A 57,230-nucleotide genomic window follows, 5' to 3' on the forward strand; every position below is an offset into this window, starting at 1 on the left:
CACCAGGGTGTCGCGGTAGCCACCGTCCTTCAGCGGCTGGATGGGCGTGGACTCGTGGATCATGCGCGCATCGTCCAGCAACAGCAGGGACCAGGGCTCGGTCAGCGTAAAGCGTTGTCCGGCAGGGCCATTGGCCTCGAACACCCGCGTCTCACCGCCCTTGACGCCCTCGCGCCCCACCAGAAACACGGCAACCAGATCCACGCCATCGCGGTGAGCACCTTCGGGTGTGGGGCGGCCGATGCCGTCGGTGGTGTCGATGCGGAACTGGTGCGCCTCGACAAACCAGGGCACCGGCGCCTGCGGCCCGGCAAACACAGCGTCCGACACGCCCGCCAGAGCGGCGAGCAACTGCTGCCACACGGGCTGCGCCACAGTCGCGGGCTCCATGGGAGCAAACCAGCGCTCCATGCCGCCGTGCAGGGCGTTGTACTCCACGGGCTGCCAGTGGGCACGGTGCGGCACCTGCTGCATCTGGCCCTGTTGCAGCACAAAACAGGCATGGCGTCGGCGACGGTAGCGGCCACCATCCTTCAGGAATTCATCGGGAGGAAGAGCGCCCCAATCGATATTGAGCGCCATAAGCGCCGACAGATCACAGCCGACCCACTCGGCCACTGCGGCCGGGCTGAGCACCGCAAAACCGCTGTGGCGCAACTGGCTGGCAACATCAGCCGGTTGGGTGAAAGGGGGAGAAAAGGAGACTTGGGCCATAGGGGCCCGAGCTTAACCGCTGGTGCGGCCCCCTCCTCTGCGCGGGCGCAAACCTGGCGAAATACAGGTGGCTCAGTCCCGATGGCCGTGGCCCTTGCCACGGCCTTCTCCGCGCCCGGGACCGCGATCGTGGTCATGGCGGTCATCGTGGCGATGGTCATGTTCCCAGCGGCGGTCGTCCCGGCCATGGGGCCCGCGGTGCGGGTTGCCGCGGCGGGGAGGTGGCTCCTGCACAAAATACACCGGCTGGCTGCAGGCGTTGTAGCGTGCGCAATGCTTGCTCCAGTTCTTGGCATGGCCGGGCGGCACGTACATGTAGATGGGCGCACGGGGCACCACCACCGCAGGGCGCTGGATGATGACGGGCTCTGCGTAAAGCAGAGGAGGTGGTGGCGCGTTGCCAATGTTGATGCGGCCATACACACCGGGAGCCAGTTCGCCCCCCACGGTGGCGTTGACATAGGCCTGCGCATGGGCGCCGCCGCCCAGGCCCAGCAGCACGGCGGCAGCCGCGCCAGAAACAAGAAGGCGGATCGTGGGAAATAGATTGTTTTTCATGGAAAGCTCCTGAGGGCTACTCCACCCTGCATACGAACACAGATGCGGGGTGACGGAGGCCGTGCGTCAGTCATACGGTCGGCCGTACGCTGGGTCACGTGGCGTGCCTTACCTTACACCGTTCACAGGCTACCCAATGTCAGCCATTGGCGACAAATGTGGGCAACCCATGGGCAGCCCATGGGTAACGCCCAGCGGAGGGTACCCTGCCGACAAAAAAGGCGTCACCAACTCGTCGCGCTGGCCACCGACTGCACCAGCGCATCGGCAGGCCCGGGGCGCCCGAACAGGTAGCCCTGCCAGGTGTGGCAACCCAGACTGGCCAGCATGTCGCGTTGTTCCTGGGTTTCGACCCCCTCGGCAATCACCCCCAGGTCCAGACTGTGGGCCAGGGTGACGATGGTACGGGCGATGCTGGCGTCATTGGCATCGGTGAGCAGGTCGCGCACAAAGCTCTGGTCGATCTTGAGCTGGTCCAGCGGCAAGCGTTTGAGATAGCTCAGGCTCGAATAGCCCGTGCCAAAGTCATCCAGCGAGAAGCCCAGGCCCGACGCGCGCAGGGTGTCCATGCGCAGGATGGTGTCCTCCACATCATCCAGCAGCAGGGTCTCGGTCAACTCCAGCTTCAGCCGGCGCGGGTTCGCGCCGGTTTCTTCTAGCACGCCCAGCACTTCATCCACAAAGTGGCTGTGGCGGAACTGCCGGGCGCTCACGTTCACGGCCAAGGTCCAGTGGGCTGTCTGCGGGTCGCGGGCCCACTCCACCAGTTGCAGGCAGGCCGTGCGCAGAATCCACACGCCCAGCGGCACGATGAGGCCGGAAGCCTCGGCCACCGGAATGAATTCGGCCGGCGACACCAGCCCGCGCTGCGGGTGCTGCCAGCGCACCAGGGCCTCGGCGCCCACAATGCCGCGCTGCTGGTGGATTTGCGCCTGGTAGTGCAACAAGAATTGCCCTTCGCGCAGGCCGTCGCGCAAACCCGCCTCCAGCAGCGTGCGCGCGGTCACGTTGGCCTGGGTGCGCGGATCAAAGAACCGCAGGGTGTTGCGGCCAGCGCCCTTGGCCTGGTACATAGCCATGTCGCCGTGCTTGAGCAATTCGTCCACCGAACCACGCGCATCCGCATACAGCGCGATGCCAATGCTGCAGGAGCTGTGGTGCGCGTGGCCGTCAAGCTGATAGCTCTGGCTGAGCGCCTGCAACACCGTGCGTCCCACCGTTTCGGCCTGGGCAGCGGCCTCGTGAACCTGGGGGCTGAGCCCCTCCAGCAACACCACAAACTCGTCCCCTCCCAGGCGTGCCACGGTGTCCCCCATGCGCACACAGCCCCCCAGTCGCGCAGCCACCTGGCGCAGCAGCTGGTCGCCCAGCTCGTGCCCTTGGGTGTCGTTCAGGTCCTTGAAGTTGTCCAGATCCACAAACAGCAGCGCGCCGCCCGCCCCCGAGCGCGCGCAGGCAGCCAGGCTGTGCTGCAGGCGGTCATTCATCAGCCGGCGGTTGGGCAGGCCGGTGAGCGGGTCGTAGAAGGCCAACAGGCGGATTTCCTCCTCGGCCGCCTTGCGGCTGGAGATGTCTGTCTGCGTGCCCACGTAATGGGTGATCTCGCCGCGCGGCGAACGCACGGTGGTGATGGTGATCCAGGCCGGGTATTCGGTGCCGTCCTTGCGCCGGTTCCACACTTCGCCCTGCCACATGCCGCTGGAGTGCAACGTGTTCTGCATGGCCGCGTAAAAAGACGCGTCCTGCCGGCCCGAGTGCAACAGGCGCGGCGTCTGTCCCACCAGTTCATCCACCGAGTAGCCAGTCAGCCGCGCGTAGGCCTGGTTGGCCTTGAGGATGCGCTGGTCTGGCCCCGTCACGATCATGCCCTCGAACGACTCGAACACCGTCGCCGCAATCTGCAGTGACTCTTCGGCCTTGCGGCGCTCGGTGATATCGGTGGAAATTCCGCACAGCGCATAAATGCTGCCGTCCGCATGGCGCAGCGGTATCTTGATGGACAGGAATGCGCGTGTCTCGCCCGTGGCGGCGGGCGTGTTGACTTCTTCAGCCTCCAGCGTCTCGCCGTCCTCCAGCACCTGCCGGTCATTGGCCCTCAGCCGTTGCGCCGTGGCTGCGTCGAAAAACGCCGCATCGTCATGGCCCAGCACCTCGTGTGCGGGCCTGCCAAAGTAATGCCGCGTGTGGTGGTTGGCGTATTGGTAACGATAGTCCTTGCCCTTGATGTAGATGAACGCGCCCACGCTGTCCAGAATGGTGGCGAGCTTTTGCTCGCTCTCCCGCAGGTGGCGCGTACGCTCTTGCACCTGCCGACGCAAGATTGCAACCATCAACGCAGCCAGTAAGCTGAACGCCACCAAGCCCGCAAGCCCACGCCACACCCAGGGCGAAATCTGCCCCCCGGGGTCTTGCCCGCCCCAATGGCGCATCACCTGGGCATAGGCGGGATCGGCGCCGCTGCGCCAGGCCTCGACCGACCGGTCGATGGCCGCCAGCACCTCGGCGTTGCGCCCGGGGCCGGTTGCGAAGAAGAGCGCAGCGGGCTGGAACACAATGCCCGTATCCACCACCCCGTAGCGGGCCGAATGAAAGTTGCCGAACAGATGGTTGGAGATGACCGCATCGGCCTCGCCCCACTGCACCATGGCAAACGCTTCGATGAGGCTAGGGGCATCCACCAGAGAGACCTGGATGCCAAAGCTGTCCACCATGTTCAGGAAGGTGGACCGCTGCACGGAGCCCTTGAGCACCGCTACCCGCTTGCCCTGCAGGTCGAACAGCGAATAGATGGGCGCTCCCGACGTCCGGTAGATCTGCGACCAGCTGTGCAGCACCGGCAGGCGGTGAAAGTCGTACAGGGTCTCGCGCTCGGGCGACCGGGCCACGTCGGGCATAAGGTCCAGTTGCCCCTCTCGCAGCGCATCCAGGCAGTCCTGCCAGCTGCAATGCACATATTTCAGGGTCCACTGCTCGCGGGCCGCCACCAGTTGCAGCAGGTCCACAAAAATGCCTGCAGCCTTGCCATCGGCATCCACAAACACCTTGGGCTCGTTGGAGTACACCCCCACACGCAGCTCGCGCGGGGCGGAGGCAATGCTGGCGCTGGCCGTCAATACGGCCACCCACACAATGCCTTTGAGCCACACGGCGCAGCGCCGCACCAGCCAGTTCACGCCAGGTTTCACACCGGCCCCCTTGGTGATGGAGAACCCATAGTAACGAATGCTTGCAAAAACCTCCAAAAATTAACTGCCATGCGCCGGTTGGGTTAGCATGTGTTCCACCCCCCGCCCCGCCCAGGAGACAGCGATGCCCCATGAACGCCGCCACTTCGTCCGCGTTGGTTTTGATGCGCCGGCCCTGCTGACCACGGCCACCGCTGCGTTCAGCGTGCACGTGCTGGACCTGTCTCTCAAGGGCGCGCTGATCATGGTGCCTGCACAGGCGGCATTGGGGCAAGGCACGTTGTGCCAACTGACCATTCCCCTGGCCGACACGGGCAACCACATCGCCATGTCCACCGAGGTGGCCCATGTGCAGGGCCTGCACACCGGGCTGCTGTGCAAGGGCATCGATCTGGACAGCGTCACCCACCTACGCCGCCTGATCGAGCTGCAACTGGGCGACCCCGCCCTGCTGGAGCGGGACCTGGGCGAACTGACGATGGCGAGCGCGGCGCACTGACGGCTGCAGCAAGCGCGGGCGCCACTGCTGCAGCGGCGCCTCTTTTTCTCTTTGCGCGCCGGTCAGACCAGCCGGTGCCGCCCGATCACTGCGCTTCCTGCTCCTGCAGCGCCCGCCACATCACCTTGCCGCTGCCGCTCTTGGGTAACGCTGGCACAAACTGCACGATGCGCGGCACCTTGTACACCGCCATGTTCTCGCGGCACCAGTCGATGATCTGCTGCTCCGTCGTGTCCTTGTGCGTGGCACGCAGTACCACCACGGCCTTCACCGTCTCGCCCCGGTAGCTGTCCTTGGCAGCGATGATGCAAGCCTCCTGGATCGCAGGGTGGCGGAACATCAACGCCTCTACCTCGGCAGGCCACACCTTGAAACCGCTGGCATTGATCATGCGCTTGAGCCGGTCGGTCAGGAAGAAGTAGCCGTCCTCGTCCATGCGCCCCAGGTCGCCTGAGCGGAAGAACCGCTTGCCCTCGAACTCGATGAAGGCCGATGCCGTGGCATCGGGCCGCTTCCAGTAGCCCTCGAACACCTCGGGGCCATGGATGATGATCTCGCCCTGCTCGCCCACGGGCAGTTCCTGCAACGTGTCGGGGTCGATCACCCGCGCATCGGTGCTCATGAACGGAATGCCCAGGCACTGCTGCTTGGGGTGGTCTGGCGGGTTGGCGTGCGACGGAGCGGCCGTTTCGGTCAGGCCATAGCCTTCGGCGTATCGCAGGCCATATTGCTCCAGCAGGCGCTGCGCCACGGCCTGCGGCATCGCCGCGCCGCCCCCGCCGATATAGGCCAGGCTGGACAGGTCATAGCTAGCAAAGTTCGGGCTGCCCAGCAGGTCGATGACCATGGTGGGGATGTTGGTCCAGGTGGTGACCTGGTAACGCGATATCAGTCGCCCGGCCAGGTCGCGGTCCCAGCGGGGCATGATGACCAGCGTGGCGCCGCAGTAAATGGACGTGTGCATCACGCTCACCATGCCGGTGATGTGGAACATGGGCACCACCGCCAGCGTCACATTGTCGGCAGACCCATTGCCCCACAGGCTGGCGGCCACGGCGTTGTGCATGATGCTTTTGTGCAGGTGCATGCAGCCCTTGGGGAGCCCCGTGGTGCCGCTGGTGTAGGGCAACAGCGCCAGGTCAGTCGGGCCCACCAACAAGGCCGGGGGTGCGTCGGTGCAAGCCAGGGCGTCCACCCACGCGTGGGCCTGCCCGCCCTCCAGCGCAGGCAAAGGGTGGCGTGTGCCCAGCCATTCCATCCACGCCTCGGGCGGCGCATCCATGCCGGTCACGCCCACGTCAAACGCATCCGAGAACTGCGTGACCACCAGATGCGCCAGCCGCTCACCAGCGGCCAACGCGTTGCTCGCCTTGGCCATCTCCGGGGCCAGATCGCCGGTGGTGATTGCCACCTTGGTGTCGGGGTCGGTGATGTAGTGCTTGAGCTCCTCGGCCCGGTTCATGGGATTGACCGGCACCACCACTGCGTTGGCCCGAAGGATGGCAAAGTGCGCCATCACCAGCTGCGGACAGTTCTGCATGCACAGCACCACCCGGTCGCCACGCTGCACCCCCAACTGGGCCAGCCGCGCAGCCAGGCGCTCCGCGCCTTCCATCAGTTGCCGGTAGCTGAACGTGGTGCCGAAAAACACCAACGCCGCCTTGTCGGGGTAGCGACGTGCATTGGTCGCCAGGTTGTCCCACAGCGAGGTGGCAGGCAGCGTGATGGCATGGGGAAGACGGCGGGGCCAGAACTTGTAGTGAGGTCGCATGGGGCTGGATTTCCTTAGAAGCCACCAGCCTAGGTCGCATGGCGCCCGAGGACATTGGGGATGCCACTGATGCATGGTCGCGCAGGTGACCGTTGCACCATGGCGCGCAGACGTAACACGCTGTCGGCGCAAACAAGTGGTTACCAAATGCCTTGCCGCTAAGATCGCCGGAAGGCAGCAGTGCTGGGTCCACGCGTTCATTCAGCCAGTTGCCGCACGAAGGCCGACGTCGCCCCGCCCTCAACCTACCGAATCACACTCTGCAAAGCATGCTCACAGCCCTGTACTACGCATTGATGCTGCTCGTCGGATACGTCTGGTACCGCTACGGGCAAAATCTACTGCGCCAGGGCCCACGGGACGACAGCGGCGAGTACACAAAATCACCACTGGGGCCTTTCAGCTTTCTGGTCGTGGCAGGGATCGGGTGCTATCTGCTCTATGAAGCGTTGCGTGCGATGGTTCTGCGCCAGATTCCGTGCGTTGGCAAGGGCTGCGCTGGGCAGATCTACACGCTGGCCGAGCATGCTGACAAATATTGGGCGAACCTGTTTTTCGTGGTGTGGATGGTGGTTGCGCTGGCGTATGCCATGTACGTGACCTTCAAGCTCTGGACACGGCCCTGACGTCTGCAGGCCACTGTCGGAGTCGTGCTGCCTGAGGTGCCACATCACATCGCATATCGCAGCCGGGCGCGGTACCCGCGGACCGGCAGCGCGTTCAACTTTGAATCTGCGCCCACAGCTTGTCCAGCCGCTTCACGCTCACCGGCTGCGGCGTGCGCAGCTCTTGCGCAAAGAAGCTCACGCGCAGTTCCTCCAGCAGCCAGCGCAGCTCTTGCATGCGCGCATCCACCGCACCCTTGCGCTCGGCCACCAGGCGCCAGTAGCGCTGCTCTTGCGGGCGCAGTTCGGCCAGCTTGGCGGCGTCGCGGGCGGGGTCGGCTCGGTACTTGTCCAGCCGTAGGGTGATGGCCTTGAGGTAGCGAGCGTAGTGCGCCAGTTGCGCCCAGGGAGCCACGGCGATGAAGTTCTTGGGCACCAGGCGTTGCAGCTGTTGTTGCGCGTCGGCCGTGGCCTCGGGCGCGTTTTTGGTGTCCTTGATCTTGCGGGCAGCGGCGGCGTATTCGGTGAGGATGGTGGCGGCCAGGCGGGCCACCTCGTTAGCGATCAGCGTGAGGCGGCCCCGGCCTTCCTCCACGCGGCGCTTGAAGGCGAACTCGTCGGTGGGCAGCGGGTCGAGCAAGAAGGCGCGGTCCAGCGCCACATCGATGATCTGGGTGCGCAGCTCTTCCTGCGTGCCCAGGGGCATGTAGGCCACGGCCATCTTCTGCAGGTCGGGGATGTTCTTTTCCAGGTACTTGAGCGCGTCCTTGATCTGCAGCGCAAACAGGCGGCGCAGGCCGGCGCGGTGTTTGGCGGCGGCCACCTCGGGCTCGTCGAAGACCTCGATGGTCACAGCGTCGCCGCCATCGATGAGGGCCGGAAAGCCGATGAGCGTCTGGCCGCCCTTTCTGATTTCCATCAGTTCGGGCAACTCGCCAAACGTCCAGGTGGTGTAGCGTTGGCCAGCGGGTGCCGATGGGGGCGCGCTGGCAGGCTTGACGGCGGCAGGGGGTGCACCATTTACTCCTGATTTGATAGCACCTTGGGCATGATTCTCTAGCGCTTGCGGCGCTTTTTGCTTCAAAGCCGCTGTATCGGCGGCTGTACTGCCCAATTTGAGCCCCGCCAGCGCCTGGAAGGCCCCCCGCGCCTTTGCGCCCCACTCCGCCTTCAGCGCGCCCAGGTTGCGACCATGGCCCAACTGACGGCCATGTTCGTCCACCACGCGGAAGTTCATGAACAGGTGCGGGCTGAGCATGTCGAGCTTGAAGTCGGCGCGTTTCACGTCCAGGGATGTCTCGTCGCGCACCTGCTTGAGCAGCACATCGGTCAGGCTGCCGGTGCCAAAGCGCTCGGGCGCACCCAGCAGCTCGGCCAGGCGCGTGGCGGATTCGGGCAGTGGCACAAAGCGGCTGCGCGGGCGCTGAGGCAGGCTTTTGAGCAGGGCCTGGATCTTGTCCTTGAGCATGCCCGGCACCAGCCATTCGCAGCGCTCTTCGCTCACCTGGTTGAGCACAAAGAGCGGGATGGTCACCGTGATGCCGTCGCGCGCATCGCCGGGCTCGTGCAGATAGCTCGCAGCGCAGTCCACACCGCCCAGCCGCACCGTCTTGGGAAACGCGTTGGTGGTGATGCCTGCAGCCTCGTGGCGCATCAGCTCTTCGCGGGTGAGCTTGAGCAGGTCGGGTTGCTTTTTGCTTTCTTCACGGTACCAAGCCTCAAAGCTATGGCCGCTGCACACCTCAGGCGGCAGCTGCTGGTCGTAGAAGGCGTAGATGAGTTCGTCGTCCACCAGCACATCCTGGCGGCGAGACTTGTGCTCCAGCTCCTCCACCTTGGCGATCATCTTCTGGTTGGCAGCCAAAAACGGCAGGCGCGTCTCCCAGTTACCGCCCACCAGGGCTTCGCGGATGAACACCTCGCGCGCAGCGTGCGGGTCCACCTTGCCAAAGTTCACGCGGCGGTTGTTGTAGACCACGATGCCGTAGAGCGTGGCGCGCTCCAGCGCCACGACCTCGGCGGATTTCTTCTCCCAATGCGGGTCCAGCAGTTGCTTCTTCAGCAAGTGGCCGCCGATCTGCTCCAGCCACTGCGGCTCAATCGAAGCGATGCCCCGGCCGAACAGGCGCGTGGTCTCGACCAGCTCCGACGCAATGATCCAGCGGCCGGGCTTCTTGTTGAGGTGCGCGCCCGGGTGCTTGTAGAACTTGATGCCACGCGCGCCCAGGTACCAGTCCTCCTCGTCACTCTTGCAGCCGACGTTACCCAGTAGGCCGGCCAGCATGGACAGGTGCAGTTGCTCGTAGCTGGCGGGTTGGGTGTTGATCTGCCACTTGTGCTCGGTCACCACCGTGAGCAGCTGGGTGTGGATGTCGCGCCACTCGCGCAAGCGGCGGATGCTGATGAAGTTCTGGCGCAGCAGCTGCTCGTACTGGCGATTGCTGAGTTTGTGGGTGGCGGCTGGGGCGGCAGGTATTGCTGCTGCAGCAGCGGCTGCAGGCGCGCCGCCGCGCCGCTCCACGGGCAGGTACGCCTGCGAAGGCGCCTTCTGCGCGGCCATGGCCTTCTGTGCGCGGGCCGACGGCAGGCTGGGCGCCCCGCCCCGGGCCTCGTTGATCCACTTCCACAGCTTCAGGTAGCCGCTGAACTCGCTCTTGTCGTCGTCGAATTTGGCGTGCGCCTGGTCGGCCTGCTGTTGTGCCTCCATGGGGCGGTCGCGCACGTCCTGCACGCTCAGGGCGCTGGCAATGATGAGCACCTCGTCCAGCGCCTTGCGGTCGCGCGCCTCGATGATCATGCGGCCTACGCGCGGGTCCAGCGGCAATCGCGACAGCTCCACGCCCATGGGCGTCAGCTCGTTGGCGTCGTCCACCGCGCCCAGCTCGGCCAGCAGCTGGTAGCCGTCGGCAATCGCGCGGCCCGAAGGCGCCTCGATGAACGGAAACTGCGTGACGTCGCCCAGGTGCAACGACTTCATGCGCAGGATGACGCCGGCCAGCGAGCTGCGCAAAATCTCGGGGTCCGTAAAGCGCGGGCGGCTGTTGAAGTCCGCCTCGTCATACAGGCGGATGCTGATGCCGTTGGCTACGCGCCCGCAGCGGCCGGACCGTTGGTTGGCGGCGGCCTGGCTGATGGGCTCCACCAGCAATTGCTCCACCTTGCTACGGAAAGAATAGCGCTTGACGCGCGCTGTGCCTGCATCAACCACGTAGCGGATGCCCGGCACGGTGAGCGAGGTCTCCGCCACGTTGGTGGCCAGCACGATGCGCCGGCCCGTGTGGCCGTCAAAGATGCGGTCCTGCTCGGCCTGACTGAGGCGCGCGAACAGCGGCAGTACCTCGGCATTGCGCATCACGGGATGGTGCGACAGGTGCTTACGCAAGTGGTCGGCAGCCTCGCGGATCTCGCGCTCGCCGGGCAAAAAGACCAGGATGTCGCCCGCCGCATTGCCCTGCCACAGCTCGTCCACGCCATCGGCAATGGCCTCGTTCAAACCATAGTCGCGGCTCTCTTCAAACGGGCGGTAGCGCTGCTCCACCGGAAAGGTGCGGCCCGACACCATGATGACGGGGGCCGGGCCCTTGGCGCTTTCAAAGTGCTTGGCAAACCGGTCCGCATCAATCGTGGCCGACGTGACGATGACCTTCAGGTCCGGCCGGCGCGGCAGGATCTGGCGGATGTAGCCCAGCAGAAAGTCGATGTTGAGGCTGCGCTCGTGCGCCTCGTCGATGATGATGGTGTCGTAGGCCCTGAGCAGGGGGTCGGTCTGCGTCTCGGCCAGCAAGATGCCGTCGGTCATCAGCTTGACGGACGCATCGCGGCTCAAGCGGTCCTGGAACCGCACCTTGAAGCCCACCACGTCGCCAAGCGGCGTGTTCAGCTCTTCGGCAATGCGCTTGGCCACGCTGCTGGCCGCAATGCGGCGTGGCTGGGTGTGGCCAATCAGCTGCCCTTTCTGTCCCGGCTTGGCATTGCACTTACCACGGCCCAGCGCCAGCGCGATCTTGGGCAGCTGGGTGGTCTTGCCCGACCCCGTTTCACCGCACACGATGATCACCTGGTGCTTGTTGATGGCCTCCATGATCTCGTCGCGCTTGCCCGACACCGGCAACGACTCGGGGAACGTGATGCGCAGCGGCGCTGGCGGCGCGGCAGGTGCAGGTGCAGGTGCAGGTGCAGGTGCAGGTTCGGGTGTAGGAGCAGGAACGCGGGACGAAGCAGGCAGACGCGGATCAGAAGAAGACATAGGCCCGCATTATCGATAGCAGCACCCTGCCCCCTGCGCTGCATCTGTGCTTTTGGTACGACATTTCGCCGCGTTTTCAGCGCTTTTCGTTGCCAAAGCCCGCCAGCGCCGCCAAAATCGCGCCCATTCTTCGCAAGCCCCTGTTCAGCGCCACCCTCGGCGCGCGGCTCGAACGAACCCCTGGAGGTCCCCGACATGTCTGCCCTTTACGCCGCACCCGTCTGACCACAGTCCACCGCCCCGGCTGGACTGTGCACACACAGTTCAGCCATGGCAATTGCACCTGCGCACTCTTTCACGCGCTCCGCAAGCCCTGGCTCCATCGCCGGGGTTTTTTGTTTGTGGAGTACGTGCACACCATGAGTGCCAAAAAACTGTCTCGGGCCTTCGCCCAGGGTGAAATTAAGAAGCTGCGTCGCATGAAGCAGCCCCTGGTGCTGAAGCTCGAAGCCTCGGGCCCGCCCCGAAACCCTGTGGCCGCCGCAATGGCCCAACGCAGCCTGTCCAGCGCGGCAGGCAAGCACATCCGAACCCGTGGGGCCCAGCGCCGTGCGGACAACGTCGCCCTGCGCAAGGCGATCCAGAACCCCTTTTTGAACGATTGACATGAATCCCTTCAACAACCCGATGCCGCCACACCAGCGGCATCCCACCCCGCATCCGGCGCTGGCCGGTGCGCCAACGCAAGCGGTGCACCCCACACCCGTGCGTGCCCACGCAGTCAGGCCTTCCACGGTGCTTGCCAGCAGCGCAGAGCTGGCCCAGCGCCAGCAGGCTTTGGCCCACGCGGCGTTGCAACTGAAAGCCGAGCTGTTCGGCATCGACGACGTGATCGACCGTGTGATCAATGCCATCCGCGCCTGGTATGTGCTGCCACAGCTCATCACCCGGCCGGTCATCGTCTGCCTGTGGGGCCTGACCGGCACGGGCAAGACGCAGCTCACGCGGCGGCTGGCCCAGCTGCTGGGCTTTTACGATCGGTTTGTGGAAGTGCAGATGGACGGCTTCAGCCACGGCGCGAGCTACCGCAGCTCGTCCATCTCCGGCATGCTGGGCGACTCGGGAATCCACGAAGGCATGCCGGGCATCCTGGTGCTGGACGAGTTCCAGCGCTTTCGCACCGTGGACACCAAGGGCGCCGACGTGAAGGTGGAGCGCTACCAGGACGTTTGGACGCTGCTGTCCGACGGGCGCCTGCCGCCAGCCTTGAGCGCGCTGTCCAACATCGAGCGCAAGCTTGCCGATGCGCACTACGAGGCCGAACGCGCCGAAGATGACGACGACCGCGCAGGCAAAAAGCCCTACCGTTTTCAGCTGGACGCCTGGGATGCGCAAGAACTCAAGCGCATGCTGAAGCTGCAGGAGCCGCTGTCCGTCATCATGCAGTGGCCGCCCGCCAAGGTGCAGGCGCTGTTTGCCAGCTTTCAGCAGTCCAGCCATGCCTGGGAGACCGACTACAGCAAGCTGCTGGTGTTTGTGTGCGGCAACCTCGACGAGATGTACCACGAGACCGCACAACGCGTGGAAGACTGCGACACCGATGCCGACATCTTTCACCGCCTGACGCGCAAACTCTCGCTCATCGATGTGAAGAAGGCGCTGGGAGAACGCTTCAAGCCCGAGCAGATCGCCCGGCTGGGCAATGAACATGTGGTCTACCCGTCGTTCAGCAAGGCGACGTATGAGCGCCTCATCCATAACCTGTGCACCCGCTATGTGGACGATATCGCCGCTCAGTGTGGTGTGCGGTTTGCCATCGGGCAGGATGTGCTGAGCGAGTTGTATGCCAACGCCGTGTTCCCTGCGCAGGGCACGCGGCCACTGTTCTCGTCAGTGCACGCGATCCTAAGCGCCAATCTGGTCAACGCCGCGTTGTGGGTGGTGCAAGAGCAGCTTTCACTGGAGCAAGAGTTCGCCATTCACCTGGCGCCCGACAAGCGCCACCTGCTGGTGTCGGGCCAGGGGCCTTCGGGCCCCGTACAGGCCGCGTTTGCAGTGACGCTGGAGCTGAACCGGATCAAGCAGCGGGCCAATGCAGACTTTCGGGCCCTGCTGGCGGTGCATGAGGCGGGCCATGGGTTGGCCTACTGCGTGTTGTTCGGGCACGCTCCGCAAGAGGTGAAGATCAATATCGCCTCGTTCGAGGGCGGGTACAACAGCTTTTCCAGCCTCAAGGCCACCACGCGCCAGAACGCGCTCGACATGATGTGCGTGGGCCTGGCAGGCCGCGTGGCAGAGGAGCTGGTGTTTGGCGAAATGGCCTGCACCACCGGGCGGGGCCGAGCAGGACTTCAAGCAGGTGACGGCCGAAGCGGCGCGCTACATCCGCCACCATGGCTTTGGCGCGCGGCTGGCCCGCATCGATGTCACCGTGGAGATGGACAACCACGTCAACACCGACATCGGCCCCAGCAACGAAGCCATCGAGGCGCTGATGCGGCAGCAATACCAGCGCGCCCAGGCGCTGCTGACCACGCACCATGAGGCACTGGGGCGCACCGTGGACGCGTTGCTGGCACATGGCACCATCGCCCCCGCGGAGATGGTGGCGCTGCTGCAAGGCTGCGGCATTGCGCTGGCCCCACCCTCGGACGCTGCAGGCACCCTGCCCGAAGAAGGCCTGGTGCTGGAGCCGTTTGGTGCCAAACTCAGCGCGTTTCGCGCACGCGGGCCGGCGTCCGCTGCACCTCAGCTGGTGTGACACCCAGCACGAGAGACGAAAGATCGACATGGCCAGCGGGTTTTCCGAGTCCAGCGACGGGCTGCACTACGCCGAGCACATCTCGGTGCCGATGCGCCTCGGAAGACGCGCCCCACTATGTGCTGCGCCTGACAGCGCGTGGCGAGCGCCCCATGCAGCTGGGTGGGTTTGACCGGCGGGAAGATGCCGAACGCTGGCGCCGCCGCGTCGCGGCGCTGTTCCAGGCTCACCCTGGCTGAGCGTGCAAATCCCGGCACCCGGTCCCTAAGGACACTTATCATTCGCACCTCGCGCATTACCACCACCGTCCCAACCGCCCTCCTCCATGTCCGCCGTTTTCAACTTCACCTTCGTCCCCTGGTTCCGCTCGGTGGCGCCGTACATCCACAAGTTCCGCAACCAGACGTTTGTGATCGGGCTGACGGGTGAGGCGATTGCGGCCGGCAAGCTGCACAGCATTGCGCAAGACCTGGCACTGATCCAGGCCATGGGCGTGAAGATCGTGCTGGTGCACGGCTTTCGCCCACAGGTGAATGAGCAGCTGGCGGCCAAGGGCCATGCGGCCAAATATTCGCATGGCATCCGCATCACGGACTCTGTGGCGCTGGACTGTGCGCAGGAGGCCGCCGGGCAGCTGCGCTACGAGATCGAAGCCGCCTTCAGCCAGGGCCTGCCCAACACGCCCATGGCGGGCGCCACGGTGCGGGTGATTTCGGGCAACTTCCTCACGGCGCGGCCCGTGGGCATTGTGGATGGGGTGGACTTTCAGCACTCGGGCCTGGTGCGCAAGGTGGACGTGGCGGGCATCCAGCGCACGCTGGACATGGGCGCGCTGGTGCTGCTGTCGCCGTTTGGCTTCTCGCCCACGGGTGAGGCCTTCAACCTGAGCATGGAAGAAGTGGCCACCAGCGTCGCCATTGAGTTGCGGGCCGACAAGCTGATCTTTTTGACCGAGGTGCAGGGCATCCGCATGTCGCCCACCGAGCCCGAGAGCGACGACAACCCCATTGACACCGAGCTGCCGCTGGCCGACGCGCAGGCCCTGCTGGCCCAGTTGCCGCCCGCCCAGCAGCCCACCGACACGGGCTTTTACCTGCAGCACTGCGTGAAGGCCTGCAAAGCCGGCGTGGAGCGCAGCCACATCCTGCCGTTTGCGGTGGATGGCTCGCTGCTGCTGGAGGTGTATGTGCACGACGGCATCGGCACTATGGTCATTGACGAAAAGCTGGAAGAGCTGCGCGAGGCCACTATTGACGACGTAGGCGGCATCCTGCAGCTGATCGAACCCTTCGAGAAGGACGGCACCCTGGTCAAACGTGACCGCACCGAGATCGAGCGGGACATCGCCACCTACACCATCATCGAACACGACGGCGTGATCTTTGGCTGCGCCGCGCTCTACCCCTACCCCGAGGCCAAGACGGCGGAGATGGCCGCCGTGACGGTATCGCCGCAAAGCCAGGGCACAGGCGACGGCGAAAAGCTGCTCAAGCGCATCGAGCAGCGTGCACGCTTGCTAGGGCTGGACAGCATTTTTGTGCTGACCACCCGCACCATGCACTGGTTCATCAAGCGCGGCTTCTCGCCCGTGGACCCTGACTGGCTGCCCGACGCCCGCAAGCGCAAGTACAACTGGGACCGCAAGAGCCAGGTGCTGGTCAAGAAGCTCTAAGCACGGGTGAAAGTCTCGCGTGCGGCCGCCACGGCGCGCGCCACTCGGGCAATCGCCGCATCCCGCTGCTCGGGCGACGCCATGGAACGCGTGAGGTAGCAGGTCACCAGCACCGGCGCGCCGCCGCCCTGCGGCCACAGCACGCCGATGTCGTTGGCCGTGCCGCTGTCGCCCGCCGTGCCCGTCTTGTCGCCCACCTTCCAGCCCGGCACACCGGCGCGCAGGCGTTTGTCGCCCGTGCTGGTCTCCACCAGCCAGCGCTGCAGCCAGGCCCGGGACGTGGGGCTGAGCGCGTTGCCCAGCACCAGCTTTTGCATGGTCTGCAGCATGGCCAGCGGCGTGGTGGTGTCACGCGGGTCGCCCACGGCAGCCTCATTCAGCGTGGGCTCGGTGCGGTCCAGCCGCGTGACCTCGTCACCCAGCGAACGCACGAACGCGGTGAACCCGGCCGGCCCGCCATGGCGGGCCAGCAGCACATTGGCAGCGGTGTTGTCGCTCAGGCTGACTGTGGCAGAGCACAGCTCACCCACCGTCAGGCCGCCACCATCGCCCGCGCGCGGGCCGCTGACGGGCGAGTACGCCACCACGTCGGTGGCCGGGTAGTGCACGCGCGCTTCCAACCGCTCTTTGCCCTGGTCCACCAAAGCCAGCATCCAGCCGGCGAGCACCAGCTTGAACGTGCTGGCCATGGCAAACCGCTCGTCTTGCCGCCAGCCCAGCGCCAGGCCCGACCCGGTATCGAGCATGGCCACGCCCAGGCGGCCCTGGGCGGCGCGTTCGATGCTGGCGAGGGCATCGTTCCATGCGCTGGCGGTCTGCTCGCGGCGGTCTGAGTTGCTGGCAGCTGCACAACCCCATAAAGGCATGGCCGTGGCGGCCATCAAACCCAAGGAAAACTGTCTTCTTTTCATATCGATTGAAAGCGTAGTGGGGAACAAGGCCCGAACGATACGGAGGTTCAGCCCCCAGCACCATCGACAATAATTGCCAAAAGCCCCAAGAAAAACTTTGACCTTTTGGCAATATGCACCTGCCGCTCAACGCCCTGCGGGCCTTCGAGGCCTCGGCCCGCCACCTGAACCTCACGCGCGCCGCCCAGGAGCTGCACGTGACCCAGACCGCCGTGAGCCAGCACATCCGCAAGCTGGAGGACCGTCTGGGCAAGCCGCTGTTCCGCCGCCTGCCACGCGGCCTGGCGCTGACGGACGAAGGCCAGGCCCTGCTGCCTGTGGTGGTGGAATCGTTTGGTAACCTGCAGCGCGCCCTGGAGAAGCTGGGCGACACCCGGCCGCGCGAGGTGCTGACCGTGGGCGCCGTGGGCACCTTCGCGGTGGGCTGGCTGCTACCCCGGTTGCGCGACTTTCAGCAGACCTGCCCCTTTGTGGACCTGCGCCTGCTCACGCACAACAACCGGGTGGACATGGCAGGCGAAGGGCTGGACTACGCCATCCGCTTTGGCGACGGTGCCTGGCACGGCACGCAGGCAGACCGCATCATGGATGCGCCCATGTCCGTGATGTGCTCGCCCGCCTTGGCCCACGGCCTGCGCACGATGGCCGACCTGGCGCGCCAGCCCTTGCTGCGCAGCTACCGCACCGACGAATGGACGGCCTGGTTCGAGGCTGCGGGTGCGCCATGCCCCGTGGTGCGTGGCGCGGTGTTCGACTCGTCCCTGACGCTGGCCGAGGCGGCGGCGCAGGGCGCGGGCATGGCACTGTTGCCAGTGAAGATGTTCGCGCGCGAACTGCAGCAGGGCCGCCTGGCGCAGCCCTTTGCGCAAGAGCTGCACCGGGGTGCCTACTGGCTGACCCGCTTGCAATCGCGCACCACCACGGGGGCCATGGCAGCGTTCCGGGACTGGCTGATGTCACAGGCCAGCGTCACAGTGAGTGCCGGGGCTGAAGAATTGGGATGATTTTGGCCGGTAGCGCTAGTGGATCATGCGCCAGAAGCTATCAATTACATAGCAAACGTACGCCGTGATGCACGGGGTGCAGCGGTGTCAAAACCCCATCGCCGCCACATCCACCCCGTCCACCTGCCCCGCATCCAGAAACTGCTGGCCGTAGCGCAGGTACACCCCTTCGCGCACAAACACCTCGAACAGGTCGGGGTCAATGTGCCCGTTGTCTCGCATCCTGCACATGATGGCCAGCGCCTGCGACAGGGTCATGCCACTCTTGTAGGGCCTGTCTGCGGCCGTCAGCGCCTCAAAGATGTCGGCAATGCCCATCATGCGGGCCTGCAGCGACATCTGCTGGCGCGTGAGGCCACGCGGATAGCCCTTGCCGTCCATGCGTTCGTGGTGGCCCCCAGCGTATTCGGGCACGTTCTGGAGGTGGCGCGGCCAGGGCAGCGTCTCCAGCATCTTGATGGTGGCGACGATGTGGTAGTTGATGGTGTCGCGCTCGGCCTGGTTCAGCGTGCCGGAGCGGATGGTGAGGTTCTCCACCTCCTCCCCCGTCAAAAAGCTCGTCTGCACACCCTGCGGGTTGCGCCAGTGGCGCATGGCGGCGATGTCGCGCACGCGCTGCTGGTCTTCGGGGCGCATGGCCTCGGTGCCGGTGTTGCTGCGGCGCAGAAACTCGCGGTCTTCCTCCAGCGCATGGATCTCGTGCTGCAGGGCCTGCAGCTCCTGGCCTTCAGCCCGCGCATCCACCACCGGACGCAGCGCCAGCTGGCGGCGCAGCGCAGCCAGTTCGGCATCGCGCTTGAGCACTTCAAACCGCGTGTCCACCAGGCCGATACGGTCGTAGATGGTCTGCAGCTTGGTGGCCTTGTCCACCACGTGCACAGGCGTGGTGATCTTGCCGCAGTCGTGCAGCAGGCCCGCCATCTTGAGCTCGTAGCGGTCGCGGTCGCTCATCTTGAACGCGGCCAACGGCCCTTCGCGGGTGGCATCCACAGCCTCGGCCAGCATCATCGTGAGGGCGGGCACGCGCTGGCAGTGGCCGCCGGTGTAGGGCGATTTTTCGTCGATGGCCAGGTTGATCAGGTTCACGAACGACTCGAACAGGCGCTCCAGCTGCGTGATGAGCAGCCGGTTGGTCAGCGCAATGGCCGCCTGCGAAGCCAGCGACTCGGCCAGGCTCTGGTCGGCCTGCGAGAAGGTGATGACCTCGCCCGTGTCCGGGTCGCGCGCATTGATGAGCTGCAGCACGCCGATGAGTTCAAGGTCGTGGTTCTTCATCGGCACCGTGAGGAACGACTGTGACCGGTAGCCCGTGCGCTGGTCAAACGCGCGTGTGCCCGAAAAATCAAACCCTGCGGCGCTGTAGGCATCGGCAATGTTCACCGTGCGGTCGTGGATGGCCGCGTGCGCCGCCACCAGCGAATCATTGGGCCCGCCGTCGGCCGTGCGCAGGGGTAACAGCGGCAGGTCGATGGGCTTGCCAGTGGTGCCACCCAGGCGGATGCCGAGGGAGTCGGTGCGCAATATCTCAAACTTGAGCGCCGACTGGTCATCCGTCACGCTGTAGAGCGTGCCGCCGTCGGCGCCGGTAATGGTCTTGGCGGCCTCCAGGATGTTCTCCAGCAGCCGGTCAATGTCCCGCTCGCGCGAAAGCGCGGCGCCGATGCCGTTGAGCTGCTCCAGCCGACGGAACAGATTGAGAGTGGATTCCTTGCTCATGCGACCACCTTGCAAGCAGCGTTGGTAACCCCGCATCGTAACGAAAGGTGACAGCTATCATCACCCTTCCTGTTTCAAAAACGCCCAATTCGTGGACTCGGTCACACCCCGCTTTCTCACCGCCGCGCTTTACCAGTTTGTGGACCTGCCCGACTTTGCGGCGCTGCGCGAGCCCCTGCAGACCCTGTGTGACGCGAACGGCGTGCGCGGGATGCTGTTGCTGGCGCCCGAGGGGATCAACGGCACCATTGCGGGCGAACTGCAGGGTGTGCACGCCGTGCTGGCGTGGCTGCGCAGCGACGCGCGCTTTGCCGCCCTGCAGCACAAGGAGGCGCTGGCCGAGCGCATGCCCTTCTACCGAATGCGCGTGCGCCTCAAGCGCGAGATCGTCACCCTGGGCGTGCCGGGCCTGAACCCTGCGCGCAACGCTGGCACCTATGTGAAGCCCGAGGACTGGAACGCCCTCATCGACGACCCGGGCGTGGTGGTGGTAGACACACGCAACGAATACGAAGTGGGCATCGGCACGTTTGAGCGCGCCATCAACCCACGCACGCAGACCTTTGCAGAGTTTCCGGCCTGGGTCGACAAAGAAAAACAACCCGGTGGCGTGCTGGCGGACAAGCCCAAAGTCGCCATGTTCTGCACCGGCGGCATCCGCTGCGAAAAGTCCACTGCACTCCTCAAGTCACAAGGCTTTGACGAGGTTTACCACCTCGAAGGCGGCATCCTCAAATACCTGGAAACCGTGCCCGAAGAAGACAGTCGCTGGCACGGCGACTGTTTTGTCTTCGACGAACGTGTGTCGGTAGGCCATGGCCTCGCTCCGGGCCACCACCAGCTGTGCCGCTCCTGCCGCATGCCGCTGGGCGAGGCCGAACTGCAGTCGCCGCACTATGTGCCCGGCGTGAGCTGCCCCTATTGCCACGGCACCCGCACACCCGAGCAGGAGCGCGCCCTGGCCGAGCGTGAGCGGCAGATGCAGTTGGCCCGGCAGCGCGGGCAAGAACACATCGGCGCGCAGCAACCCGGCCGCCCCCCGCGCACTGCGGCCAAAGACGCCGCTGACGACGGCATGGATGGGACAACGTGACCGCCCTACCCGTCCTGTACTCGTTCCGTCGTTGCCCCTACGCCATGCGTGCGCGCCTGGCGCTGGCCGTGAGTGGGCAGGTGTGCGAGCTGCGGGAGGTGGTGCTGAGGAACAAGCCCCAGGGCCTGCTGCAAGCATCCCCCAAGGGCACGGTACCCGTGCTGGTGCTCCCTGGCGGCCAGGTGCTGGAGCAGAGCCTGGACATCATGCTGTGGGCCCTGGCGCAGCACGACCCGGAAGGCTGGCTCAGCCCCAGCGATGGCACTATGGCGGACATGCTGGCGCTGATTGCCGAATGCGACGGCCCGTTCAAGCAGGCGCTGGACCGGTGCAAATACCCCAGCCGCTATCCCGACGCCGACCCCGCCCTGGCCCGCACCCAGGCGGTGGATTGGCTGCAAACGCTGGAAACAAGACTGACCCACCATACCTGTCTGTACGGCAACCGGGTAGCCCTTGCCGACATGGCCATTGCGCCCTTTGTACGGCAGTTTGCCGGCATTGATGACGGCTGGTGGAGTGCCCAACCGTGGCCGCGCTTGCAGGCCTGGCTGGCCCACTGGCAGGCAAGCCCGCTGTTTGAGCAGGTGATGCCCAAACTGCCCGCCTGGGTGGACGGAACGCAAGGCGTACCATTCCCGCACAGCACCGGGATGCCCGGCTGACGCCGCCGTCCCGAATCTGCTTGAGATCGGTGCCTTGGGCACCATCTGTTCCAAAGTACATCACGCTCCGTGGCACCAAAGGTCACCACGGAGCAGCCTTCTCCACCTCATGCACCGCGCAGCCTCCCCAGGGCTTCACTGCGCAGAGCCCTACCCCAAGCCCCCTCGACCCATTACCGCTGCATGAAAATCATCGACGAAATGTTGAACCTGGACCTGCTCACCCACGAGCAGCACCTGCAAATCAGCGCCTGGATCGCGCGCTGCACCTCGCCGGAAGAGATACTGCAAATGCCAGCGCCACTGTGGCAAGCCGTGGAACGCGCCAGCCAGACCATGGGCATCAACGAGGACCTGTTGCGCCCGCCGTCGCTGGATGCAGAGGGTGTGGTGCTAGGCTAGTTGCAAGCGAATGCCGGCGGAGGCGTCTCCCACCGCAGAGAGCCCGGTGTTTGAAAACCTTCCACCATGAAAAAAGCGCTCCGTAGAGCGCTTTTTGGGGAAGAGCCTGGGCTACCGTCAAGCCACCGAGTAGCCAGAGCCCCGCTGGGTGCCACCCTTCAAGGCACGCACCAGCAGTGCCAGCAGCACCAGGCCAAAGCCCACAAAGCAAATGAACGACCAGTTGGCAATCGAGCCGCCCAGGAAGGTCCAGTCGATCGCAGTGCAATCACCCGAGCCGCGGAAGATCATGGGAATGGCGCGACTGATGGGGTAATTTTCGATCATGCCGTAGAAGTCGCGGCCACAGGTAGCGATCTCCGGTGGGTACCACTGCAGCCAGCTCTGGCGGGCTGCCACAAAGGCACCAAACCCGGCGGTGACCAGGGCCAGCACCCCAAAAGTCATCCACCAGCCCCGATTGCCTCGCGCGCTCGCCAGGGCCGTGAATACCGCCACACCAATGAGCGCATACCGCTGCACGATGCACATGGGGCAAGGCTCCAGGCCCACCACATGCTGCAAATACATGCCAAAGGCCAGCATCGCCACACAGGCCACGCTGATCAGCGCCATCACACGGCGCGGGGCCTGATCGATCCAGTTCAACAACATCTTTGTTATCCCTCTAAGCCGCGCAGTGCCTGGCGCGGCATCCCCAGGGAAGCTGCTCAGATACCAGCGGCGTGATCCAAGAACACTCGGGCGCGGCGTGGTGTGACCACCAGCGTTTCACCCTCTTTGAAACCCATTTCCTTGAACTGCTGCGCAGGAATCTGCGCTTCGATCAGGGACTCTGGGGACGCATTGTCCGCTGGTTTGTGGTCGTCGGTCGGAATAAGTTCCAGGCGCGCAATCGGCCCCACCACAATGGCACGGCTCAGCTGGGCCACGATGCCGCGGGGACGGCCTTCTGCGTCCAGGCCTGCGCCGGGGGAGTAGCGCTCCACGTCCAGGTCGTGCGGACGCACATAGGCAAAGGCCTTGGCGTTCTGCGCCGCCTGGTGCTCGGGGGAGTCGATCTGCATGCCCTCTAGGTGCACCAGGCCTTCATGGGCCCGGCCGTGGAACAGGTTCACATCGCCCAGAAAGCCGTACACGAAGGGGCTGGCGGGCTGGTCCCACACCTGTTGGGGCGAGCCGCTTTGCTCGATCTTGCCCTGGTTGATCACCACCACGCGGTCGGCCACTTCCAGGGCTTCTTCCTGGTCGTGGGTCACGAAGATGGAGGTGACATGCAGCTCGTCGTGCAGGCGGCGCAGCCAGCGGCGCAGTTCCTTGCGCACTTTGGCATCGAGCGCGCCGAAGGGTTCGTCCAGCAGCAGCACCTTGGGCTCCACTGCCAGGGCGCGGGCCAGCGCAATGCGCTGGCGCTGGCCGCCCGACAGTTGCGAAGGGTAGCGCTCGGCCAGCCAATCGAGCTGCACCAGCTTGAGCAGGTCCATGACCTTCTCCTTGATCTGCGCCTCGCTCGGGCGCTCGCTGCGGGGCTTGACGCGCAGGCCAAAGGCCACGTTCTCGAACACCGTCATGTGGCGGAACAGTGCGTAGTGCTGGAACACGAAGCCCACGTTGCGCTCGCGCACGTGCACGTCGGTGGTGTCTTCGCCGCTGAAGTGGATGGTGCCCACATCGGCCGTCTCCAGGCCCGCGATGATGCGCAAGAGCGTGGTCTTGCCGCAGCCCGAGGGGCCGAGCAACGCGATGAGTTCGCCCGAGGCAATGTCCAGGCTCACATCGCGAAGGGCCTGGAAGTCGCCGAACTGCTTGCTGACGTTACGGATTTCAATGCTCATGTTCTGTTTTCCTTCACACGCCAGCGGGCGCGGGGCGCTCGGGCGGCAATTCGGCGGCGGCCTTCAGGGCCTGCTCGTTGCGGTGTTCGGCAATCGTCTTGATGACCAGCGTGACCAGGGCCAACAGGGCAAGCAGCGAGGCAGCAGCAAACGCGGCCACCGACTGGTATTCGTTGTAGAGAATCTCGACGTGCAGCGGAATGGTGTTGGTCTGGCCCCGGATGTGGCCCGACACCACCGACACCGCGCCAAACTCGCCCATGGCTCGGGCGTTGCACAAGATCACGCCGTACAGCAAACCCCACTTGATGTTGGGCAAGGTCACATACCAGAAGGTCTGCCAGCCGGTAGCGCCCAGCACGATGGCAGCCTGTTCCTCGTCGTTGCCCTGGGCCTGCATCAGCGGAATCAGCTCTCGGGCGATGAAGGGGAATGTGACGAACACGGTGGCCAGCACAATGCCCGGCACGGCAAAGATGATCTTGATGTCATGCGCCGCCAGCCACGGGCCAAACCAGCCCTGCGCGCCAAACATCAGCACATAGATCAAACCGGCCACCACAGGCGACACCGAAAACGGCAGGTCCACCAGCGTGGTCAAGAAGGCCTTGCCCTTGAACTCGTACTTGGCAATGCACCAAGCTGCCGCCACGCCAAACACCAGGTTCAGTGGCACGGCGATCAGCGCGGTGATCAGCGTGAGCTTGATGGCCGACCAGGCGTCGGGCTCGCGCAAGCCTTCCAGGTAGGCGCCAAAGCCCTTGCGCAGCGCCTCGGCAAACACAGCGGCCAACGGCAGCACGAGGAACAGCAGCATGAAAGCCAGTGCCAGCGTGATCAGCGTGTAGCGCACCCAAGATGCCTCGGTGGTGCCGGCCTGGGCGCGGCGAACAGTTCGAGAGTTGGCGCCGCTCATGCTGGAGCCCCCGCGTGGCGGCGCTGCCAGGCTTGCAGCGCGTTGATGATGAGCAGCAGGATGAAGGAGATGACCAGCATCACCACAGCCACGGCGGTGGCGCCCGCGTAGTCGTACTGCTCCAGCTTGCCGATGATGATGAGCGGCGTGATCTCCGACACCATGGGCATGTTGCCCGCGATGAAGATGACCGAGCCGTATTCACCCACGGCCCGCGCAAACGCCATGGCAAAGCCGGTAAGCAGTGCGGGCGTGATGGAAGGCAGGATGACCTTGGTGAAGGTCTGCAGCCGCGTGGCGCCTAGGCAGGTGGCGGCTTCTTCCAGTTCTTTTTCAGCGTCTTCGAGCACCGGTTGCACCGTACGCACCACGAACGGCAGGCCGATGAAGATGAGCGCAATCACGATGCCTGCGGGCTTGAAGGCCAACTGGATGCCCAGGGGCTCCAGAATGCTGCCGACCCAGCCATTGCCCGCCAGCAAGGCCGTGAGCGAGATACCGGCCACGGCAGTAGGCAACGCAAACGGCAGGTCCACCAGCGCATCCACGATCTTCTTGCCGGGGAACTTGTAGCGCACCAGCACCCAGGCGATCAGCAGACCAAACACCAAGTTGACCAGCGCCGCGATGAACGATGCGCCAAAGGTCAGCCGGTACGACGCCAGCACACGCGGCGCACTGATGGCCGCCCAGAACTGGTCCCAGGTGAGGGTGAAGGTCTTGAAGATCAGTGCCGACAGCGGGATCAGCACGATGATGCTCAAGTAGAAAAGGGTGTAGCCCAGTGACAGCCCAAAGCCAGGCAACACGCGCTTGGGCGCGCGCCGTCCGGCCGGGGCTGTGGCCACGGCAGTCGCAGTGGTCATAGATGCAGTAGATAGTCGGGAAAAGCGCCGGCCTACTTACTTGGCACCGGGCGTGTACAGCTTGTCGAACTGGCCGCCGTCATTGAAGTGCACCTTTTGCGCCTCGGTCAGCGAGCCGAAATACTTGGCCACGGTGAACTGCTTGAGCGGCTTGAACGTGGCTTCGTACTTCTTGAGCACCTTTTCCGAGCGTGGGCGGATGGCGTGCTTGGCGGCGATCTCCTGCGCTTCGTCCGAATACAGATAGTCCAGGTAGGCCTTGGCCAACTGGGCCGTACCCTTTTTGGCCACAGTGCGCTCGACCACAGCCACGGGGTTCTCGGCCACCACGCTCACCGAGGGGTAGATCGCATCGACCTTGCCCGCGCCAAATTCGCGGTCGATGGAGACCACTTCGGATTCAAAGGTGATCAGCACATCACCCTGGTTGCGCTGCAGGAAGGTGGCGGTGGCATCGCGCCCACCCTTGGCCAGCACGGGCACGTTCTTGTAGAGCTTGCTCACGAACTCGGCGGCCTGTGCGTCGGTGCCGCCCTTTTCACGCACGGCGCCCCAGGCGGCCAGGTAGGCATACCGACCGTTGCCGCCGGTCTTGGGATTGACCACGATCACCTGCACGCCGGGCTTGATGAGGTCGTCCCAATCCTTGATGTTCTTGGGATTGCCATTGCGCACCAGGAACAGCATGGTGGACGTGGTGGGCGATGCGTCGTTGGGAAATTTCTTGGCCCAGTCCTTGGCAACCACGCCGTTGTCAGCCAGGAACTGCACGTCGGTGGTCGTATTCATGGTCACCACGTCGGCAGCCAAGCCGTCGTTCACGGCGCGCGCCTGGGCGCTAGAGCCAGCATGCGACTGGTCGATCTTCACGTCCTGGCCGGTGGTCTTCTTGTAGTGCGCGGCAAAGGCGGTGTTGTAGTCCTTGTAGAACTCGCGAGCCACGTCGTACGACACGTTGAGCAGCGAATTTTGAGCGGCAGCCATGCCGCTCGCGGCCAGGGCCAGGGAGGCCAGGAGGGTCTTGAGTTTCAGAGAAGTCATGAAGGAGTCGCCCAAAAATTGCTGGAGATTCCGCATTGTGCGGACCCCCTCTTAAAACTCAAAAGAATATATTTTTGTTAATTAATCGAGAATCGGCATATAAGCGCTATCAGGGGTGCGCTGACGTCAAGCCACCCGGGCCCGCTGCAGCTGCTCTGGCGAGAGTTTTTTGGTCCCATAGACCCCAAGCGCTAGTGCAATGTGCCCAGCAAGCTATCAATAAGGTAGCAATTAGGCAGCAGCAGAGGAGACCTGCGCGTAGCCACCCATGGGTCGGTTACCGGTGTGATCCCCCTCCAGCGACTGCAACAACGCCCAGCCCAGGGGCCATTCGCCATGGCCCGAATCGATGTTGATGTGCCCTGCGTTCTGCATGCGCACAAACTCGCTGCCCCAGGCTCGCGCATAGGCGCCCGCCAGGCGGATGGGACAAAACGGGTCATTGCTGCTGGCCACCACGATGCTGCGGTACGGCAATGCGGCATAGGGTACGGGGGCAAAGTCGCTCAGGATGGCGCGGCGCTCCGGGTCGGCCGGGGCCACCAGCAGCGCGCCGCAGACCTTGGCCGCAGCCTCAGGGCCCATGTGGGTGGTGGCAATGCAGCCCAGGCTGTGCGCCACGATCACCACGGGCTGGGGCGCAGCCAGCACCGTCTTTTCCAACTGGCTCACCCAGGCCGAACGCGTGGGCGTGATCCAGTCGTCCTGCACCACACGGCGCGCATGGGGCAGGCGCTCGGCCCACAGGCTCTGCCAGTGGCCGGGGCCCGAGTCGCGCCAGCCGGGGACGATGATGATGGAGGTGGTAGCGGTCACAGGCTGGCATTCTGCGAGCCAGTCTTTAAAACCCAAACGACTTAATTCTTGTTATTTAATCGCCAAATCATCTAAAAACACCCGCATTTCGGTAGTTTCTGACCCCAAGATCTTTTTTCGCGGGGTTTAACCCCTTTCGACCGCCCCGTTCGTTTCATCCAGCACCACCACTTTTTTGATGGAGCTGCCATGAAACCCCGTTCACTCACCCTGCCCGCCCTCGCCGCCCTGACGGTACTGCTGGGCCTGGCCCACCTGCCTGCCCAGGCCATTGGCCGCCTGGCCGATGTCACCATCGTGGACCGCGACACCGGCGCCACGCTGCCGGTGCACTACGCCCGAGGCGAATACTGGGTGGCCGGGCGGCCGGGGGCGCGGTATGCCATCACGGTGCGCAACCGGCTGGGCGAGCGGGTGCTGGCCGTGCCGTCCGTGGACGGCGTGAATGTGCTCAGCGGCGAAACCGCTGCGTGGGACCAGCGCGGGTATGTGTTCTCGCCCTACGAGCGTTACCAGATCACCGGCTGGCGCAAGAGCGACAGCCAGGTGGCGGCCTTTGAGTTTTCGCACATTGCCAACTCGTATGCCGCCCGCACGGGCCGCCCGGCGCATGTGGGCGTGATTGGCGTGGCCCTGTTCCGCGAACAGCCACCGATGCCCCAGCCTGCCCCCACCATCACCCCCGAGCCCTACAGCCAGCGCCGCGACAACAGCCTGGGCCTCGGGCGCTTGCGGGAGGAACCCGCGTCGCCCGCAGCCGCTGGGGCTGCCGGTGCGCCTGCTGCCCCGGTCCCATCGGCCGAGGCCGAATCCTCTGCGCGCTCGCAATCTGCTGACAGTGTGGCCAAGGCCGCTCCCATGCCATCGGCCAAGCTGGGCACAGCACACGGCCAGCGCGAGACATCGGTCGTCACCCACACCACCTTCACGCGCCTGCAGGAGCAACCCAATGAAATCATCAGCATCCGCTACGACAGCCGCGAGAACCTGATCGCCAGCGGCGTGATCCGCGAGCCCATCGCCCGGCCCTCCGTGCCCCCGGTGCCCCGCGCATTTCCGCAGTCGGACAACCTGTCGTACGTACCCGACCCCAGGTAGGCCTGGGCCAGCCCGTGCGTGCATGAGGGTTTCGCATAATGCCCGGGTGCCTGCCGCCCCACCCTTTGACGATGCCCACGACGCCGACGAAGCGCTGATGCTGCGCTACGCCAAGGGCGACATGGCCGCGTTCGACCGGCTGTACGCCCGGCACGAACTGTCCGTGTGGCGGTTTGTGTTTCGCAGCGTGAAGGTGCAGGCGGTGGCCGACGACCTGCTGCAGGACGTGTGGTTTGCGGTGGCGCGCAATGCCGCCCGTTATGAGGTGAAGGCCAAGTTTCGCACCTGGTTGTTCACCCTGGCGCATAACCGGCTGGTGGACCACCTGCGCACCGCCAAACACCACACCAGCCTGGACGCCTGCGAGGACGATGCGCGCACGCTGGCCGACACGCTGGTGGCTGATTCGGGCTTTGGGCCCGTGCGGCAACTGCAGTCGCGCGAGCAGGCGGCTGCGCTGATTGAGGCGGTGGAGCAGTTGCCACTGGAGCAGCGCGAGGCCTTTTTGCTGCAAGCCGAAGGCGACCTGAGCGTGCAGGAGATTGCCGAGGCCACCGGCGTGAATTTTGAAACCGCCAAGAGCCGCCTGCGCTACGCACGGGCCAGCCTGCGCCAGCACCTCAAGGAGTTTGTATGACCCGGCAGGACGACGAACTGGTCCGGCGCTACCACGAAGCCAGCGAGCAGGAAGAAGCCCGCCCCGGCGCGCATGTGCGCGAGGCCGTGCGTGCACATGCCCAGATGATCGCCAAGGCTGCGGCATCGGCATCAGCAGGCTCAGTGGCAACCCCTGCCGCCAACCAAGCCCGCTGGAAGATTTCGGCCCTGGCCACTGTGGCCGTGGTGGGGCTGACTGGGTTGCTGATGCTGCAGTTTGAGCGCGGCACGCCCGAAGAGCGGGACACTGCTTTCAGCCACCGCCGGACCGAGGCGCCGGCAGCCCCAGCGCCAGCGGCCCCTCCGACGCCGCAGCCACCGGCTGAGCCCTCACCAGCCACTCCGCGCGCGCCCGATAGCGCGCAGAACAATGCGCGGAACAGCACCGGCCCATCGGCCGACGCCTTGCCCTCCAAGCCCTCCACGGTAGCCGCCCCCGCACCTGCGCAGACACAGACACCTGCCCAGCCCGTATTCAAGTCGGCTCCTGTGTCCCCCACCACCGAGCAAGAAGCCTTGGCAGCACCTCGCACAGCAGGCGCCCTCTCCGGTTTCCCTGCATCGCCCCCCGCACCCGCGACGGCCGCAGCCCCCCGTGCCGAATATGGTGGTGAAAGGCGCGAGCGCCCAGCAGCACCGGCCCTCCAGGAGGTCGCTCCGGCAGCCCCCGCTCCGGCTGCAGCACCAGCCGCCCGCAGCGCTATGGCTGACTCTGCAGCGCGCGACCACCACGCGGCTGCTGCAGCCCCTGCCATGCAAAAGAATTTGGGCGCAGCCTTGCCCAGAACCCTCTGGGAGGCCGCCCGTACGGGCCAGACCCAGCAGGTCGAAGCCCTTGTGCAACAGGGCACACCGGTGGATGCCCGCGACCCCGAAGGAAAAACCGCTCTGATGCTGGCCGCCATGAACGGCCACACCCCCACCGTGCAGCGACTGCTGACGCTGCGCGCCAACCTGACGCTGGTGGACCGCGATGGTCTGACTGCGGCGCAGCTGGCGGCACAGCGGGGGCACACGCGCCTGGTGGAGTTGCTGGAAGCGGCGCGCTGAAAATCGCACCGGCAGGCCACACGGGACTGCATCACGTACGCACGGGGTAGACATACCGGCCCCGTGAGTGGCAACGGCGAATCAGCCGCTCGTCAGAATCATGAGAACGTGTTTGCGATCTTTTCAGGGCCGCGCAAGTACCTTGCAGGGCTGGGATGCAAGGCGCAGCGCGCGGCCAATAGCCCGTGCTATTGGCAAGCGGTGCAACGCTGCAGACCGCCCGGCAAGGCACTTGCCCGAAGGGTTGGAATGAAATCGGGCGATTGGACGCCCCGGCTGCTTGCATGGGCACGAGCCCATGCGGCGCATCCGAAGCATCCACTCATCCCGATTGCACTCCAACGCGACCCCGAAAAGATCGTAAACACGTTCTTAGAACCGCACCGCCTCAAACGCCGGGTGCAGCGCGTCGATCCAGTGGTCCAGTTCGTCCTGCGTCACGTGCAGGTGGTCCATGCAGGCCTGGCCGTGCTGGGTCCATTCGCGCGTGGGGGCCAGGCCGTCGTGCTGGTTGACCAGAAACTCGGCCAGCAGGCCCAGCGCCACCAGGTGGCGCACGGTGGGATCAAACTGCTCGTCGTTCAGGCACGCAAAGTCGTGGTGCAGCCAGATGGCCTGGGCCACGTCGCCCGGCAGGTGCCAGGTGCGCGCCACGATGGCGCCCATCACCGCGTGGTCGGTGCGGTGGCTGGCGTTCTCGGTCTGGGTGAAGGTACGGTCCTTGCGCGCCAGGGCCTCGGTCACGGTGCCTGCATAGCCCCGCACGGCCTTCACCAGCACCGGCATGCCCACATGGCAGAACAGCCCGAAGCTGTAGCCCAGGCCCGGGTCCAGACTGTAGAGCTGGTGGCCGATGTGCTCGCACGCGATGGCGCGGCGCTGCGAGCTTTCCCAGAAATGCTCCAGCAGCGGCGAGCGCACCTGCAGCGCGTTGCGCGTGATGAAGGCAGACAGCAGCTCCACCGCTGGCTGCAACCCCAGCACCGTCAGCGCCATGCCCACGGTCTGCACCGGCTGGGCCAGGCCGTAGAGCGGGCTGTTGGCCAGCCGCATCACGGCGGCGGCCAGGGCTACGTCGGAAGATGCCAGTTGCTCCAGCGCGGTCGAGTCCAGCTCGGGCGCCGCCACTATCTGCTGCAGGCGCAGCAACGATTCGGGGCACGGCGGGATCACGATGGCACGCACGGCAGGGTGCACGCGGGCCTGCCGGATGTCTTGGTCGATGGGGTGTGGAGCGGTCACAAAAAGTCCCCGGGCCGCCGCGTGTGCCGACCACACGGACGGGCGCAGCCCGCACAGTTGCAATTCGTTGCATTGTGGCGCCAAAAAGCGTTCTGCCCACCGAACCCGTGCACAGGCGCAGGCTTTGCGCCCAGTGCGTCAGGACCTGGCCTTAGAACCTGGCCTCAGATATTGGCGCCGTCGAGCCCTTGCAGGGCCTGCCGCGTGCTCAGGCTGCTGCGGCCGGGCATGGCCTCACCCAGGTAGTCCAGAAAGCGCCGCACGGCGGGCGACAGCCCCCGGCGCGACGGGAACACGGCGTGCACGATGGCGGGCGCGGGCGCCCAGTCGGGCAACACCCGCACCAGCTTGCGCTCGCGCATTTCTTCCTGGCACATGTAGTCGGGCATCCAGCACACCCCCGTGCCGGCCACCGCCGCGTATTTGAGCGTGAGCAGGTCGTCCGCCACATAGCGCGGCGTGTGCTGCACCTGCTGGTGCACGCCGCCCGGGCCGATCAGATTCCAGGTGGAGCGTCCGTCGGGCGCCGACATGGCGATGCTGTCGAGCTTGGCCAGGTCGTCCAGCGTCTTGGGGGTGCCCTGGCGGATCAGCAGCTCGGGGCTGGCCACCAGGATCTGTGTGGTGTGGTCCAGGCGCTTGACGACCATGCTGCCGCTGTCATCCACCGAGGGGCGCACGCGCAGCGCTACGTCGATGCCCTCTTCCACCAGGTTCACCGCGCGGTTGCTCACCAGCATGTCGATGCGCACCTCGGGGTACTGGGCCAGAAACCGGGGCATCAGCTCGGCCACCACGGTTTGCGCCAGCGTCACCGGGCAGCTCACGCGGATGGTTCCGCGCGGCGTGGTCTGCACCTGGGCCACCGTGTCGGCCGCCGCCTGGGCGGATTCACGCATGGCCTGGCAGTGGCGCAAATAGGCTTCGCCCACTTCGGTCAGCGAGAGCTTGCGGGTGGTGCGTTGCAGCAGGCGCACGCCCAGCTGCGTCTCCAGGTCCGACACCCGGCGCGACAGGCGCGACTTGGGGATGCCGAGCGCGCGGCCCGCTGCGGCAAAGCCGCCGCGCTCCACCACTTCAGCGAAATACAGCATGTCGTTGAGGTCTTGCATGGACAGGTCCGTAACACTTCAATCGTTCTATGGATAGAACAATCTATCGCAAGTTCACTACCTTATCAACAAATTGATCCATCCCCACAATTCATTCCATGGCCACACGCTGTGGCTCCGATCCACAGAACCCAAGGAGTTCCCTCATGCAACTGCTTCACGTTGACTCTGCCATCACCGGTGATCAATCCGTGTCCCGCCAACTGACCGCCCGCACCGTGGCCGCCTGGCAAGCCGCCCACCCCGGCACCACCGTGCAATACCTGGACCTGGCACAGCAAGCGCCTTCGCACCTGTCGGCCCAGTCGCTGGGTTTCCGCACCGGCCAGGCCGCTGCGACCGAGGTGGAACGCAATGAAAACGCCCTGTCCGAGGCGCTGGTGAGCCAGTTCCTGGCCTCCGACGTGATCGTGATTGGCGCGCCGCTGTACAACTTCTCCATCCCCAGCCAGCTCAAGGCCTGGATCGACCGCCTGGCACAAGCCGGCCGCACCTTCAAGTACACCGACAAGGGCCCCGTGGGCCTGGCTGGTGGCAAGACGGTGATCGTGGCCTCCACCCGTGGCGGCGTGTACTCCACCAGCGAAGGCGGTCAGGCCATGGAGCACCAGGAGAGCTACCTGAAGGTGGTGTTCGGCTTCTTCGGCATCACTGACGTGCGCTTTGTGCGTGCCGAAGGTGTGGCCATGGGCCCAGACGCCAAGGCGGCCGCACTGGCCTCGGCCAACGTGGAAATTTCCACGCACACCAGCGTGGCTGCCAACCAGGGCCGCGTGTCGCAGGCCGCCTGAGCGCAGCAGCGACCACGGAGTGCAGGGCGCAAGCCCTGCAACCCCCCTAGAACCCGGCCGCGTGCCGGGTTTTGGCCTTTATCCAGCCAAAACGGCTGGATGCGCTAGTGGAACATGCCTGAGCAGCTATCTATTTGATATACCGCACGCGGACAATGCCGCCCCTACGCCGCACCGTGCCAGCAGTCACTGCGCTGCGTGTGGCGCCTGCCGCTGCAACCATTGCTCAGCCAGCTGCCGGGGCGGCAGGGCCGGGGCAAACAGCCAGCCCTGAAAGCGCTCGCAGCCCATGCGGATCAAAAACTGCAGCTGCTCCTCGGTCTCCACGCCCTCGGCCACCACCTCCAGGCCCAGCGTGCGGGCCAGCGCGTTGACGGTGGCGCAGATCTCGCGGTCGTTCACGTCCACCACGATGTCGCGCACAAACACCTTGTCGATCTTCAGCTCGCTCACCGGCAGGCGCTTGAGCTTGATCAGCGACGAGTGGCCGGTGCCAAAGTCGTCGATCGACAGCGCAAAACCCGCGTTCTTCAGATCGAGCGCGATGGCGTACAGGGACTCGTCCAGCAGCTGCGACTCGGTGATCTCCAGCACCAGGCCGGCGGGCGCCACCCCGGCGCGCTGGGTCACGCCCAGCAGGGTCTGGGTAAAACCCGGCTCACGCAGCTGGATGGTGGAGACATTGACCGACACCACGGGCACCTGCCAGCCCTCGGCACGCCACTGTGCCATCTGACGGCAAGCGGTCTCGAACACCCACAGCCCGATGGGCACGATGAGCCCGCTCTCCTCGGCCAGCGGGATGAACTCGTCGGGCGGCACCGCCTTGCCATCCACCGACCAGCGCAGCAGCGCCTCGGCACCCACGGTCTGGCGCTGCTGGTTGAGCTGGGGCTGGTAGACCAGCACGAACTCGCCCGCCTGCAGCGCGTTGTGCAGGCGCCGGCGCAGCTCCAGCCGCCCGCGCGTGATCTGCGTGAACTCTTCGATGTAGAAGCGGTACGAGCCGCGCCCCGCACTTTTGGTGGCATGCAGGGCCGAATGCGCGTGGCGCACCAGCTCCACGCTGTTGGCGGAGTCGTCCGGGTACAGGCTGATGCCCAGGCTGGCGCCCATGTACTGCGCGCCCACCTCCGACAGCTCCCACCGCTGCGCCAGGCCTTCCACCAGCGATGCCGCCAGCTGCGCCAGCTCGGTCCGCGACGCGGGGCGTAGCAGCATCACCGTGAACTGGTCATTGGCCAGCCGCGACACCAGGCCCTGCCCCGCCAGCAGCTGGGTGATGCGCTGGGCCACCTCACTCAGCAGCGCATCGCCCACGCGGTGGCCGTAGGTCTCGTTCACGCTCTTGAAGTGGTCCAGGTCGATCAGCAGCAGCGCCACGCGGCGGTTGGTGCTGTGCGTGTCGCGCGCGGCCTCGGCCACAGCACGCTCCAGCGCGTCTTCAAAGTAGCGGCGGTTGGGCAAGCCGGTGAGCGCGTCAAAGTGCGCCACGCGGTACAGCTGCTCCTCGTTGCGCAGCACGGCGGCCTCGGCCGTGCGCAGGCGGTTGAGCAGGCTCACCACAATGGTCTGTCGCAGCGCGGCCAGCAGCAGCACCAGCAGGCAGCACACCAGGATCAGTGCCTGCATGCCCGCCCGCCCATCGGGCGCCACAAACAGCAGCACCAGGGTAACGGCCGCCAGCGTCATGGACAGCAGCGGAACGTAGTTCATGACCTGGTCGCACTGGCGGCGGTAAGCCGCATCTGCCGACACGGCAAACCGCAGCCAGCGCGCGCCCCAGCCCAGCACCAGCGCCGACACACTGAAGCTGGCGTTGAACCAGATGCCCGGCTGCACCGTGCCGCTGATGACCATGAGGTTCCACTGCATCCAGCTCAGGCCATAGCCCAGCAGGCCCAGCAGCACCAGCACGTGAGAACGCTCAATGCGCACCCCCACCGTAGGAATGGCCAGCGCCGTGACGCCCGCCGCAGCCAGAAACCCGGCCGGGTACAGCACCAGCACCGTGCCCACGGCCAGCGAGTCCACCTCGCCCGACGGTAAATAGATCACCAGCGTGAACGCCAGCAGCGCCAGCACCGTACCGCCAAAGTCCAGCGCCGCCGGGTAGGCCCGGTCGCGCGACAGGCGCGCAAACGTGGCGCGGATGACAGTGGCCGCCCACAGTGGTCCGCCCGCCAGAAACAGCAGGTCGGCGGGCGCAGGGAAAGGGTTCCAGTCCAGCGCGACCTGCACGTTCCACACCATCTGCCCCAACGCCACCAGCACAGCAAAGCTCAGCAGGCCGGTGTGCAGCGCGCGGTCGGTGGGCGGCGCCTGCCGCCAGCCGCGCCAGGCCCAGAAGGCAGACAGCCAAAACGCCAGCGTCCAGGAGGTGTTGTCCAGAAACAGCCGCGCACCCGGAGAAGGCACCCACAACGACGCCAGGAACGACAGCGTGGTCGCACTCAACCAGACCGCTGTGAGGATTCGTTCCGCGAAGGACATGGGTCAGTGCTGTGGTGGGGAGGGAGTGCTGGGCGCAGTTGCTACAGAACGTTACCCCTCCCATTGTGGCCGCAAGTGCGGCCCACCTTTTCCCCCTGCGGTCTGCCGGGGCACTGACACAAAATGAGGCTACCAAAGAAATAGCACCCAGCGCCCATGGGATGGGCGCTGGGTGCCAAATGGCTTGGATGTTTTTGTTGAGCCCCCGACGCTGCGGCGCCACAACACCGCCGCCTGATCGAGAGCGTCGGAGGGCTGCAACCCATGGCGGGGGCGTACCTGCTCAACCCGGTACTGCCCTGCTCGCGCAAGGAGAGAGAACCGCCGCCGCTCCGGGCCGCTGCCGGCCCGTCGCCATGGAGCGTTCCCTCGGGGTTTTAGAACCCTGGCAGCACCGAACCCTTGAACTCGGTCTGGATGAACTTCTTGATTTCTTCGGAATGGTAGGCCTTCACCAGCTTGGCCACCCAGGGCTTGTCCTTGTCGGCTTCGCGCACGGCGATCAGGTTGACATAGGGGCTCTTGGCGTTTTCTTGTGCAATCGCGTCCTTGCCAGGGTTCAGGCCAGCCGACAGCGCAAAGTTGGTGTTGATGGCCGAGGCGTCCAGATCGTCCAGCGAACGGGGCAGCTGCGCGGCGTCCAGTTCAACAAACTTGAGCTTCTTGGGGTTGCTCACCACGTCCAGCGGCGTGGCCTTGAGGCCCGCGCCGTCACGCAGCTTGATCAGGCCCTTGTCCTGCAGCACCAGCAGCACACGGCCGCCGTTGGTGGGGTCGTTGGGAATGCCGAACTTGGCGCCTTCCTTCAGGTCCTCCAGTTTCTTGACCTTCTTGGAATACAGGCCGATGGGGAAGTTGACGGTGTAGCCCACCGACACCAGCTTGTAGCCACGGTCGGCCACTTGCGCATCGAGGTAAGGCTTGTGCTGGTAGCTGTTGGCGTCCAGGTCACCCGCAGCCAGCGCGGCGTTGGGCTGCACGTAGTCGCTGAACTCGACGATCTGGATCTTGAGGCCGTCCTTCTCGGCAACCTTCTTCACCTGCTCGAAGATCTGGGCGTGGGGGCCGCCGGTAACGCCCACCTTGATGGGCTTGTCCTGGGCCATGGCGCCGGACGAGAAAGCGGCAGCAGCGGCCAGGGCCAGGGCGGATTGCAGGAGAAGGCGCTTGTTGTTGTTCACAGGGAAAACCTTTCGTTGAGAGATGGTTCGCATCCTAGGGTTTCCCCGATAAAACCAGAACAACTAAATTTTCATTTCATTACAACCCAATCGCATAACAAGCACTCAACGCTCCTTCTTCAGCCCCGCAGTGCTACGTTGTTCAGCTTGTCCAGCCGCTCGGGCCAGGTGCCTTCCACCGTCGCGCCCTGCAGCAGGATGCGCGTCCAGGCCACCCAGGCGTCCCACTGCACGCGCTTGTCCCACGCATTGCCCCAGGCGCTGAACAGGTGCAGCGCGCTATCGGCGGCGGCCTTGGCGTCGTCCTTGCGGCCAGCGGACAGATACAGCTGCGCCAGCACCATCTGCGGTTCGCCCACCCAGGGGTTGTGGCGCACCGCGCTTTCCAGCACGCCGGTGGCTACGTCCAGGTCCACCAGCGGCTGGTCTTGCTGGATGACCGACCAGTACAGCGACGTGGCTGCTGCCTCGTTGGCCGCAGACAGGTGCTGCGTGCAATGCGCAAACACGGGCGGCATAGGCAGCACGTCCTTCAGCCCCGGGTGCTGCAGCGCCTTGGCCAGCCCGTTGATCTGGTGCACCATGCGCCCCGATGGCCGCATGGGCCCGGGCCAGAGCGATGCAGCCCAGTGCGCCTTCTGGTTGCGGTGCTGCACGTCCGGAAAGCGCGAAAAGATGTCGTCTTGCCAGCTGAACCACTGCTCGATGGTGTCGGCCATGCTCACGATGATGAAGGCCGCCACCTCGTAAGGCGTAAGCACGTGGTCCTGCCCATCCTTTTGCAGAACCAGACTGCCGTCCGCCTCCAGCGCATGGGCCAGCACCTTTTGCACGAACTGCGTGCGCGACTGGGTGCAGAACAGGTAGACCAAGTGCTCGGCCGACTCGCCCGCAATCTCGCGCACCCGGGCGCGCTCCTTGGCGGGATCGAACTTCACCAGGTCCACAAACGCATTGCCATACACGCTGTGCAACAGGCCCAGCAGGCGCACATCGCGCGGCTGCTGCCACACCGTGAGCGTGCGTGTCACACCCACCAGGTGGTGGCGGAAGGTGCCCGCCTTGTGCCAGTCCTGCCCCACATTGCGTGCCAGCACCGTGGGCAGCACGGGCGCCAGCTCGGGGTCGCGGGTCAACCACTCGTCGTCCAGCAGCGGCAGCGCGCGGGCAAACAGGTCAGGGTCCAGGGGGTGAAGCGGCAGGGTCATGGGGTGATGTCTCCGGCGTTGAGGGTGCAGGGAATGCAATGTACACACAGTATCTGCCCCCACGGCGGTTGCGCAAGCACGGGGGCGACCCGGCCCTTGCACCCCGCACGCGCCTGCACGGCGGCTCGGTCAGCGCCATGGCCAGCTGCGGGCCTTGAGCCTCTCAGACCAGCCGCACCTCAAAGTACGCACCCTCTCCTTCTCCCAAGTCTCTGAACCCGGCCTGCCGGGCCGCCACGCTGGCCTTGCCCCAGGCTTTGAGCAGGGTGAGATCACCCGGGGACACTACCTCGGGCGGCGACTCCTCCAGGCTCTGCATGGTGTCGAGCGCGGCCGCCACCTGTTCGGGGCCGCCGAGCTGCTTTTCCAGGGCTCTGGCGTACCGGGTTTCGGCGGCTATGCGCTCCTTGGCCGGAAGCTCCTCGGGGTAGTCGCGGAGGTTGACGACGTAAGTGGATTCGATGACTTGCATGGCGCTGCTTCTCCTGTGGTTTGATACTGTACGAATATACAGTTTTCTCCAACAAAATTCGAGCGCTGAAAGATTCCCCGCAGAGCGCGGGAAGAAGGAAAGATTGTTCTCAATACTGGAACAGTTAGTTTGCGACTGGGTGGTTTTTCTCTGAACACCATCGGCGTACAGTTCATCCCATCGATGAGCCGAACCCGCAAGGCGACTCACCGAACCCGGTTCAGGAATGGTTTTTGACCCGGCTTTTTTGAGACGCTTTTTTAACTTTCAAGGATTTTCATCATGAACAAGACCACCCGTTTCCTCTCCGTCGCCGCTGTTGCCGCTTTCGCCGCTTTTGGCGCCCATGCTGACGAAGCCGATGGCTCGCAATTTGCCCTGAAGTTCGACACGAACCGCACCCGCGCTGAAGTGGCTGCTGAAGCCGTCACCGAAGCCCGCACCCACAGCATGGAACCCGCAGGTTCGCGCGTGGCGACTTACAAGTCCACCGCCGACCGTGCTGCCGTACGTGCCCAGGCTGCCGAAGCTGTTCGCACCGGCCAGATCCCTTCGGGTGAATTCAGCGCCATGTAATTTGGCAGACCAACTGCTTGAGTTGGATTGAAGCAGTTGCGGGACTTCCCATGGCGGTGGCACTTCGCGCGGTGCGGGTGCTGCTGCCATGGGGAGTGTTAACTGAACCGCAGGGGCGGGCAGGCAAAAAGGGCTCCCACTGGGAGCCCTTTTTGTTGGTGCCTGCGGTGTAGGCCCCCCAGGGCGCCAGGGGCGCCCCTGCAACCTCGCTTACAGCGAAGGGTCGATCAACACCTTGGCCCCGGTGTTGCGCGGGCCGTAGAAGGCGATGGACTCTGCACTCAGCGCGCCCGCCAGCGACACGGTGCGCGCATAGTGGCTGGCAAACGTGGTCTTCAGCTCGGCCGCCACACGCTGGCGCAGCGCCTGCGTCGCCTCGTCGCCAATCTTCTGCAGAAACGGAAACAGCAGCCACCCGCCCATGCCCCAGGCCATGCCAAAGGTGCGGTGCACTTCGGTCGGGCGCGTGTCCAGGTGGCCGTACAGGTACACCTGCTTGTGCACGGCCGAGCCGTAGCGGCTGTATTCCTTGGCCTTGCGGTTGATGGCGGCCTCCATGCACTGCAGGATCTGCCCGGCCAGCGTACCGCCGCCCGTGGCATCAAACGCGATGGTGGCGCCCGTGGCGGCCAGCGCGTCGGTCAGCTCGGCCATGAAGTTTGGCGCACTGCTGTCGCACACATACTGGGCGCCCAGTTCACGCAGCAGCGCCGCCTGCTCGGGCTTGCGCACGATGTTGACCAGGCCGACGCCGTCCTTTTGGCAAATCTTGAGCAGCATCTGGCCCAGGTTGCTAGCTGCTGCGGTGTGCACCAGCGCGGTGTGGCCTTCGCGCTTCATGGTCTCCACCATGCTCAGCGCCGTCAGCGGGTTGACGAAGCACGATGCGCCTTCGGCCGCCGTGGTGCCCGGCGGCAGCGGCAGGCACTGCGCCGCCGGCATGGCGCGGTATTGCGAATACATGGCGCCACCAATCACCGCCACCGTGCGGCCCAGCAACGCCTGCGCGGCGGGTGATGCGCCCGCAGCCACCACCAGGCCCGCGCCCTCGTTGCCCACTGGCATGCTCTGACCCAGGCGTGCTGCCATGCCGGGCATGGCCCGCTCCGGGATGCGCGCTGTGGCCACCGGCCGCTCGGCCGTGCCCGTGACCTGCACGGTGGACAAATCGGCCGGGCCCAGCAGCAGGCCGATGTCCGACGGGTTGATGGGCGTGGCCTGCACCTGGATCAGCACTTCGTCCGGCCCCGGCGTGGGCACGGGTGTCGGCTCCAGGCTGATCTGCAAGGTGCCATCGGCTTGCACAAGCGAGCGCAACTGCAGCGCGGTGGTGGGGATGGAGGGGTTCATGGAGGACTCGCAGGTAGAAGATGGGACAAAGGGCCTACGCGCTGGACCGCGCAGTGTGGTGAAAGGGTGCCGCTTTTTTGACGGCGCCGCACCACCACCAGCCCGCATTCTTGACCAAGCTGCGCGACCGCGCTGTCCCCTCGGTGAATGGCTGCCCCCCATGCGCAGCCCCCATGCCCTGGGTCGACCGATGCACGCAGTGCGCTACAGCTAGGGGCCAAAAACGCTCTCACACGCTCAGTCTCAAGCCATGCACTTGTCGCTTGACTTAGAGTGCACTCTAACTTTCAGAATCGTTCCCATGGCATCCCTCCTCACCATTGCCGAAGTCGCCAAACGCACAGGCCTGACCGCACACACCCTGCGCTACTACGAGCGCGCCGGGCTGATTGCGCCAGTAGCCCGCGCACCCGGCGGCCAGCGCCGTTATGCGGCGTCGGACATGGAATGGATCGGATTCCTGCTGCGCCTTCGCGAGACCCAGATGCCCATCGGGCATATGCAGGCCTTTGCGCGGCTGCGCAGCGAAGGGAACGCCACCGCCCCCGAGCGGCGCCAGTTGCTGGAACAGCACCTGGCGCAGGTGCTGGCAACGATCACCGCCATGCAGCAAGCCGCGCAGGCCCTGCAAGCCAAGATCGAGCATTACCAGGGCCTGGAAGCTTCCCTTCGACCCACCCCGTCGTCCACCCACCAAGGAAGCTCCCATGTCCCCCGAAACCCAACCCCGCTATCTCCAGGGCCTCGCCAAGCTGCGCGAAATCGACGGCCACGCGGGTGAGCGTGTCGTCGCCAGCCTGGCCGACATTGCCCCCGACTTTGCGCGCTACCTGATCGAGTTTCCGTTTGGCGACATCTACTCGCGCCCCGGACTCGACCTGCGCAGCCGCGAGATTGCCGTCGTCGCTGCGCTGACCGCGCTGGGCAACGCCACACCCCAACTCAAGGTGCATTTGCAGGCCGCGCTGAATGTGGGCGTCACCCGCGAAGAGATCGTGGAGGTGCTGATGCAGATGGCGGTGTACGCTGGCTTTCCCGCTGCACTCAACGGACTGACTGCCGCGCGCGAGGTGTTCGCAGCGGCCGACGAGCAGCCCATGACTGCATAAAACGCCCAACCCTGCGTAGCCCACCTGCCCAATACACCGGTCTGCAGGCGAAAGGCTATTTGCCCGAGCCCACCGGCATCGGCCGCACCAACCGCACGGGCAGCTTGCTGGCCCGCGCCGCATCGCCGCGCGCCTCGCCGGTGGACAGGTTTACCGCCCAGCCATTGATCATGGCGGCCTGCCGCGCGCCATCCCCCGCGCGGCCCTGGGCGATGTTGCCGTAGGTGTACTGGTTGACACTGGGCGCGCTCACATTGGCGGTGGACGACCAGTGCCACTGGCCCGGCGCCGCCGGGAACAGGATGGGATTGAGGCCCGGGGGCGACAGCGACTTGTCCACCAGCCGCTGCAACTCGGCCGCGCGCGGAATGCGCCAGCCCACGCCCTCGGCCTTCCAGCGTTCAGAGGCCAGGGCCGTGGCCTCGGCGCGGTCCAGCAGCAGAGGCTGGCCCGTGCAGGTTTTGCCGGTCCATTGCATGCCCTCCACACAGCGTGGCCAGGCCAGGCCGGCGCGCTGGTCCAACACATAAGCGCCATCGGCGGACAGGAACCAGTCGGCTGCCACCTGCGAATCGGCGGCCTGCGCAGGCCCGGTAAACAGGGCAACCAACAGCGGGGGGATGAGCGGCAACAATGTTTTCATGGGCAAAGCAGGGGCAATGAAAGCCAGGTACAGGTCCGGGGGCAGAGAGGCATCACACGATGCCTCGGCGACACCCTAACCCGGCAACGGCCTGCGCGCCACCCACCAGATCAAGAAACCCGCACGGCCCGCCGCTTGTCCATGCGGCCTCCCACGCCCACTCCTGCCAGCGAGCCTGACGCGGCCAATGCCTCGGCCAGGAACCCCACAAACGCCTGCACCCGCGTCGAAAACTGGTGCCGCTGCGGGTACACCGCATAGATGTCGGCCGCAGGCGTGTGGTACTGCGGTAGGACGGGCTCCAGCAGGCCCTGGGCCAGGTGGCGGTTCACGTCCCACTCGGCGCGCATCACGATGCCGTGGCCCTGCAGCGCCCACAGCACGGCGATCTCGCCGTCGTTGGTGGTGAGGTTGCCGGTGATCTTGATCGACTCGGTATGCGCCTTGCTGCCACGCCCAGTGGTCAGGCGCCACAGGCCGTAGGCCTCATCGCCTTGGCGGATGCCGATGCACTGGTGCTCCATCAGGTCGCGCGGCACGCGGGGCCTGCCGTGCTGCGCCAGGTAGGCGGGTGCGGCGCACAGCACACGCCGGTTGGGGGCCATGCGGCGGGCAACCACGCGGCCATCGGGCGGCTCGCCAAAACGCACGCACACGTCGTAGGCATCGTCGGTGATCGGTGGCGGGTGCACCGACAGCTGCAGCTGCACATCCACCTCGGGGTACTGGCGCACAAAGTCCGAGATCACGGGGGCGATGTGCATGCGGCCAAAACCCAGCGTGGCATTCACGCGCAGCAGGCCCTTGGGGCTGGCCTTGGACTGCACGATGAGTTCATCCAGCGCATCGATCTCGCGCAGGATGCGGCGCGCGTGCTCCAGCAGCAACTCCCCCTCGGGCGTGAGACTCATGCGGCGTGTAGTGCGGTTGATGAGCACCACACCCAGGCGCTTTTCCATCTGCGCCAGGTGTTTGCTCACGGCGGCGGTGGTGACGCCCATTTCACGCCCAGCGGCGCTCAGGCTGGGGCTGGCAGCCAGAGCCGAAAAGAAGCCCAGTTCTGCGGGCTGGATGGTGGAGCTCATCGCCGCATTATCAACTGCAGGTTAACGATGGATTCACTTGTCCGCCGTTTTTACAACGAGCGGATGCCTACAGTCGCTCTCATTGTTTTTGTTCCACCCGCTTTTTCGCGGCACGACATCCCCGCAGGCCTTCCCCGACGCTTTCACACACCAAGACCAGAGACCTTCATGAAAACCTACCAAATCGCCACCATCCCCGGAGACGGCATCGGCAAGGAAGTGATTCCCGCCGGCCAACGCGTACTCGAAGCCCTGGCCGCACGCCATGCGGGCCTGCAGTTCCAGTTCGAAAACTTTGGCTGGGGCGGCGACTGGTATCGCGCCCACGGTGTGATGATGCCGGCCGACGGGCTCGATGCGCTGCGCGGCAAGGATGCGATCCTGTTCGGCTCGGCGGGCGACCCGGACATCCCCGACCACATCACGCTGTGGGGCCTGCGCCTGAAGATCTGCCAGGGGTTTGATCAGTACGCCAACGTGCGGCCCACGCGCATCCTGCCGGGCATTGATGCGCCCCTGAAGCGCTGCACGCCCAAGGACCTGGACTGGGTCATCGTGCGCGAAAACTCCGAGGGCGAATACTCGGGCGTCGGCGGCCGCGTGCACCAGGGCCATCCCATCGAGGCGGCGACCGATGTGTCCATCATGACCCGTGTGGGGGTGGAACGCATCCTGCGCTACGCCTTCCGCCTGGCCCAATCCCGCCCCCGCAAGCTGCTCACCGTCATCACCAAGAGCAACGCCCAGCGCCATGCCATGGTGATGTGGGACGAGATTGCCGCGCAGGTGGCCACCGAGTTCCCCGACGTGAAATGGGACAAGGAGCTGGTGGACGCTGCCACGGCCCGCATGGTCAACCGCCCCGCCACGCTCGACACCATCGTCGCCACCAACTTGCACGCCGACATCCTCAGCGATCTGGCCGCCGCGCTGGCGGGCAGCCTGGGCATTGCGCCCACCGGCAACATCGACCCCGAGCGCCGCTACCCCAGTATGTTCGAGCCCATCCACGGCTCGGCGTTCGACATCATGGGCAAGGGCCTGGCCAACCCCATCGGCACCTTCTGGTCAGTGGTGATGCTGCTGGAGCACCTGGGCGAGGTGGATGCCGCCCGCGCCGTGATGCAGGCCATCGAACAGGTCACCGCCAACCCCGCCCTGCACACCCGCGACCTGGGCGGCACGGCCACCACGGCGCAGGTGACCGACGCCGTGTGCGCGCTGATCAGCGGTACGCCGCTGCAAAAGGCCGCCTGAGTCGCGTGGTCCCCACGCACTGCGCCCTGCCCCACGACCCAATGAGCCCGCACATCGACACCCAGGCCCGCCACTGGCTGCGCAGCATGTTCGATGCCGCCATCGCCTCGGCCCAGCCCGCCGTATGCCTGCCGCCGCACCTACCAGCCTCGCCCCGAGGCCGCACGGTGGTGATCGGTGCGGGCAAGGCATCGGCGCAGATGGCGCAGGTGCTGGAGGCCCACTGGCCCACGCCGCTATCGGGCGTGGTGGTCACGCGGTATGGGCATGCTGCCGCCTGCCAGCACGTCCGCGTGCTGGAGTCCGCCCACCCTGTGCCCGATGCGGCGGGCCTGACAGCCGCGCAACAGATGTTGAAAGCGGTGGAAAGTCTCACGGCAGACGACCTGGTGATCGGCCTGTGGTCGGGTGGCGGCTCGGCGCTGCTGCCCTTGCCGCTGCCGGGCATCACGCTGGCCGACAAGCAAGCGCTCAACCAGGCCCTGCTGCGCAGCGGCGCCAGCATTGGCGAGATGAACTGCGTGCGGCGCCACCTCTCGGCCATCAAGGGCGGGCGGCTGGCGCTGGCGTGCAGCCCCGCCCGCGTGGTCAACCTGGTGATGTCCGACGTGCCGGGCGACGACCCGCTGGACGTGGCCTCGGGCCCCACCGTGGCCGACCCGACCACCCGTGCACAGGCACTGGCCATCTTGCAGCGCTACCGCATTGCGCTACCGCCCGCCGTAACGGCCGCACTGGACACTGCCGCCAGCGAGAGCATCAAGCCCGGCGACACCCGGCTGGGCCCCATCACCACCCACGTCATTGCCACGCCCAACCTGGCCCTGCAGGCAGCCGCCCAGGTGGCGCGCCAGGCGGGCATCGAGCCCACGCTGCTCGGCGACGCACTGGAGGGCGAAGCCCGCGACATGGGCACGGTGCTGGCCGGCATGGCCCGCTACGCCGCCAAGGCCCCGTCACCACGGCACCGCGTGCTGCTGAGCGGTGGCGAAAGCACCGTCACCCTGCGCGCACCCGCTCCGGGACAACCCATGCCAACCCCAGGTCGCGGCGGGCGCAATGTGGAATGCCTGCTGTCCCTGGCCCTGTCGCTCAAGGGCCTGCCCGGCGTGTACGCATTGGCTGGGGATACCGACGGCATCGACGGCCTGGAGCCCGTGGCTGGCGCCATCGCCACGCCCGACACGCTGGAGCGCGCCGCCGCGCTGGGCCAACACGCCACCGCTGCACTGGACGCACACGACGCCCACACCTTTTTTGGCGCGCTGGGCGATGCCGTGGTCACCGGACCCACGGGCACCAATGTCAACGACTTCCGCGCGATCCTGATCGCAGCCACGGGCTGACGCCCTGCGCCCGCGTCCCCAGCAGCCCTGCAACCCAAAGAACCACAAAAACCACCACCCCACGGAGACAACCATGACACGCATTGCAAAGCCGCACCACCCACCGTCAACGCCGCCCACAGCACCACTCACACGCCGCTACCACCTGCTGGCACTGGCCGCCCTGGCTACCGCTGCCTGTGCCCTGCCCAGCGCACCGGCCCAAGCGCAGGCCTGGCCGGCCAAGCCCGTCACCATCGTTGTGCCCTTTGCAGCGGGCGGCACCACCGATGTACTGGCACGCGCACTGGGCGAAAAACTGGGCACAGCCCTGGGCCAGCCCGTGATCGTGGAAAACCGGGGCGGTGCGGGGGCCACCATCGGGGCCGACTACGTGGCGAAGGCCCCCGCCGACGGCTACACGCTGCTGATGGGCGCGGTGCACCACACCATTGCCACCAGCGTGTACAAAAAGCTCAACTACGACTTTCAAAAGAGTTTTGCGCCCATCACCACCGTGGCGCTGGTGCCCAACGTGCTGGCCGTGAGCGCGGCCACGCCCGCCAAGGACGTGAAGGAGCTGGTGGCGCTGGTCAAGGCCACGCCCAACAAGTTCTCCTACGGCTCCAACGGCGCGGGCACCGCGCAGCACCTGATCGGCACGCAGTTCGCCACCTCCATCGGCCAACCCCTGCTGCATGTGCCCTACAAGGGCAGCGGCCCGCTCACCACCGACCTGCTGGGCGGGCAGGTGTCGATGTCATTCGACACCGTCACCCCCGTGCTGCCGCACATCAAGGCGGGCAAGCTGCGCGCCTTGGCGGTGACCACGGCCAAGCGCTCGTCCACCCTGCCCGATGTGCCCACGCTGCAAGAAAGCGGCTTTGCGGGCTTTGACATCGGCACCTGGTTTGGCGTGCTGGCCCCCGCCCGCACGCCCGCTGATGTGGTGGCGAGGCTGAATACCGAAATGGTCAAGGTCATCCAGTCGCCCGACTTTCAAAAGCGCATGCACGACATTGGCGCCGAGCCCATCGGTAACACCCCGGCGCAGATGGCTGAGCAAATTGCGGCCGACACGGCGCGGTTTGCCAAGCTGGTGGCCGACAACAAGATCACCACCGACTGACCCAGTGGCAAAGAGGGGTTGCGAAGGGTGGTCGCAAAGGGTGGCTGGCAAGGTGAATGGTCAAGGTGGATTGGTATAAACCCACGATGACCGATACCGCCGCCATTTCCAACACCGCACCTGCAGCCCTCGTCCGCGCACTGGAAGAGCGCGCCTTCAACGCCTGGCCCGCGCACCAGACGGTGTTTCACCGGGGCTGGGTGTTCCGGCTGTCGGGCGGGTACACCAAGCGTGCCAACTCGGTCAACGCGCTGGTGCCCGGCGCGCCGTTCGACGGCGTGCGCGAGGCGGCGGCGGCGCTGTATGCGCGGCATGGCTTGCCCGCCGTGTTCCGCATCTCCCCCCTCGCCCCGGCCGAGGCGGACCAGGAGCTGGCGGACGCGGGCTACCAGCACTTTGACCCCTCGCTGGTCCTGCACCGGCAGCTGGCGCTGGGCGCGGTGCCCCGGCCTGATGGCAGCACCGTGGTCAGCACTTCGCCATCCCCCGCGTGGCTGGAAGGTTTTGCGGCGGCCAACGGCGTGGCGCCGCACCACCGCAATCTGCACCGCAGCATCCTCGACGCCATAGCCCACCCGGTGGGCTATGCGCTGCAACACGACGCCCAGGGCCATGCCGTGGGCTTTGGCCTGGCGGTGCTGGAGCGCGGCGCGGTGGGCCTGTACGACCTGGCCGTGGCGCCCGAACACCGGGGCGGCGGACGCGGGCGCGCGCTGGTGCAGGCCCTGCTGCACTGGGGCGCCGAGGCCGGGGCCACCAGCGCCTACCTGCAGGTGCGGGCGCAGAACACGCCGGCGCTGCGGCTGTATGAATCGATGGGGTTCAAGACGGCCTACGGCTACCACTACCGGGTGCCGGGCTGAGGTTGACTTCTGCACCTCTCCCACAGGGTGCGAGGGGCCCGGGACCAGCGCAGAAGCCCACGCGGTGCCTCCCCGCGTGGTTTTGAAGCCAAACAGGCCGCAAGCGCTAGTGAATCATGCCCCAGCAGCTATTGATTCAATAGCAAACCATCCACCACTCAACGGTGGCTCAGCTTGCGCACTGCCCAGTCGCCCAGGCTTTGCACGGCCTGCACAAAGAAGATCAGCACCAGCACCACGGCCAACATGATCTCGGGTAGAAAGCGCTGGTAGCCGTAGCGGATGCCCAGGTCGCCCAGGCCGCCGCCGCCAATGGCACCCGCCATGGCCGAGTAGCCCGTCAGGCTCACGAACGTGATGGTCAGGCCCGCCACAATGCCGGGCAGCGCCTCGGGCAGCAGCACCTTCCAGACGATCTGGCTGGTGGTGGCGCCCATGGCCTGCGCGGCTTCGACCAGGCCGTGGTCCACCTCGCGCAGCGCGGCCTCGACCAGGCGGGCCACAAACGGGGCGGCGGCAATGGTCAGTGGCACCACGGCGGCAGCCGTGCCGATGGACGAGCCGGTGATGAGCCGCGTGAACGGGATGATGGCCACCAGCAGGATGATGAAGGGCGTGGACCGCACGGCGTTGACCAGCCAGCCCACCAGCTTGTTGACGGGGCCGTTCTCCAGCACACCGCCGTCATCGGTGAGGCGCAGGAATACACCGAGCGGCACCCCCAGCAAGCCGCCCACCAGGCCGGAGATGCCGACCATGATGAGCGTCTCCCACAGCGACGAAGCAAACAGATCCAGCATGGCTGGCGTGAAGTTGTTGAACATGATGTGCGCTCCCTCTTAACCGGCCACGGCCACTTCTTCCACTTCGACACCGCCCGCGCGCAGGTGCGCCACGGCGCCGCGCACGCTGTCGGCCTCACCGCTGGCGTACACGGCCAGCGAGCCAAAGGTTTCGTCCTGGATCTCGTCCACCTGGCCGTGCAGGATGCTCATGTCCACCCCAAACTGGCGGATCAGCTGCGACAGGATGGGCTGGTAGGCGCTGTCACCCGCGTAAGACAGGCGCAGCAGCTGGCCGGTTCGTCCTGCGCTCAGCTGGCCTGCGAGCTTGCGCACATGGTCCAGCACGCTGGCGGGCAGCTCTTGCGGCAGGATCTCGTCGATCAGGCTCTTGGTGATGGCCTGTTGCGGGCGGGTGAACACGTCCAGCACCCGGCCCTGCTCCACGATGCGGCCGGCTTCGATCACGGCCACGCGGTCGGCCACCTGCTTGATGACCTGCATCTGGTGCGTGATGAGTACCACCGTCAGGCCCAGCTCGCGGTTGACCTGGCGCAGCAGGTCGAGGATGGAGCGCGTGGTCTCCGGGTCTAGCGCCGAGGTGGCTTCGTCAGACAGCAGCACCTTGGGGCGGCTGGCCAGCGCACGCGCAATGCCCACGCGCTGCTTCTGCCCGCCGCTGATCTGCGCCGGATAGCGGTCGGCCAGGTGGGCCAGGCCCACCAGCTCCAGCAGCGGGTTCACACGCGCACGGATGGCGGCCTTGTCCATGCCCGCCAGCTCCAGCGGCAGCGCGGCGTTGTCAAACACGGTGCGCGACGACAGCAGGTTGAAGTGCTGGAACACCATGCCAATCTCGCGGCGCGCCTCGCGCAGTTGTGCGTTGTTCAGCTGGGTCAGGTCTTGCCCGCCCACGATGACCTGGCCCGTGGTGGGCCGGTTGAGCAGGTTGATCACCCGCACCAGCGAGCTTTTGCCCGCGCCGCTCTTGCCGATGATGCCGAACACTTCGCCCGGCTGGATGGTGAGGTCGATGCCCTTGAGCGCCTCGACCGGGCCTTGTAGGCCCTGGTAGGTTTGGGTGATACCCCGGAGTTCGATCATGAAATGCAGCGGCGGCGCCCCACCCAAAATCCGTCAGGCCTTGGCGCACCGTGTCTAGAAAAGAAAGGTGCGGACTGTATCGACGAATCGTAAGAACACAAACTATCAAATAAGCGAGTGTTTAGACGACCTGGTTATAAAGAACAACCCCATCAATCACTATGCTACGAATTAGATAGCAATTAACCTATGCAGCACAGTCATCCGGCAGTAATTCCTGCAATAACCACTTGCATGCAGACGAGCCTGTTTGCAAACAGTCTGGGGCCGAAGGCCGATCAGAGCCACAGAGAGTCAGCGCTTAGAGCGGCTGCCCCATGACCGCGTGCACTTTGCGCACCAAGGTTTGCGCGTCAAACGGTTTGACCAACAATTCCATGTGCTCCCCTAGAAACTGGGGCTTCATGGCGGCCTGCTCCGCATAGCCAGTCATCAAGATGATCTTGATCCCCGGGAACTTCTCGCGCGCATAGTCCGCCACCTGACGACCGTTGGGACCGGGCAGACCGACATCCGACACCAGCAAATCAAAATGCAGAACGCCCGACAGCAAAGCCATCGCGGCACTGCCACTGGAAGCTTCCATCACCTGGAAACCCATATCTCGCATTAACTCCACCGCCAAAGCACGAACGATTTCATCGTCCTCCACCACCAGGGCCGAGTCGGGGCGACGGGGTCCCGACAGGTTGGTCTCAGGCTCTGGAACATCGGTCTGCGGCGCATGCACCGAGCGCGCGAAATATAGCGACACGGAAGTGCCCTGGCCTTTGGCACTTTCCAGGATGGCGATCCCCCCTGACTGCCGCATGAACCCATAGATCATCGACAGCCCGAGGCCCGTTCCCTGCCCCATCGGTTTGGTCGTGAAAAACGGATCGAATGCTCTTGCGATCACATCGTCCGTCATACCGGTGCCGGTATCACGCACAACCACCCGGACATATTCCCCCAGCTCCAGCCCGGGCACAGACACATCATCCGCGCGCCCCACACGTACATTGGCCGCCGAAATATGCAACGAGCCTCCGCCAGGCATGGCGTCGCGGGCGTTGATTGCCAGGTTGACCACGGCGCTCTCGAACTGGTTGGCGTCCGTCAGCGCAGGCCACAGGTCATCAGGCAAATCCATGTGCAGCGCAATGTTCTCGCCGCATGTGGTTTTGAGCATGGAAGCAAGGCCCGTCAGCGATTCGCCCAGGTCAACAGATCGTGAATCCAGCGGCTGTCGGCGCGAGAACGCCAACAAGCGCTGCGTCAGCGCCGCTGCTCGACGTGCAGCAGCCAGCCCAGACTCGATGTAGCGGTCCACCTCTTCATGGCGGCCTTGCGCCATACGCTGACGGATGATCTGCAGGGGCAGCATGATCCCTTGCAGCATGTTGTTGAAGTCGTGGGCAATACCACCTGTCAGCTGACCCACAGCCTCCATCTTCTGGCTCTGGCGCAACAGATCCTCAGCGTTGCGCAGTGCCTCTTCGCGCTGGTGCTCCTCTGTGGTGTCGCGACCCACGGCCTGTATGAAGCCGTCGCTCGGCACCGCGGTCCAGGCGATCCACCGCTCTCCGCCATCGCGGTGCCGACAGCGCGCCACAAGTTGCCTCCGGGTCGGCTCAGTGGCAAGCAGGTCGATGATTGCCGACACCTGCAAGAAATCATTCACATGCGCAAACGAAGCAAAAGGCTGACCCAGGGTTTCTTCCTCCGACCACCCCAGCGTGGCAGTCCAGGCCGGGTTCACGGCGGTGATGGTCCCGTCATAACGCGCCACAAGCAGCACGTCTTCGGACTGTTGCCACAGCCGGTTGCGATCGGCTGTGCGCTGCGCTACCTGCTGCTCCAGCGACACAGCAGCCTCTCGCCACTGGCGCAGCGCCAGGAACTTGCTGGTCGTCTCTACGACCGTGTCGAGCATGCCTCTCACGGTGCCCAACTCGTCGCGCAGCGGGCTGTAGCAAAAGGTGAAATATGCCAATTCGGGGTGCCCGAACCGATTGATCTCCAGCTCCAAGTCTTCGATGAAGGTCGCCTCCCCGGCGTACGCTTTGTCCACCAGCGGCTTCAGTGCAGGCCAGACTTCGCTCCAAACCACCGACAGCGGACGCCCCAATGCCTCTGGCTTTGCACCCAACATGGGACGGTAGGCGTCGTTGTACAACATGGTGTGCTCTGGCCCCCAGGTCATGCACGCTGGAAAACGCGAAGACAACATCGTCTCCACCGCAAAACAGAGCGCTTGCGGCCAGTTTCCAATGGGGCCCAGCGGGGTGTTTTCCCAGTCATGGTTGCGCACCTTGGCGCTCATGGCGCCCTCCGCACGTGGAAACTCCCGCGGTGTGGACAGGGATTGGGTCATGGTGATGGGCAGCACGATGGTGAGTGAGCCCCGCGAAGCCTCCACGGGCTCATCGGGTACTGCGCGCACAGTTGCCCTGTGTGGCCCTGGCTGCGCATGAGATGAGCACAGAGTCTACAGGTGAAAGTCGCGATGAAATCGCCGAAAACATGAGGCGCCTTCACGCACAGAAACGCGCCTTGGCCTTGCAGCAAAAACTACGCCGCCGACACCGGCGATCTCCCCTGCACCTTGCGCGACACCAGCGCGCCCAGCACCAGCACCCCCAGCGCCGCCACCGAGAACACGGGCGCAATCCAGCCCCGGTCCACACTGGCCGCCACCAGCAGCACGCCCAACGACTGCCCCAGGAACAGCAGGCACGCAAACAGCGTGACCGCCGTGCCCCGGGCCTCGGGCGCCATCTGCGTGGCCTGCACCTGCAGCGTGTTGTGCAGCATGTAAAACCCCACCCCGGCAAAGAAGCAGCCCAGCACCCCCCAGGCCGCCACCGGCCCCCAGGCCAGCAGCAACAGCCCGGCGGCGATCAGCGACGCACCCACCAGCGCCAGGCCCCGCTCACCCAGCAGCGCCAGCCAGCGGCGCGCCAGCAGGCTGTAGATGAGCCCACCCAAGCCATACAGCACCATCACCCCACCAGCGGCCGAGGCCGACAGCCCAAACCCGTCCACCATGCGCGCGGGCACAAAGGCCAGCGTGCCAAAGGCCAGCGCGCCCTCCACCGCCACCACGGTCAGCACCCAGCGCACGCGGGGCATGCGCAGCAGCGCGGCCGTGTTGGCCAGGTACGCCGACAGCGAAAACGCGGGTGGCACCGCACTGCCAGCCGCAGGCGCGGGCGTGCTGGCCGCCATGGCGCGGGACTGCCGCCACAGCAGGCTGGCAGCCGTCAAAAACAGCAGCGACAGCACCACAAACGCAGCCCGCCAGCCCAGCGCCTCCACCGCAAAGCCGCCAAACCACTGCCCGGCCATCATCCCCGACACCGTGGCCACCATCAGCTGCGCCAGGGTCTCCTGCCGCTGCTCGTACGGCACGTTGTCGCCAATCCACGCCATCGACAGCGGGATGATGCCGGCTGCCGACGCCCCCATGGCCGCACGCGCCGCCACCAGCACCGGCAGCGTGGGCGCCAGCGCCGTCACGCCGCTGAACAGCGCACAGGCAAACGTGGCGCCAATCACCACGCGCACCTTGCCCAGCCGGTCGCCCAGCGGGCCATAGAACAACTGCAGCACGCCATAAGACACGGCAAACGCGGCAATGACGGCCGAAGCATCGCCCGTGGTGACAGAAAACTCGCGTGCCAGAGACACCAGCATCGGGTCGCACACACGCATGGAGGCCATGCTGCAAAAGGCTGCCAGGCTGATCACCCGCAGCATCGTCGAAGAAGAGGTCATATGACCCGATTGTGGTGCGGCTGGCGTCGGGCCGCTGTCACAACAAGGCAAGCACCCTGGCGGCTGAAGGTTGGGCGCGCTGCACACCGCCTGTTGCGAGCCTGTTGCGATTCAGAGCGGCTCACAAAACTCAGCGAAGCGGTTCTGGCTAGGCGCTGTGTCGCAGGCAGTACGAGCAGTACGACAAGACACAGCAACGACGCCAGAAGAGTTTTGTTAGCCGCTCTTATTGCGTGGCAAGCGCGGCTCCAGCACTTACCATCGGTCCCTGATTTCCACCAAGGAGCACCCTCCCATGAGCATGAACAAGCGCAACTTCGTCGCCGCCGGCATGGGCCTGGCAGGCCTGTGGACTGCCGCGGGCAGCAGCCACGCCGCCACGCCGGCCAAGGCCCCCAGCGGCCCCACGCTGCTCACCATCAGCGGCGCCATCACCCAGTCCAACCGTGGCGCGCTCGATGCCACCATCGACCAGATGATGGGTAAACACGGCATCCAGTTTGACAAGGCCTTCGCGCTGGACGCCGCCGCCCTGGCGCGCATGCCCGCCGTCACCATCAAGCCCACGCTCGAATACGACAGCAAGCCCCACACGCTCAAGGGCCCCCTGCTCACCACCGTGCTGGCCGCCGCCGGTGTGGCCGCTGGCAGCCCCGTGCAACTGGGCCTGCGCGCGGTGGACGGCTACAACGTCAACATCAGCATGGCCGACGCCCAGGCCTACCGCATGATCGTCGCCACCCACATCGACGGCCAACCCATGGCCCTGGGCGGCCTGGGCCCGCAGTGGGCCGTGTACGACGCCGACGTGCTGCCCGCCTTCAAGGACAAGCCAGTGAAGGAACGCTTTGGCCTGTGCCCCTGGGGGCTGTACCACATTGAGGTGAAGAAGGCCTGAGCGGACGCGTGTCATTTCCCACCTGCTTCAACTGCCGCGCCAGCGTCCCGCCAGGTACATCCAGGTGCCTCCGATGCGGCCGGTGGGCAGGCGGCAGTCCTTCCGCGTCGCGAGATGACCTCAGCCCCAGGGAAGCGGGCTGGGGTCTGCCTCCCTATGTTCTGGAAAGCGCTTCATTTCGCTGGACGTCGCTGCTGGCCCCTTTGTGGGTGCCGCCTTTGGTGATGATCTGGCTTGGGGCCCCTCCCCCGGCAGTGGCCGCCATACTGGCTCTGTTCATCTTCATCCCCGGGCTGTATGTCATCACCAACCTGCCACGCTACTCGCGGTGGGCCAAACTGGTCGCCTCGCTTGGCTATGTGGCGCTGTCTGGCCCCTTGGGTCTAGCTTGCCTGGTTTGGATGGACCGCTTGCTGCAAAAAGCGTAACCCTTGCCTTGCGCGGATTTCGCTCTCATTTGTATAGCTGCCAGCACATGATTTACTAGCGCTAAAGCCATATTTCTCCCCAAATCAGCCCCAGCGCAGCCCCATGCGCACCGCCAGCGCCGCCAGCGACCCCGCAGTGGCCAAGCCCACCACCCCCAACCAGCCCCACTGCGCCAGCGCCAGGCTGCCCAGCGCCGCCCCGGCCGACATGCCGATGAACATGCCGGTGAACAGCAGCGCATTGAGCCGGCTGCGCGCCGCAGGGTCGATGCCGTACACGATGGTCTGGTGCGCCACCAGCGTGGCCTGCACGCCAAAGTCAAAGCCAATCGCGCTGACCACAATCAAGCCCAGTTGGGCCTGCGCAGGCAGCAGCGGCGCCAGCGCCATCACCGCAAACGACACGGCGGCCAGCCCCGCGCCATAGCGCGTCACCACCTCGGGCCCGCGCTTGTCGGCCAGGCGCCCGGCCAGTGGGGCAGCCAGTGCACCCGCAGCCCCGGCCAGGCCAAACGTACCTGCCGCTGCCGTGCCCAGGTTGAACTGGCTGTGCAACATCACCGCCAGCGTGGACCAGAACGCGCTGAAGCCCACGGCCAGCAGACCCTGCGCCCAGGCCGCACGGCGCAGCGCTGCGTGCTGGCGCCACAGCGCCACCATCGAGCCGATCAGCGCGCCATAGCCCATCTGCGTGGTGGGCGCAAAGCGCGGCAGCCCGCGCCACACCGCCACCGTCAGCAGCGCAATGGCCACCGCCGCCGCCACATACACCGTGCGCCAGCCCCACTGCTGCGCCACAAAGCCGCTGACCACACGCGACAGCAAAATGCCCAGCAGCAGCCCCGTCATCACCGTACCCACCATGCGCCCGCGCTGTGCGGCCGGGGCCAGCGTGGCGGCGGCGGGCACTACGTCTTGCGCCACCGTGGCCGCCAAGCCCACGGCCAGGCTGGCCGCCAGCAGCGCACCCATGCCGGGCGCCAGGCCGCTCAGCAGTAGGGCCAGCATCAGCGCGATGGACTTGATGACAATGATGCGGCGCCGGTCAAACCGGTCGCCCAGCGGCGCCAGCAGCAAGATGCCCAGCGCATACCCCAGCTGCGTTAGCGTGGGCACCAGCCCCACCACGCGGCTGTCGGCCTGCATGTCGGGCCCCAGCACGCCCAGCATGGGCTGGCTGTAGTACAGCGAGGCCACGCTCAGCCCCGCCGTGGTCGCCAGCAGCAATAAGAGCGGCGCACTCACCGCCCCCTCCGCAGGCGGCGCCACCGGGGCCAGCCCCGCTGCACCACTTGCATGCACATTTTGAATGGAAGACATCACAACACCATCGGTTAAAAAGGAATGGTGCGATTGTTCTGGCCCGCCGCCGTGCTGGGTAGTAGGCTGAATTGCAGATTCGTTATACGCTTGGCGTATGACCAACACCCTGCCAGCCTTGCAACCCGGCGCCGACCGCATCGAGCTGATGCAGACCTTTGTCCGCATCGTCGAAGCCGGCAGCCTGTCTGCCGCCGCCCAGCAACTGGGCACCAGCCAGCCCACCGTCAGCCGCCGCCTGCAGGCGCTGGAGCGCAGCCTGGGCATCAAGCTGCTGCAGCGCTCCACCCATGTGATGAAGCTGACGGAAGACGGCGACCGCTGCTTTGCCCACGCCAAGGCCCTGCTGGAAGACTGGCGCGCCATGGAGGACGACCTGCGCGGCACGGCCGACACCCCGCGCGGCACCCTGCGCGTGCTGGCGCCGCACGCCTTTGGGCAAGACCAGTTCATCGCCCCGCTGATGGCTTACCTGCGCCGCTACCCCGAGGTGGACGTGGAATGGATGCTGCACGACCGCCGCCCCAACTTCATCGCCGAAGGCATCGACTGCGCCATCCAGGTCGGCGCGGTGGACGACCCCAGCGTGGTCGCAATGCGCCTGGCCGAAGTGCCCCGCATCGTTCTAGCCGCCCCCGCCCTGATGGCCGGGCGCCCCACACCCCAGCACGCGCAAGACCTGCAAGCCCTGCCTTGGCTGGCCCTGAGCACCTTCTACCGCCGCGAGGTCACGCTGACCCAAGAGCCCGGCGGCGAAGCCCACACCTTCGGCATCACCCCTCGTTTGGCCACCGACAGCCTGTACGCCCTGCGCAGCGCCGCCCTGGCGGGATTGGGGGCGTGCATTTCATCGGCGTGGATCGTGGACAACGATGTGCGGCAAGGGAAGCTGCTGCATCTGGTGCCCAACTGGCATGCGGCGCCGCTGCCGGTGTATTTGGTGTACCCGTATGCGCGGTTTTATCCGGCCAGGTTGCGGTTGTTTTTGGAGGCGATGCGAGGGGCGATGCCGGGGTTGGTGGGGATGCGGGCTGTGGGGTGAGGTTTGGGGCCAGTGATGAGAAACGACAACAAGTGGGCGC

At 65.7% G+C, this 57,230-nt stretch carries 50 protein-coding genes (1 of these 50 cut by a window edge); 23 read left to right on the top strand and 27 right to left on the bottom strand.

The genetic code is table 11. The features are described 5' to 3' along the window. The 3 genes from DNK89_RS03290 to DNK89_RS24950 form a co-directional block, all read right to left on the bottom strand. Positions 1-714: the 5' portion of a 2OG-Fe dioxygenase family protein gene (locus DNK89_RS03290; RefSeq protein ID WP_110958879.1), read on the bottom strand. 66 nt of this gene lie to the left of the window's left edge; the window shows 714 of its 780 coding nt (coding positions 1-714); the start codon lies at positions 712-714; its stop codon lies beyond the left edge, outside the window. Between the two features lie 72 nt (positions 715-786). Then, positions 787-1,272, bottom strand: a complete 486-nt coding sequence (locus DNK89_RS03295; RefSeq protein ID WP_110958880.1) for a hypothetical protein — start codon at positions 1,270-1,272, stop codon at positions 787-789. Positions 1,273-1,496: 224 nt separating this feature from the next. Further along, positions 1,497-4,457, bottom strand: a complete 2,961-nt coding sequence (locus tag DNK89_RS24950) for an EAL domain-containing protein (protein ID WP_304546298.1) — start codon at positions 4,455-4,457, stop codon at positions 1,497-1,499. A 124-nt stretch (positions 4,458-4,581) separates the two neighbouring features. On the opposite strand from DNK89_RS24950, the gene DNK89_RS03305 reads away from it, so the two are divergent. Next, complete coding sequence (locus tag DNK89_RS03305; protein WP_110958881.1) at positions 4,582-4,956, top strand: PilZ domain-containing protein; 375 nt, start codon at positions 4,582-4,584, stop codon at positions 4,954-4,956. Between the two features lie 85 nt (positions 4,957-5,041). Here the strand turns inward: DNK89_RS03305 and DNK89_RS03310 are convergent, their stop codons facing one another. After that, the gene (locus DNK89_RS03310) at positions 5,042-6,727 is read right to left on the bottom strand and encodes a long-chain fatty acid--CoA ligase (protein WP_110958882.1); all 1,686 of its coding nucleotides are present in this window, start codon (positions 6,725-6,727) and stop codon (positions 5,042-5,044) included. A gap of 269 nt (positions 6,728-6,996) precedes the next feature. On the opposite strand from DNK89_RS03310, the gene DNK89_RS03315 reads away from it, so the two are divergent. Beyond that, positions 6,997-7,353: a hypothetical protein gene (locus DNK89_RS03315; RefSeq protein WP_110958883.1), complete on the top strand. Its 357-nt coding sequence runs from the start codon at positions 6,997-6,999 to the stop codon at positions 7,351-7,353. 94 nt (positions 7,354-7,447) lie between these two features. On the opposite strand, the gene hrpA is transcribed toward DNK89_RS03315, so the two are convergent. Beyond that, positions 7,448-11,578 (bottom strand): ATP-dependent RNA helicase HrpA, encoded by a 4,131-nt coding sequence (gene hrpA / locus DNK89_RS03320; protein ID WP_370220850.1) that lies wholly within the window; start codon positions 11,576-11,578, stop codon positions 7,448-7,450. A 359-nt stretch (positions 11,579-11,937) separates the two neighbouring features. Between hrpA and DNK89_RS03325 the strand changes: the two genes are divergently transcribed. The 4 genes from DNK89_RS03325 to argA all read left to right on the top strand — a co-directional run bounded on the left by DNK89_RS03325 (position 11,938) and on the right by argA (position 15,951). Beyond that, positions 11,938-12,183 carry a hypothetical protein gene (locus DNK89_RS03325; RefSeq protein ID WP_110959177.1) on the top strand — a complete coding sequence of 82 codons (246 nt, stop codon included), beginning with the start codon at positions 11,938-11,940 and terminating at the stop codon, positions 12,181-12,183. Position 12,184: 1 nt separating this feature from the next. After that, a complete protein-coding gene (locus tag DNK89_RS03330; RefSeq protein WP_370220852.1) occupies positions 12,185-14,062 on the top strand; it encodes an AAA family ATPase in 1,878 nt (625 codons plus the stop codon). Further along, positions 13,956-14,279 carry a hypothetical protein gene (locus DNK89_RS24985; protein ID WP_370220854.1) on the top strand — a complete coding sequence of 108 codons (324 nt, stop codon included), beginning with the start codon at positions 13,956-13,958 and terminating at the stop codon, positions 14,277-14,279. Before DNK89_RS03330 ends, DNK89_RS24985 begins: the two co-directional genes overlap by 107 nt. 325 nt (positions 14,280-14,604) lie before the next feature. Continuing rightward, positions 14,605-15,951 carry an amino-acid N-acetyltransferase gene (gene argA / locus DNK89_RS03335; protein ID WP_110958884.1) on the top strand — a complete coding sequence of 449 codons (1,347 nt, stop codon included), beginning with the start codon at positions 14,605-14,607 and terminating at the stop codon, positions 15,949-15,951. Here the strand turns inward: argA and bla are convergent. Next, on the bottom strand, positions 15,948-16,862 hold the full coding sequence (gene bla / locus DNK89_RS03340) for a class A beta-lactamase (RefSeq protein WP_110958885.1): 915 nt from the start codon (positions 16,860-16,862) through the stop codon (positions 15,948-15,950). The genes argA and bla overlap by 4 nt on opposite strands. A gap of 113 nt (positions 16,863-16,975) precedes the next feature. Here bla and DNK89_RS03345 point away from each other — a divergent pair, with 113 nt between their 5' ends. Then, complete coding sequence (locus tag DNK89_RS03345; protein ID WP_110958886.1) at positions 16,976-17,866, top strand: LysR family transcriptional regulator; 891 nt, start codon at positions 16,976-16,978, stop codon at positions 17,864-17,866. 87 nt (positions 17,867-17,953) lie between these two features. Here DNK89_RS03345 and DNK89_RS03350 read toward each other — a convergent pair whose 3' ends face one another. Beyond that, complete coding sequence (locus DNK89_RS03350) at positions 17,954-19,582, bottom strand: HD family phosphohydrolase (RefSeq protein ID WP_110958887.1); 1,629 nt, start codon at positions 19,580-19,582, stop codon at positions 17,954-17,956. Between the two features lie 91 nt (positions 19,583-19,673). Here DNK89_RS03350 and DNK89_RS03355 point away from each other — a divergent pair, with 91 nt between their 5' ends. From DNK89_RS03355 to DNK89_RS03365, 3 genes are all read left to right on the top strand, one after another. Beyond that, on the top strand, positions 19,674-20,675 hold the full coding sequence (locus DNK89_RS03355) for a rhodanese-related sulfurtransferase (protein WP_110958888.1): 1,002 nt from the start codon (positions 19,674-19,676) through the stop codon (positions 20,673-20,675). Beyond that, complete coding sequence (locus DNK89_RS03360; RefSeq protein ID WP_110958889.1) at positions 20,672-21,340, top strand: glutathione S-transferase; 669 nt, start codon at positions 20,672-20,674, stop codon at positions 21,338-21,340. Before DNK89_RS03355 ends, DNK89_RS03360 begins: the two co-directional genes overlap by 4 nt. Before the next feature lie 183 nt (positions 21,341-21,523). Beyond that, a complete protein-coding gene (locus tag DNK89_RS03365; protein WP_110958890.1) occupies positions 21,524-21,742 on the top strand; it encodes a hypothetical protein in 219 nt (72 codons plus the stop codon). A 117-nt stretch (positions 21,743-21,859) separates the two neighbouring features. On the opposite strand, the gene DNK89_RS03370 is transcribed toward DNK89_RS03365, so the two are convergent. The 6 genes from DNK89_RS03370 to DNK89_RS03395 form a co-directional block, all read right to left on the bottom strand. Further along, positions 21,860-22,396: a disulfide bond formation protein B gene (locus DNK89_RS03370; RefSeq protein ID WP_203422178.1), complete on the bottom strand. Its 537-nt coding sequence runs from the start codon at positions 22,394-22,396 to the stop codon at positions 21,860-21,862. Positions 22,397-22,452: 56 nt separating this feature from the next. Continuing rightward, positions 22,453-23,577 (bottom strand): sulfate/molybdate ABC transporter ATP-binding protein, encoded by a 1,125-nt coding sequence (locus DNK89_RS03375; RefSeq protein ID WP_110958891.1) that lies wholly within the window; start codon positions 23,575-23,577, stop codon positions 22,453-22,455. A gap of 13 nt (positions 23,578-23,590) precedes the next feature. Beyond that, complete coding sequence (gene cysW, locus DNK89_RS03380) at positions 23,591-24,493, bottom strand: sulfate ABC transporter permease subunit CysW (RefSeq protein WP_110958892.1); 903 nt, start codon at positions 24,491-24,493, stop codon at positions 23,591-23,593. Further along, positions 24,490-25,359 (bottom strand): sulfate ABC transporter permease subunit CysT, encoded by an 870-nt coding sequence (gene cysT / locus DNK89_RS03385; RefSeq protein WP_110958893.1) that lies wholly within the window; start codon positions 25,357-25,359, stop codon positions 24,490-24,492. The genes cysW and cysT overlap by 4 nt, the downstream gene beginning before the upstream one ends. A 36-nt stretch (positions 25,360-25,395) precedes the next feature. Then, entirely contained in the window at positions 25,396-26,400 is a 1,005-nt protein-coding gene (locus DNK89_RS03390; RefSeq protein ID WP_043566551.1) for a sulfate ABC transporter substrate-binding protein, read from the bottom strand. Between the two features lie 231 nt (positions 26,401-26,631). Further along, positions 26,632-27,216: an alpha/beta hydrolase gene (locus tag DNK89_RS03395; protein WP_060985249.1), complete on the bottom strand. Its 585-nt coding sequence runs from the start codon at positions 27,214-27,216 to the stop codon at positions 26,632-26,634. Between the two features lie 189 nt (positions 27,217-27,405). Here DNK89_RS03395 and DNK89_RS03400 point away from each other — a divergent pair, with 189 nt between their 5' ends. The 3 genes from DNK89_RS03400 to DNK89_RS03410 are packed head-to-tail and all read left to right on the top strand — an operon-like array spanning position 27,406 to position 30,021. Further along, the gene (locus tag DNK89_RS03400; protein WP_110958894.1) at positions 27,406-28,314 is read left to right on the top strand and encodes a hypothetical protein; all 909 of its coding nucleotides are present in this window, start codon (positions 27,406-27,408) and stop codon (positions 28,312-28,314) included. Positions 28,315-28,336: 22 nt separating this feature from the next. Next, on the top strand, positions 28,337-28,951 hold the full coding sequence (locus tag DNK89_RS03405) for a sigma-70 family RNA polymerase sigma factor (protein ID WP_370220859.1): 615 nt from the start codon (positions 28,337-28,339) through the stop codon (positions 28,949-28,951). After that, entirely contained in the window at positions 28,948-30,021 is a 1,074-nt protein-coding gene (locus DNK89_RS03410) for an ankyrin repeat domain-containing protein (RefSeq protein WP_110958895.1), read from the top strand. The genes DNK89_RS03405 and DNK89_RS03410 overlap by 4 nt, the downstream gene beginning before the upstream one ends. A gap of 372 nt (positions 30,022-30,393) precedes the next feature. Here the strand turns inward: DNK89_RS03410 and DNK89_RS03420 are convergent, their stop codons facing one another. Beyond that, the gene (locus DNK89_RS03420) at positions 30,394-31,263 is read right to left on the bottom strand and encodes an HDOD domain-containing protein (RefSeq protein ID WP_056746683.1); all 870 of its coding nucleotides are present in this window, start codon (positions 31,261-31,263) and stop codon (positions 30,394-30,396) included. A 164-nt stretch (positions 31,264-31,427) separates the two neighbouring features. Beyond that, the gene (locus DNK89_RS03425; RefSeq protein WP_110958896.1) at positions 31,428-32,375 is read right to left on the bottom strand and encodes a LysR family transcriptional regulator; all 948 of its coding nucleotides are present in this window, start codon (positions 32,373-32,375) and stop codon (positions 31,428-31,430) included. Between the two features lie 146 nt (positions 32,376-32,521). Between DNK89_RS03425 and DNK89_RS03430 the strand changes: the two genes are divergently transcribed. Next, complete coding sequence (locus DNK89_RS03430; RefSeq protein ID WP_015014365.1) at positions 32,522-33,166, top strand: FMN-dependent NADH-azoreductase; 645 nt, start codon at positions 32,522-32,524, stop codon at positions 33,164-33,166. 186 nt (positions 33,167-33,352) lie between these two features. Here DNK89_RS03430 and DNK89_RS03435 read toward each other — a convergent pair whose 3' ends face one another. The 4 genes from DNK89_RS03435 to DNK89_RS03450 form a co-directional block, all read right to left on the bottom strand. Beyond that, the gene (locus tag DNK89_RS03435; protein WP_110958897.1) at positions 33,353-35,659 is read right to left on the bottom strand and encodes a bifunctional diguanylate cyclase/phosphodiesterase; all 2,307 of its coding nucleotides are present in this window, start codon (positions 35,657-35,659) and stop codon (positions 33,353-33,355) included. 377 nt (positions 35,660-36,036) lie between these two features. Further along, on the bottom strand, positions 36,037-36,840 hold the full coding sequence (locus DNK89_RS03440; RefSeq protein ID WP_238990676.1) for a MetQ/NlpA family ABC transporter substrate-binding protein: 804 nt from the start codon (positions 36,838-36,840) through the stop codon (positions 36,037-36,039). 119 nt (positions 36,841-36,959) lie between these two features. After that, a complete protein-coding gene (locus DNK89_RS03445; protein WP_110958899.1) occupies positions 36,960-38,048 on the bottom strand; it encodes a DUF6817 domain-containing protein in 1,089 nt (362 codons plus the stop codon). Positions 38,049-38,211: 163 nt separating this feature from the next. Continuing rightward, positions 38,212-38,520: a hypothetical protein gene (locus tag DNK89_RS03450; RefSeq protein WP_060985737.1), complete on the bottom strand. Its 309-nt coding sequence runs from the start codon at positions 38,518-38,520 to the stop codon at positions 38,212-38,214. Positions 38,521-38,802: 282 nt separating this feature from the next. Here DNK89_RS03450 and DNK89_RS03455 point away from each other — a divergent pair, with 282 nt between their 5' ends. Beyond that, positions 38,803-39,096, top strand: coding sequence for a DUF4148 domain-containing protein (locus DNK89_RS03455; protein WP_110958900.1), 294 nt, complete (start codon positions 38,803-38,805; stop codon positions 39,094-39,096). 210 nt (positions 39,097-39,306) lie between these two features. Here DNK89_RS03455 and DNK89_RS03460 read toward each other — a convergent pair whose 3' ends face one another. Next, complete coding sequence (locus DNK89_RS03460) at positions 39,307-40,446, bottom strand: zinc-binding dehydrogenase (RefSeq protein WP_060983932.1); 1,140 nt, start codon at positions 40,444-40,446, stop codon at positions 39,307-39,309. Positions 40,447-40,747: 301 nt separating this feature from the next. Here DNK89_RS03460 and DNK89_RS03465 point away from each other — a divergent pair, with 301 nt between their 5' ends. Then, positions 40,748-41,227 (top strand): MerR family transcriptional regulator, encoded by a 480-nt coding sequence (locus DNK89_RS03465; protein ID WP_110958901.1) that lies wholly within the window; start codon positions 40,748-40,750, stop codon positions 41,225-41,227. Next, positions 41,154-41,555: a carboxymuconolactone decarboxylase family protein gene (locus DNK89_RS03470; protein WP_110958902.1), complete on the top strand. Its 402-nt coding sequence runs from the start codon at positions 41,154-41,156 to the stop codon at positions 41,553-41,555. The genes DNK89_RS03465 and DNK89_RS03470 overlap by 74 nt, the downstream gene beginning before the upstream one ends. Before the next feature lie 55 nt (positions 41,556-41,610). Here the strand turns inward: DNK89_RS03470 and DNK89_RS03475 are convergent, their stop codons facing one another. After that, the gene (locus DNK89_RS03475) at positions 41,611-42,198 is read right to left on the bottom strand and encodes a DUF1566 domain-containing protein (protein ID WP_110958903.1); all 588 of its coding nucleotides are present in this window, start codon (positions 42,196-42,198) and stop codon (positions 41,611-41,613) included. Positions 42,199-42,308: 110 nt separating this feature from the next. Further along, positions 42,309-43,283, bottom strand: a complete 975-nt coding sequence (locus DNK89_RS03480; RefSeq protein WP_110958904.1) for a LysR substrate-binding domain-containing protein — start codon at positions 43,281-43,283, stop codon at positions 42,309-42,311. 168 nt (positions 43,284-43,451) lie between these two features. Between DNK89_RS03480 and DNK89_RS03485 the strand changes: the two genes are divergently transcribed. From DNK89_RS03485 to DNK89_RS03500, 4 genes are all read left to right on the top strand, one after another. After that, a complete protein-coding gene (locus tag DNK89_RS03485; RefSeq protein WP_110958905.1) occupies positions 43,452-44,540 on the top strand; it encodes a tartrate dehydrogenase in 1,089 nt (362 codons plus the stop codon). A gap of 41 nt (positions 44,541-44,581) precedes the next feature. Further along, positions 44,582-45,886 carry a glycerate kinase gene (locus DNK89_RS03490; protein WP_110958906.1) on the top strand — a complete coding sequence of 435 codons (1,305 nt, stop codon included), beginning with the start codon at positions 44,582-44,584 and terminating at the stop codon, positions 45,884-45,886. Between the two features lie 73 nt (positions 45,887-45,959). Next, the gene (locus DNK89_RS03495; protein ID WP_110958907.1) at positions 45,960-46,994 is read left to right on the top strand and encodes a tripartite tricarboxylate transporter substrate binding protein; all 1,035 of its coding nucleotides are present in this window, start codon (positions 45,960-45,962) and stop codon (positions 46,992-46,994) included. Between the two features lie 86 nt (positions 46,995-47,080). Continuing rightward, the gene (locus DNK89_RS03500) at positions 47,081-47,857 is read left to right on the top strand and encodes an N-acetyltransferase (protein WP_238990677.1); all 777 of its coding nucleotides are present in this window, start codon (positions 47,081-47,083) and stop codon (positions 47,855-47,857) included. 158 nt (positions 47,858-48,015) lie between these two features. On the opposite strand, the gene DNK89_RS03505 is transcribed toward DNK89_RS03500, so the two are convergent. The 4 genes from DNK89_RS03505 to DNK89_RS03520 form a co-directional block, all read right to left on the bottom strand. Then, positions 48,016-48,681 (bottom strand): methionine ABC transporter permease, encoded by a 666-nt coding sequence (locus DNK89_RS03505; RefSeq protein ID WP_056067588.1) that lies wholly within the window; start codon positions 48,679-48,681, stop codon positions 48,016-48,018. Between the two features lie 15 nt (positions 48,682-48,696). Then, positions 48,697-49,743 carry a methionine ABC transporter ATP-binding protein gene (locus DNK89_RS03510; protein WP_110958908.1) on the bottom strand — a complete coding sequence of 349 codons (1,047 nt, stop codon included), beginning with the start codon at positions 49,741-49,743 and terminating at the stop codon, positions 48,697-48,699. Positions 49,744-50,044: 301 nt separating this feature from the next. Beyond that, complete coding sequence (locus DNK89_RS03515) at positions 50,045-52,099, bottom strand: response regulator (protein WP_238990678.1); 2,055 nt, start codon at positions 52,097-52,099, stop codon at positions 50,045-50,047. A 197-nt stretch (positions 52,100-52,296) separates the two neighbouring features. Further along, positions 52,297-53,502, bottom strand: a complete 1,206-nt coding sequence (locus DNK89_RS03520) for an MFS transporter (RefSeq protein ID WP_238990679.1) — start codon at positions 53,500-53,502, stop codon at positions 52,297-52,299. Between the two features lie 301 nt (positions 53,503-53,803). On the opposite strand from DNK89_RS03520, the gene DNK89_RS03525 reads away from it, so the two are divergent. Beyond that, complete coding sequence (locus DNK89_RS03525; protein ID WP_110959182.1) at positions 53,804-54,400, top strand: molybdopterin-dependent oxidoreductase; 597 nt, start codon at positions 53,804-53,806, stop codon at positions 54,398-54,400. Positions 54,401-54,912: 512 nt separating this feature from the next. On the opposite strand, the gene DNK89_RS03535 is transcribed toward DNK89_RS03525, so the two are convergent. After that, positions 54,913-56,148 (bottom strand): MFS transporter, encoded by a 1,236-nt coding sequence (locus DNK89_RS03535; RefSeq protein ID WP_110958910.1) that lies wholly within the window; start codon positions 56,146-56,148, stop codon positions 54,913-54,915. A gap of 97 nt (positions 56,149-56,245) precedes the next feature. On the opposite strand from DNK89_RS03535, the gene DNK89_RS03540 reads away from it, so the two are divergent. Further along, entirely contained in the window at positions 56,246-57,190 is a 945-nt protein-coding gene (locus DNK89_RS03540) for a LysR family transcriptional regulator (protein WP_110958911.1), read from the top strand. Positions 57,191-57,230 lie beyond the last annotated feature (40 nt).

Origin of the sequence: Acidovorax sp. ST3, from assembly GCF_003231145.1 — a bacterium.
GTDB lineage: Bacteria > Pseudomonadota > Gammaproteobacteria > Burkholderiales > Burkholderiaceae_C > Acidovorax.

Coding starts and splice junctions, on each gene's coding strand:
- DNK89_RS03295 (WP_110958880.1), bottom strand. CDS start 1,272: ATGAAAAACAATCTATTTCCCACGATCCGCCTTCTTGTTTCTGGCGCG.
- DNK89_RS03305 (WP_110958881.1), top strand. CDS start 4,582: ATGCCCCATGAACGCCGCCACTTCGTCCGCGTTGGTTTTGATGCGCCG.
- DNK89_RS03310 (WP_110958882.1), bottom strand. CDS start 6,727: ATGCGACCTCACTACAAGTTCTGGCCCCGCCGTCTTCCCCATGCCATC.
- DNK89_RS03315 (WP_110958883.1), top strand. CDS start 6,997: ATGCTCACAGCCCTGTACTACGCATTGATGCTGCTCGTCGGATACGTC.
- hrpA (WP_370220850.1), bottom strand. CDS start 11,578: ATGTCTTCTTCTGATCCGCGTCTGCCTGCTTCGTCCCGCGTTCCTGCT.
- DNK89_RS03325 (WP_110959177.1), top strand. CDS start 11,938: ATGAGTGCCAAAAAACTGTCTCGGGCCTTCGCCCAGGGTGAAATTAAG.
- DNK89_RS03330 (WP_370220852.1), top strand. CDS start 12,185: ATGAATCCCTTCAACAACCCGATGCCGCCACACCAGCGGCATCCCACC.
- DNK89_RS24985 (WP_370220854.1), top strand. CDS start 13,956: ATGGACAACCACGTCAACACCGACATCGGCCCCAGCAACGAAGCCATC.
- argA (WP_110958884.1), top strand. CDS start 14,605: ATGTCCGCCGTTTTCAACTTCACCTTCGTCCCCTGGTTCCGCTCGGTG.
- bla (WP_110958885.1), bottom strand. CDS start 16,862: ATGAAAAGAAGACAGTTTTCCTTGGGTTTGATGGCCGCCACGGCCATG.
- DNK89_RS03345 (WP_110958886.1), top strand. CDS start 16,976: ATGCACCTGCCGCTCAACGCCCTGCGGGCCTTCGAGGCCTCGGCCCGC.
- DNK89_RS03350 (WP_110958887.1), bottom strand. CDS start 19,582: ATGAGCAAGGAATCCACTCTCAATCTGTTCCGTCGGCTGGAGCAGCTC.
- DNK89_RS03365 (WP_110958890.1), top strand. CDS start 21,524: ATGAAAATCATCGACGAAATGTTGAACCTGGACCTGCTCACCCACGAG.
- DNK89_RS03370 (WP_203422178.1), bottom strand. CDS start 22,396: ATGTTGTTGAACTGGATCGATCAGGCCCCGCGCCGTGTGATGGCGCTG.
- DNK89_RS03375 (WP_110958891.1), bottom strand. CDS start 23,577: ATGAGCATTGAAATCCGTAACGTCAGCAAGCAGTTCGGCGACTTCCAG.
- cysW (WP_110958892.1), bottom strand. CDS start 24,493: ATGAGCGGCGCCAACTCTCGAACTGTTCGCCGCGCCCAGGCCGGCACC.
- cysT (WP_110958893.1), bottom strand. CDS start 25,359: ATGACCACTGCGACTGCCGTGGCCACAGCCCCGGCCGGACGGCGCGCG.
- DNK89_RS03390 (WP_043566551.1), bottom strand. CDS start 26,400: ATGACTTCTCTGAAACTCAAGACCCTCCTGGCCTCCCTGGCCCTGGCC.
- DNK89_RS03400 (WP_110958894.1), top strand. CDS start 27,406: ATGAAACCCCGTTCACTCACCCTGCCCGCCCTCGCCGCCCTGACGGTA.
- DNK89_RS03405 (WP_370220859.1), top strand. CDS start 28,337: ATGAGGGTTTCGCATAATGCCCGGGTGCCTGCCGCCCCACCCTTTGAC.
- DNK89_RS03410 (WP_110958895.1), top strand. CDS start 28,948: ATGACCCGGCAGGACGACGAACTGGTCCGGCGCTACCACGAAGCCAGC.
- DNK89_RS03425 (WP_110958896.1), bottom strand. CDS start 32,375: ATGCAAGACCTCAACGACATGCTGTATTTCGCTGAAGTGGTGGAGCGC.
- DNK89_RS03430 (WP_015014365.1), top strand. CDS start 32,522: ATGCAACTGCTTCACGTTGACTCTGCCATCACCGGTGATCAATCCGTG.
- DNK89_RS03435 (WP_110958897.1), bottom strand. CDS start 35,659: ATGTCCTTCGCGGAACGAATCCTCACAGCGGTCTGGTTGAGTGCGACC.
- DNK89_RS03445 (WP_110958899.1), bottom strand. CDS start 38,048: ATGACCCTGCCGCTTCACCCCCTGGACCCTGACCTGTTTGCCCGCGCG.
- DNK89_RS03450 (WP_060985737.1), bottom strand. CDS start 38,520: ATGCAAGTCATCGAATCCACTTACGTCGTCAACCTCCGCGACTACCCC.
- DNK89_RS03455 (WP_110958900.1), top strand. CDS start 38,803: ATGAACAAGACCACCCGTTTCCTCTCCGTCGCCGCTGTTGCCGCTTTC.
- DNK89_RS03460 (WP_060983932.1), bottom strand. CDS start 40,446: ATGAACCCCTCCATCCCCACCACCGCGCTGCAGTTGCGCTCGCTTGTG.
- DNK89_RS03465 (WP_110958901.1), top strand. CDS start 40,748: ATGGCATCCCTCCTCACCATTGCCGAAGTCGCCAAACGCACAGGCCTG.
- DNK89_RS03470 (WP_110958902.1), top strand. CDS start 41,154: ATGTCCCCCGAAACCCAACCCCGCTATCTCCAGGGCCTCGCCAAGCTG.
- DNK89_RS03475 (WP_110958903.1), bottom strand. CDS start 42,198: ATGAAAACATTGTTGCCGCTCATCCCCCCGCTGTTGGTTGCCCTGTTT.
- DNK89_RS03480 (WP_110958904.1), bottom strand. CDS start 43,283: ATGAGCTCCACCATCCAGCCCGCAGAACTGGGCTTCTTTTCGGCTCTG.
- DNK89_RS03485 (WP_110958905.1), top strand. CDS start 43,452: ATGAAAACCTACCAAATCGCCACCATCCCCGGAGACGGCATCGGCAAG.
- DNK89_RS03490 (WP_110958906.1), top strand. CDS start 44,582: ATGAGCCCGCACATCGACACCCAGGCCCGCCACTGGCTGCGCAGCATG.
- DNK89_RS03495 (WP_110958907.1), top strand. CDS start 45,960: ATGACACGCATTGCAAAGCCGCACCACCCACCGTCAACGCCGCCCACA.
- DNK89_RS03500 (WP_238990677.1), top strand. CDS start 47,081: ATGACCGATACCGCCGCCATTTCCAACACCGCACCTGCAGCCCTCGTC.
- DNK89_RS03505 (WP_056067588.1), bottom strand. CDS start 48,681: ATGTTCAACAACTTCACGCCAGCCATGCTGGATCTGTTTGCTTCGTCG.
- DNK89_RS03510 (WP_110958908.1), bottom strand. CDS start 49,743: ATGATCGAACTCCGGGGTATCACCCAAACCTACCAGGGCCTACAAGGC.
- DNK89_RS03515 (WP_238990678.1), bottom strand. CDS start 52,099: ATGACCCAATCCCTGTCCACACCGCGGGAGTTTCCACGTGCGGAGGGC.
- DNK89_RS03520 (WP_238990679.1), bottom strand. CDS start 53,502: ATGACCTCTTCTTCGACGATGCTGCGGGTGATCAGCCTGGCAGCCTTT.
- DNK89_RS03525 (WP_110959182.1), top strand. CDS start 53,804: ATGAACAAGCGCAACTTCGTCGCCGCCGGCATGGGCCTGGCAGGCCTG.
- DNK89_RS03535 (WP_110958910.1), bottom strand. CDS start 56,148: ATGTCTTCCATTCAAAATGTGCATGCAAGTGGTGCAGCGGGGCTGGCC.
- DNK89_RS03540 (WP_110958911.1), top strand. CDS start 56,246: ATGACCAACACCCTGCCAGCCTTGCAACCCGGCGCCGACCGCATCGAG.